Consider the following 57,671-nt stretch of genomic DNA (forward strand, 5'->3'; position numbering starts at 1 on the left):
ATTCTCGTCCTAGGGTGCCGATCGCATTGGTGCGGACCAAGCGAAGGAAGACGCCACCGGTCAATAGGCCCAGGGCAATCGCCGGCAGTGCAGCATGGCGCACCACATCGCTCAAGGCGCTCATATTGCCGCTGCGCAGCGCATCGAGCCAATAGATACCGCTGGGGTTCTGCAATCCGGTCAGCGCCAGTTCGGTCTGCCAGTCGGCGCGCCCGGAGATCGGGAACCAGCCAAGCCACACACCGAAGATCAGCTTCAGCAGGAGTCCTGCGAAGAATACCGGCGTGGCATAGGCCAGGATCGCGAAGACGCGCAACACGGCATCCGGGTAACGGTCACGGAACTTGGCGGCCACCAGACCCAACGGGATACCGATAAGCAGCGCGACAAAAACCGAGTTAATCGCCAGTTCCAAGGTGGCCGCACCGTAGGTGGCCAGCACCTCGGTGACCGCCAAGTTATCGGTCATGGTCCGGCCGAGGTCGCCGCGCACCACCTGGCCGAGGTACTCAAAGTACTGGATGAGGATCGGCCGATCGTAGCCGGCGGCGTGAATGCGTTCGGCGAGCTGATCGGGTGTCAGCCGCCCGCCAAGGGCCGCGGTGATCGGGTCGCCGGTGATCCGCATGAGGAAGAAGACCACCGTGATGAGGATGAAGACGGTGGGAAAAATGAGGAGGAACCTGGTGATCAGGTACCGGGAGAAGCCTCCGCCTTTGGTTTTGGCGGGTTTGGCCGCGGTCGACGGGGCGGGTACGCCGCCGATTTCCGTGGGGGTGCTCATGAATTGGTCCTTCGTTATGTGCTAACTGCGTTGTGTGCTGGAACGGCGCGCATGACAAGGGGACCTGAAACGGCATGATCCCTAGGATCGCCCTCCCGGTCCCCTTGTCGATATGCGTGCGTTTAGCTCATTACTTGCTCAGGACACCCAGGCGGAACTTGAACGATGCATCCAGCGTCGTGTCGACGTTCTGCACGTCCTTACCGGCGATCGCAACCTGCGAACCCTGCAACAGCGGCAGGGTCGAGAGGTCTTCGGCAACCATGCGTTGCAGTTCCTCAATGCTGGCGGTGCGCTCGGCGGCATCGCTCTGGCCACGCTGCTCGGAGATGAGCTTGTCTACCTCGGGGTTGTCATAGCCGTTGGAGAGGAAGTTCTCCTTGGCGAAGAACGGGGACAGGTAGTTATCGGCATCCGAGTAGTCCGGGAACCAGCCCAGCTGGTAGGCCGGGTAGTCGGTGACGCGCTGCTTCTGGTAGGTCACCCATTCGGTCGACTTCAGATCGATCTGGAAGAGCTTGTCAGCCTCGAGCTGCTTCTTCACGGCCGCGTATTCATCACCCGAGTTCGGGCCGTAGTGGTCCGGGTTGTACTGCAGCGCCAGTTTGACCGGGGTCTCGACGCCGGCATCCTCGAGCACCTTCTTCGCCTTGTCGGCGTCCGGCTTGCCGTCGGTGCCGTACATTTCCTTCAGCGGCTCGATCGCCCCGGTGAATCCCTGGGGAACGAAGGAGTAGGCCGGAGTGTAGGTGTCCTTGTAGACGTTGGTGGCGATCGCCTGACGGTCGATCAGGTGCGCGGCGGCCTGACGTACGGCCTTGGCCTTGGCGGCGTCGGCCTCGTCGGTCTTTGCACCGTACGGCATCGAATCGAAGTTGAAGACGATGTAGCGAAGTTCGCCACCTGGGCCCTTGTGGACGGTGAGCTTATCGTCCTTCTCCAGGTCCTCGATGTCGGTCGGCGTCAGGGAGCGCCAGGCAACGTCGATCTTGCCCTGCTGGATTTCCAGCTTCAGGTTGTTCGCATCGGCGTAGTACTTGATCGCGGCGGCGTTGTTGGCCGGAGCCCCCAACACGCCGTTGTAGGCCTCGTTGGCTTTGAACGAGACCAGCGAGTTCTTGCTGTAGGAGTCGATCACGTACTGTCCGCCAAAGGCCTTGGCATCGACGATGGCCTGATCGTCGACGAGCTTGTCGGCCGGGAAGACCTCGTCGTCCACGATCGGACCCACCGGCGAGGTCAGTACCTGCGGGAAGGTCTGGTCGTTAGCGACCTTGAGCTTGAACACGACGGTGGTGGCATCCGGCGCTTCAATGGATTCGACGTTGCCCAGCAAGGAGGAAGGGCCATTTGGATCGGCGATCTTCAGCTGGCGGTCGAAGCTGTGCTTCACATCCTTCGAGTCCAGATCATGGCCATTGGCCCACTTCAGGCCGGGCTTCAGCTTGACGGTGAAATCGGTCGGCGAGGTGAACTCCGCGGACTCGGCCAGATCGTTTGACGGGTCCGGGCTACCGGGCTCGGAGTTCAGCAAGAACGGGAAGACCTGGTTCATCACCATAAATGACCCGTTGTCATAGGAACCGGCGGGATCGAGTGAGGTGACCTTGTCGGTGGTGCCGACGGTGATCGGGGCCCCGGTGCCACCTGGCTCCCCCGATTCTCCTTCGGGGCTTGCAGCAGGGCCGGTGCAGGCGGAAAGCGCTAGGGCGCTGGCGGCCAGCACCACGGCGGCGCGGGAGAGGCGCGAGTAACGTGCAGACATGTGAATCCTTTGTCTAGTGATCTGGATGACCGCGGTGTGTGATGCGGATCATGCCGAACTAAACTATACGATACATCTTTCACATATTCGAAGTGGGTGTTGAACGAACCAACAGCTGCGCGAATTTGCTCTGGTCCGTGGATTCTCGCGCCTTGCCCCGGAGAACTAAGGGCGGACTCGTGGCACGAAAAAGACGGCTCACCACTCCAAAGCGGAGCGGTGAGCCGTCCTCAAAATGGCTACCAGCGCAGCTTAGCCAACCTTGGCCGGGTCCCAAGCAGTTGAACGAGCCGAATCGATAGTCGCCTGGCCGAGCACGCGCGTGCCCTGATAGATCACCATGGTCTGACCCGGGGCGACACCACGCATGCCTTCGGGAAGCCGAGCCACCAGGGTGCTGGGTTCGCCCGGCACCGCTTCGAGATGAGCGCGGGCGTTCACCGGGTCACCATGGGCACGCACCTGTACCATGCACTCGAACTCGGCGCCGGATTCAACTTCGTCGATGGGCAGGCCGGCCCAGGAGATGCGGATGCCACGTAGTTCGTCGACGGTCAGCAGGTCCTCGGGACCAACAATGACCTTGTTGTCCTTCGGACGAATTTCCAGCACGAAGCGAGGCTTGCCATCGGCCGCCGGACGTCCCAGCTTCAGCCCGCGGCGCTGGCCCACGGTGAACGCGTGGGCCCCGGAATGTTCACCGAGTTCGTTACCCTCATGATCAAGGATCTGCCCCGGAGTCATGTCGATACGCTCGGCCAACCAGCCGCGGGTGTCTCCGTCGGGGATAAAGCAGATGTCGTGGCTATCCGGCTTGTTAGCCACGGTCAAACCGCGGGCCTCGGCCTCGGCGCGCACCTCGGCCTTCGAGGGGGTTTCGGCCAGCGGGAACATGCAGTGTTCAAGCTGCTGGTGCGTCAGCACGCCCAGCACATAGGACTGGTCCTTGGCCCAATCGGCGGCACGGTGTAGCTCCGGATTCCCGTCCGCGTCTCGGATCACCTTGGCGTAGTGCCCGGTGCAAACCGCATCGAATCCGAGGGCAAGGGCCTTTTCGAGCAACGCGGCGAACTTGATCTTCTCATTGCAGCGCATGCAAGGGTTAGGGGTACGCCCCGCGGCATACTCGCTGATGAAGTCGTCGACGACGTCTTCCTTGAAACGGTCCGAGAAATCCCACACGTAGAACGGGATCCCCAGTTTGTCGCAGGCGCGCCAGGCGTCATTGGAGTCCTCAATCGTGCAACAACCACGGCTGCCGGTACGCAAGGTACCGGGCATCCGCGAGAGCGCGAGATGGACTCCGACCACGTCGTGGCCGGCTTCCACGGCGCGCGCCGCGGCTACCGCCGAGTCGACTCCGCCGGACATTGCCGCTAGTACCTTCATCGGTTAAATCCTGTTCCTGCTGTGTGTATGCTGCTTTGGTCTGCGGCCATGCCGGCCTTTTTCGCGCGCTGGTAAGCCTCTGGCAGGGCTTTGACCAACGCCTCAATATCTGCGGCGCTCGTCGAATGCCCGAGCGTGAAGCGCTGCACGCTTCGTGCTTGGCGGGCATCTCGCCCCATGGCCAACAGGACGTGCGAGGGCTGTGGCACGCCGGCGGTGCACGCAGAACCGGTCGACGAGGCAATTCCGAGCATGTCCAGCACGAAGAGCAAGGAGTCACCCTCGCACCCGGGGAAACTAAAATGCAAATTCCCCGGCAACCGCTGGGTGCACCCACCGGTGTCGGCCGGGCCATTGAGCGTCGCCTCGGGGATCTGCTCGGTGATGCGTTCGACCGCCATATCTCGCAACGTCACCAGTGTCCGGGAATATTCCTCGAGTCCTTGCCAGGCATCGTGTGCCGCCGCCGCAAAGCCGGCTGCAGCCACGGCGTTCATGGTGCCCGAACGCATTTTGCGTTCGTGTCCCCCACCATGCTGAACCGGCGTGAGCGTGACATCGCGCCGCACGAGCAAAGCGCCAATACCGACCGGTCCCCCGATCTTGTGGGCGCTGACCGCCAAGGTTGCGGCGCCACTGGCGGCGAAATCCACCGGGATGGCTCCGTAGGCCTGCACCGCATCGGTGTGCACGGGTACTCCGTGCGCCGCGGCCAATGCCGCGAATTCGGCGACCGGTTGAATCGTGCCGACTTCGTTATTAGCCCACATGAGGGTGGCCAAGGCCAGCTCGTCGGCATGCTGCTCGAGTAGCTGGGCTGCGGCAGATACATCCAGTCGACCTTCCCGGTCCACCGGCATCCACACTAATTCGGCGCCCTCGTGACTCTCGAGCCACTCGGCGGTATCGAGAATTGCATGGTGTTCGATGCCGGAAATCAGGATCTTTCGGCGGGCCGGGTCGGCATCTCGCCGAGACCAGTACAAGCCCTTGAGCGCCAAGTTATCGGATTCGGTGCCTCCGGAGGTGAAGATGACCTCGGAAGGGTGGGCCGAGAGCGTTTGCGCGATGGCCGTCCGGGCTTCATCCACGACGCGGTGGGCGCGACGACCTGCACCGTGCAACGACGACGGGTTGCCGGTGTGCGCATATTCCTCGAGCATGGCGGCCTGAGCCACGGGGTTCAGCGTGGTGGTCGCGGCATGGTCGAGATAGACCGCTGAATTATTCATCTATTCCATGGTACGAGCTGGCCGCGCTTAGGCTGAATGGCCAATGCGTGTGAGTTCGCCGACCTCTAGGGTCTCGAGCCGGTCATCTGCGCAGAGCGCCTCGATCAACGCGGCGCTGCCTCCCACGATGGTCGAGTCATCGTAGGGTTCGGTGCTCAGCAACCAGGAGCGATCGGTCGGAAACACGAGCGAGGGGTGTTGCTTCTGCGCCCCTGCCGCGGTGGTGGCCCACTGTGGAGCCGCTAGGAACTCATGATCGGCGTCAAAAAGCAGATAGTTTCGGTATCCGCCGGGAAGTTCCAGGCGTGGGGCTCGGAGCACCTCGTCGGAAAAGCCCGGACGACGGGCCTCGGCGAGCGCCGCCGCATGATCCTCTGCGTCCGCTCCGCTCTCGGCCGCGGATTCGATGTCGATCCGTTCCCCGCCTTCGATAAAGGCGTATCCGGCCCATAACCCAAGGATCAGTCGCTCCTGCGCGGTGGCCGCACCGAGGTGGGCGGAGAGCGCCTGCCACTGCTCCGTGGCAAGCTCTTCCCCCGGCAGGTCGCTGTCTACCCAGGAATTCTCATCGAGCGGAAGCCCTCGTTCGTCGAGTCGCGCTACGTCCTCAAATAGGCTCGTGGCTTGCAATGTTTCCCCCGTCGCCCGTGCGACCTCAGCCCAACGGTGGCTGCGGCCCTCCTCGTCGAGTGCCGGGTGCAAAATGCGCACGTATCGTTCATAGCCTGCCGGTACCTGAGCGGCCACAGTCGCCGGTTGCGCCCGCTGGCAGGCGGTGGCGATCCATTGGCCGTGTTGTGCCGCTACATGTGTGAATTCCATGCGGTTAAGCCTAACGAGTGTGACTGGCAGACACGCCCTGAGCGTCGGCCGGGTGATATGAATGAATCAGGCGGTCCGTAGTGGGCAGGCCGATCAACTAATCGAGGAGTACGCTGCGTGTACCTGCCCCAGCTGAAGGTCAACGAACACCATTTTGGGCATCGAAGCATCGATTTCTCGCGCCGAATCGCCGTGATGGCAGTGGTCAACCGCACACCAGACTCCTTTTACGACGCCGGCTCCACCTTTGGGCTAGAACCTGCGGTGCAAGCCGCCATGCGGGCTGTCGCGGCCGGCGCCGACTGGGTGGACATCGGGGGTGTGCCTTTCTCCCCAGGCCCAGAACTGCCATGGCAGGAGGAAGCCGAACGCATCGTCCCGGTGATCGCGGCCGTACGAGAACGTAGCGACGTGATTATCTCGGCGGATACCTTCCACCCGAAGGTCGCCGAAGCTGCGATCAAGGCCGGAGCCGACGTCATCAACGACACCACCGGTCTGGCCTACCCGGAGCTGGCCGAGGTGGTCGCCGAGCACAAGGTGCATCTGGTCCTGACCCATTCGCTGGCCAGCCCGCGCACCATTTATCCGCGGCCCCAGTACACGGACGTGATCGGCGAGGTGCGTGATTTCCTCGCCGCCCGGGCGGACACCGCGTTGCACGCCGGCATCGGTCCCGACAAGATCATCGTCGACCCGGGGCACGATCTGAACAAGAACACCAAACACACCTTGGAGATCACCGGCCGGTTCGAGGCCATCGCCGAGCTTGGCTATCCCGCGCTGGCGGCCGTGTCGAATAAGGACTTCATCGGCGAAACCCTGGACCTGCCCAAGGAGCAACGTCTGGTGGGCTCCATGGTGGCCGCCACCCTGTGCATCACCGGCGGGGCCCGGATTATTCGGATGCATAACGTCCCCGAATCGGTGCAGACCGTGCGCCTGATCGAAGCCTCCATGGGCTGGCGGGAACCGGTCTATCAGGTTCACAATATGTCCGACGTCAATCCCCCGGCTCATCCCGAACGACACGCCATTCAGTAAGGAGTACGACCGTGCGTCAGCTGCTACCAACGCCCATCGACGACCCGACCGACGACCAAATATTGCAGGCTTACGCCGCCGCGGCGCGACCCTTCGTACGCTTTAATTTCGTTTCCAGCCTCGATGGCAGCGCGCAGCTCGAGGGGCGCTCGGCAGCCTTGGGTAGCGCCGCCGATCGTCGGGCCTTCGCGTTACAGCGCCGCCTAGCCGACGTGATTCTGGTCGGTGCCGGCACCGTACATGCCGAAGGATACAGTGGCCCGCTGGTCTCGGAGGAGGATCAGCAGTGGCGCCGGGACCACGGGCGAAGTGCCCACCCGGTCTTGGCGATCGTCTCGCGTTCCCTGTCGATCGAGCCGGATGCCGAGGTGCTACGGGAAAGTCCGGCCGAGGTGCTGCTCTTTACCACCGCCGCACCCGACGCGGCCCAGCGGGCGGCCTACCCGGAACATGTGCAGATTTGCCGGGTGCCGGAATCCGGTGGCGGTTGCGATCCCGAGGCCATCGTCCAGCAGCTAGCGGATCGCGGCTTGGGGTTTATTCATGCCGAGGGCGGGCCGCGCATTTTCGGGCAATTTTCGGCGGCAAATCAAGTCGATTCGCTCTGCCTCAGTTTCTCTCCCCGGATAGTTGCCGGCGACGGGGCACGCATCGCCAATGATCCGCGCGAGGCAGTTCACGAGATGCAATTGAACGCACTCTTCGAAGAGGATTCAATGCTCGTGGCTGACTACCGCCGACGTGAGGTGCGCTGAGCGAGAACACCGCCACCGTCTCGGGAGCCAGTGCCCGTAAACTGGTGACACTGCCCCGGCTTGCGTGCCGCGCACATCTTCGTGCCTCCGGCGCCTAGGCTCAATCGCCCGAGAGGAACTCTGCACTCCATGAGCACGCCAAGTCCCTACGAGATCCTCGGCGTCTCGCGCACGGCAACGCTCGCCGAAATCAAGGTCGCCTACCGTAAGGCCGCGCGCTCGGCGCATCCCGACCTCGGTGGCAGTGCGGAACAGTTCAAGTTGGTGCAGCACGCCTATCAGGTGCTCTCGGATGAACATGCCCGCGAAAGCTTTGATCGGTCCTACGGGGCCTCGCAACGCTATCCGGGCCATCAGCCCACCGAGTCCTACGACGACCGGTTGCGCGGCAACCCAGCCCAACCCAAGGCCAGCCTGCCCATCGACTTTGTGCCCCCGCTCGGCGAGCCCTTTAGCGAACTGTCGGTGGAGGCATCTAAACAGCGGGTCCACGGGGTACCGCGTAAACGCGGGCTCTTCACCTCACGCGCACGGCTGGAGCGCGAGGCGGCCGTCGCCAAGATCATCAGCAATAACGTGCTCTCCGTCTTGCCGGCCGCCCGCCTGGTCAACGGGCTCCATGCCCCAGGGCGGGAGTTCTACGATCACGTGGTCGTGGCCGGGTACCGGATGGCGGTCATTAACTCGATGACGGTGCCCGAAGGCTATTATCACTTCGACGGCCAGATATTGCGTCACGGCACCAAGATGACCCAACCGCCGAAAATTGACGCAACGGGCTTACAGCACGCGTTCATGGAAATGAACGTGGCTTCCTTCACCGTGGTGCTCTCCTCGAACCGGAATGTCCACGAGCCGGTCATCGAGTATGCCCGCAACGCCGAACCCGCCGTGGCCGCGACGAGCGTCGTAAATGCCGCATCGCTGGTGCGGGAGCTGAAGCTATTCCTCGGCTCGGGTCCGATGCCAAATGTGGTGGATCGCTCGAGCCTGGCTCGCCTGCTCGGCGGCATGTACTGACCCGTAGGCGGCGTTCGAAGTAATAAACTGTCAACGTGTTTCGAATTCTGTTTAATGCTCCCGAGATCCCAGGCAATACCGGCAACGCCATCCGTCTGGCGGCCATAACCGGCGCCGAACTGCATTTGGCCAAACCCCTGGGCTTCGACTTCGAGGATTCGAAGCTTCGCCGTGCAGGCCTCGACTACCACGATCTGGCGAACGTGACGATCCATGAGAACCTCGATGCGGCTTTGGAAGCCCTCGGCGAGGGACGTGTGTTTGCCTACACTTCGGAGGGCTCCACGTTGTACACCGACATCAGCTACGAGCCCAGCGATATCCTGCTCTTCGGTAAGGAATCGGAGGGGCTCACCGCCGAGGAAAAGCTGCATCCGCGCATTACCGAGCTGGTGAAGCTACCGATGTTACCGGCACGCCGTTCACTGAACCTGGCCAACTGCGCCTCAATCGTGAATTTTGAAGCTTGGCGACAGCATGGCTTCGAAGGCGCGCCCATCTGATCGGCACCTGCGACACAGCTTTACCCAATCTTTATAAAGTAGGCTCTACAGTAATCCGACCCTGCGTTGGCGTCGGAGAGAGCCTGACTCACCTTAACCCTCGGGAGAAACCAAGAACATGAACGGTAGCTACAACCAGCACCGCGATGAGACTCCGGACGACGATCTGGGTCTGGACCTTGTTGACGAGGTCGCCCAAACCTCACGGGCCGCCAAGCCACGCAAGGCCAAGCGTCTTGTGATCGGCGTTGTCGTCGCAATCTTGGTCGTCGTGGTTGCACTAGTTGGATACTCCCTCTTAAACAAGGGGCCCAACCCCAACTCGGTGGCCGACGCTAAGGACGCCGTCACCGTGAGCGAAAACCTTGCCAATGGCGGTGCCGTGAGCGTATCGACCTCGGAGAAGAAGGACGCCCTGGCCGTCCAGCTGCAGGGCTTGCCCGAGCTCGATGAGTCCGAAACTTATGTGGTGTGGGCGATTACCGAGGACGGCGCGGTGAACGCGATCCTATCGAGCCAGCAGTCCGAGAGCAGCGGAAGCTACTCCCCGCTGAAGTCGCTTATCGCGGTCAACGTCACCCGCGAGACCGGCAACATCCCCTCGGCTCCTTCGGGCGATAGCCTCGAGGCCTCGGTGAACCTCCCGCTGGATCCGGCGCAGCAAGAGTCGCAAGAAGAGAGCCCGGCACCGGCTGAACAGGGCGCCAACGAATAGTCCGACGGCGTCACGTCGACAAAGAAGGAGGGAACGAACCAGCCGGTTCGTTCCCTCCTTCTTTTAGCTCTGCTGCCGGCTAGAAACCAGCAATGGTGTCGTCCGCGTTGACCGCTACCGCGTGGAATGCCTCGGCATAGTCTCCGTTCAGACTCCCACGCCGCGCGTTCTGGCGACACTGCTGCTCGACGAAACGTTCCATGGCTGCCACGTCGGGGTGCTGGGTGAAGTGCGCCCGCAGTGCCGTCATTTTCGACTCGAAATGCTCGGTCATGTCGACAAAGGCATTCTCACGTTCCGCCGGAGCACCATAGAGCCACAACCACGGCACCTTATAGGCTGCGAGGGACTCCTCGCTGAGCAGTTCGGGGTAGGAGAAAGGGTTCTCCACTGCCGGGTAAATCGCCCGGGTGACCGCCTCGCCACAGGCCAAGTGGTCCGGATGCGAACGCTGAATCCGATCCCAGTTCCGTTCCGGATGCATCGCCATGACAATATCCGGGCGAACCTGACGGATCAGACGCACAACCTTGCCGATCACCTCATAGGTGGGAGCCAGGAATCCATCGCGCTCCCCCATGAAATGCACGTGGCTCACGCCCACCGCCTGCGCCGCCTGACGCTGTTCAGCGTGGCGCAACGCCGTGATTTCCTCGGGCGTGCGCGCATCGAACCCACCGGCGTCGCCGTCGGTCATGATGCAGTACTGCACCTCGGCCCCGGCGCTTGTCAGTTTCGCGATGGTACCGGCCGCGCCAAAGTCCAGATCATCTGGATGCGCGCCAAAAGCCAAGACCCGTCGTATCGAACCGTCAACGAATGGTTGGGTGTCGATCATGCCTGACGGCGCCGGATTTCTTCGGCAGCCTGCGGCAAGACCTTGGCCAAGTCGCCCACGATTCCAAGATCAGCAATCTCGAAGACCGGCGCGTCGGCGTCCTTGTTGACCGCAACGATCACCTTGCTGGTCTGCATGCCAGCCTTCTGCTGGATGGCACCGGAAATACCGGCGGAGATGTACAGCTGCGGAGACACGGTCACACCGGTTTGGCCCACCTGGGCGTCGTGCGAAATCCATCCGGCATCCGTCGCAGCGCGCGAGGCGCCCACGGCAGCACCCAAGGCATCCGCGAGGTCCTCCACGGGCGAGAAGTCACCGTTAACGCCGCGGCCACCGGCCACAACGACGCGAGCTTCGTTCAACGCCGGGCGAGTCGAGACCGGCTTGGGTTCCGCTCCAAGCACGCGCACCTGCGGCGCGTCCACCTCGGCCAACGGCAGGCCGACAACCTCTGGCGTGGAGGCAGCCTCGGACGGCGCGTCGTCAACGCTATTGGGCTTCAGTGCCACCAGAGCCGGCTGGCTAGCGACCTTGACCTGAGCACCATAGCTGCCGGCCAGTTCGTCCTTACTGATCAGCAAGTCGGCGCTCACGTCCGTTGCGTCGGTGACGATGCCTGCCTCGCGGCGCACCGCTACACGAGCCGCGACTTCGCGCGAGAGCGGATCATTGCCGGTGAGCACCAGCTCGGGCTGCCCGGCGGCGATGGCCGCGTCAAGCAGCTCCACCAGGGGTTGCGCAAAAATTTCGGGATCCACGGCGGCGGTGTAGACCGTCGCAACCCCGTAGCGTCCCAATTCGGCACGGAGCGACTCGGAAGCGTCACCGGGCACGGCCACCAGGGTCTGCTCAAAGCGGGCGCTCAAGCTCAGTAGCTCTCGTTGGGCCTTGCCTAGGTTTTCTGCGGTTTCGGTGAGAAAGACCAATGCAGTAGTCATGTGCGAATGTTCCCCTAGATCAGTTTCTGAGCGGCCAAGAAATCAACGAGTGCGATCCCGGCCTCGCCGGAATCGGTGATCACGGTTCCGGCTTCACGCGCCGGGTGGGCTTCGGCCTGCACCACGGTGCTGCGCGAGCCTTCAGGACCCACGGCGGCAGCATCCAAGGCGAGGTCAGCAACGGACAACTCGGTGGTGGACTTCTTCTTAGCCGCCATAATGCCCTTGAAGTTCGGATAGCGCGGCTCGTTTGCCTGGTCGGTCACCGACAACACGGCCGGCAATGAGGCCGACAACCGCAATCGCTGCGTAGCCGAGTCGCGGCTGATCACCAGGGCATTGGTCGCCTGGTCGAATTCAACCGACGACGCCTGGGTCAGCTGGGCCCAGCCGAGGCGTTCGGCCAACTGTGCTGGCACCACGGAAGTCTCGGCGTCGGTGGACGACATTCCCGTCACGACCAGGTCGACGTCGCCAATCTTCTCGATGAGCGCCGCAAGTGCTTTCGAAGTAGCCAGCACATCGGAGCCCGCCAACGCCTCATCATTCAGGTGCACCCCGGAGGTCGCCCCCATTTGCAGTGCCTTCTTCACCGCGCCCGAAGCATTCGATCCGCCCATGGTTGCGGCGATAACTTCGTGTCCGGCAGCCGCTCCACCGTGGGCTTCAATGATCGCCAAGGCCGCCTCGATGGCGTACTCGTCGAGTTCCGACAGAGTGGATTCGCCGCGCTCAATACGCAGGGTCTGCGCTTCGATATGCCGATCGAACTGCACATCGGGAACGTGCTTGACCAGAACCACGATTTTTAGCGCGTTGCTATTGTCCTCGCTCATTCTCACCTTTCAAGAAAAAGATGGGCTGTGCCCATGGTGGATGTCACCTTCGTTATGTGTATCGTATCGAGCGCGGCACGATCCATGCCTGATTTGGCCCTCCAACGTGAGAAGTGACGCAGTGCGACAGAACTTCGCACCGCGCCACTTCATCCTGGGCGTAATATTCCTTAGTTCTCTAGCGTTCCCAAGGTGGCCGTGACGGTCTTTGACTCCCCGTTACGTCGGTAGGTGATTTCGGCGGTTCCGCCACCTTGCACCTCGCGGATCGCCGCGGTGAGCGACGACGAGTCTTGGATGGCTCGATCGTTGACGGCGGTGATCACATCTCCGCTGCGCAAGCCGGCTTTCTCGGCGCCGGAGCCCTTGCTCACCTCGCGAATGAGCGCGCCGACGCTGAACTGGGAGCTACGGCTGGCATCCCCAGCGGCTTGTGGCGAGACGGTCGCACCAAGCAGACCATGGGTGGCCTTGCCGTTGGCGATGAGCTCCTGGGAAATACGCTTGGCATAGTCCGAAGGAATCGCGAAGCCGACGCCGATGGACCCGGAGTCCTCTCCCCCGCCGGAACCGGCCGAAGCAATGGCAACGTTCACACCGATAACCTCGCCCTTGGCGTTGACCAGGGCACCACCGGAATTACCGTGGTTGATGGCGGCGTCGGTCTGGATGACGTTGATGTAGATCGATCCCGCCCGCGACGGCGACTGCTGCTCTTGACCCGGGAATTGGAAATTGAATTCGCTGCCACCGTCATTGCCGGATTCGGACTGTTTCGGCACGGCCGAGGATGCTACCGAAATCGTGCGATTCGTCGTGGAAATGATGCCGTCGGTCACCGTTCCGCTCAGTCCCAGAGGTGCACCGATGGCCACGGCTGTGTCGCCGACGTTCAAGGACGAAGAACTTCCCAGCGTGGCCGGAACAAGATTGGAAGCTTCAATCTTGATGACGGCGAGATCCGAGAGTGGGTCGGTACCGACAAGTTTCGCCTGGTGCACGCTTCCGTCGTTGAGTTGTACGGTCAACTCTGGATCGGCCGCAGCACCGCCGAGCGTTACAACGTGCGTATTAGTCAGAATGTGGCCCTGATTATCCAAGATCACGCCGGACCCGGAACCACTTGAGCCGCTCCCGGTGGATTGAATCGTCACGACGCTCGGGGCGGCTTTCGCTGCCGCTGCGGTAACCTGCGTAACCGACTCCGGATTATTGATAACTACCCCTGGTTGCGCACCATCGGCACCGGCCGCGGGCGACTGGTTCGAGTTCAGGAAATAGCTCGTTGCGGCAGCCGATCCGCCACCAACGAGAGCGGCCGCAATCATGCCCGCAAGCAACGTCGAACCGCTGAAGGTCTTTTTCTTGGTGCTCTTGCGCGGTGCTGGAGGAAAATTCAGCGGCGGCTGCTCTGATCCTGCGTAAGGATTATGTCCGTACTCATTGCCCTGCGGTGCCGAGGCCGCGTAGAGATGCTCGTTGTGCATCGACTGCGTGGCCGGAGCCTGCGGTGGTGTCGCCTGCGACGGCTCGGAGTCCTCGACTCGCGGGTAGCTCACGGTCGGCTGCGCATCTGAGGAAGAAACCGGCATTGCCGCCGTCGGCTCGGAATTAGGGACCGACTCGTCGTGGCGTCCCGGTTCTGGCTGCTCGTTGGAAGTGTCGCGTGGATCGTTAGGTGACTGACTCATAGTGCTACGCCCCTCGTCGAATGGTCGATGTCTTGGTACCTATTATTCAACCCGCAACTGTGGCATGCGACGGCGCCAACTTTGCGAAACCTGTGAGTCGGCTCCAATGCCGCAGATTTAAGCATGGACGGGCACTCACCGCCGAAATAGAATCGTGCTGTGCGCGGAATTCGCCTAACAAATCGGCTTTGACTGTAGGCTGACCATAAGGCCACATCAGTACATTGAATGAGGATCACCATGAGTTCCACAGCTCGGCGTTGGCTTGTCAGCGCAGCTGCAGCAGTATCCCTGTCGATTGGTAGCGCCCTTCCGGCGCTTGCCGAGCCTCCGGTCACCATTCCACCAGGCGAGTTCGTTATCGACCATGCTTCGGCTCTGGGTTCCAAGAAGCAAGAGCTCGAAGAAGATATTGCCAAGCTTCGCGAAGACGTAGGCGTCAGCCTTTTCGTCGTATTCGTCGATAACTTCAGCGACCCGCAAAATCCGGACGACTGGGCTTCCCAAGTCGCTACTCAAAAGGGACTCGGAGCCAGCGACGTAATTCTTACCGTCGCTACCGAGCAGCGACAGGCACGTTTCTTCGCCGCAAACGGTTCCAAACTACAAGCAACCACACAAACCCTCTACCAGAAGGAAATCGCCCCAAAACTATCGGCGCAAGACTGGGATGGGGCGGTCGAAGAAGCCATTAAAGGGTTGGACCGGGCCGAAGGCGGTGGGTCCTCGAGTGGTTCATGGATTTGGATCATCGTCCTTGCCGGCGGTGGCGCTGTTGCCTACTACTTCTTCTCTCGCCGTAAGAAACCGGCGTTGGCACCCGTAGGGGCCCCGGGTCGCCCCGGATCCCCGGAACCTCAAGAACCACCGGTGCCACTGGACGAGTTGCGTCTGAAGGCAGACCGGCTTCTCGTGGCCGCCGATGATGCTATCCGCACGTCTGTCCAGGACGTGGGCTTTGCCGAAGCGCAGTACGGGCAGGACGCCGTCAAGGTGTTCAACGACGCCATCGCCGAAGCACGTCAACATATGAGTGCATCTTTTAAACTCCAGCAACAGCTCGATGACCACATTCCGGATACGGAAGAGGACCAGCGGAAGTGGCTTGGCGAGATCATTGAGCGGTGTGGGTTGGTCAATGAGACGTTGCAGAAGCATGCCGATTCATTCAAGAACCTGCGGCACGTCGAAGAACAAGCCGAGCAACTTATACCGAAGGTTGCCGACGAGCAGAAGCCTCTACGTGAACGGCTTGCCACCGCCACAAGTAAGTTGGGGCAGTTGACCGACAGTTACGATGCCAGTGCGACCAGTCAGGTACGTGACAACCTCGAGCAGGCGACTGCCCGCTTGGATGTGGCAGATACGGCGTTGAGGGAAGCCAGCGAGGCCCTAAAGCAGGATCGCTCCAAGGCTGCCCTGCTAATCCAGAATGCTGAAGACGCTCAAGATCAGGCCGAGGTGCTATTCGGCGCTATCGATAAGTTGGCGAATAATCTTGAACAAGCGCGCACCGATCTTGAACAGAGCGTTGCCCTTGCTGCACGTGACCTAGCGCAAGCCAAGGCCCTGATCGCCAACAACACCCAACCTCAGCTGGCCGGCCCTGTTGCCCGTGTGGAGCAGGCGCTCTCGCAGGTCCAGCAGCAGTTACGTACCAAGAACAACCCGATGCAGTTGCAGGCCGATCTCAGCGAAGCCTGCGAACCGTTGTCCGTTGAGCTCGAACGCCTCCGGGATGCGGCAGAGCAATCGCGCGCCGCGCGTGAACAGCTTGAGGGACTATTGCATACGGCGCAGTCCCGAATTGAAGGTACCGACGACTACATTCGTGCCCGCCGCGGCGGCGTGCGCTCATCGGCACGCACGCGGCTAGCCGAAGCGCAACGCAACTACGACGAGGCCCGCTCCTTGGCCAGCTCTGACCCATCGCGGGCGGTATCCGCTGCTAAGCGAGCCATCCAACTGGCTGAACAGGCTGCACGCATGGCCGAAAGCGACGTCGATCACTTCGGTGGTGGCCATGGCCGACGCGGCGGAGGCGGCGTTTTCGATGGCGTCGGTGGCGCCGTCCTCGGCGGCATCCTGATTGATTCCATTCTCCGTGGTGGCCATGGTCATGGGCACGATTCCGGCGGCGGCTTCTTTGGCGGCGGCGGAGACGGTGGAGGTTTTGGTGGCTTCGGCGGCGGGGGCGGTGGCTTCGGCGGTGGAGGCGGAGGGTTTGATGGAGGTGGCGGAAGCTTCTAGTCATCTCCTGGCACCTAGGCACATCCAATTGCACGCAGGCTCAGATTCACAGTAAAAGGAAGAGGCACGATCCATGAAACAGTCCATTTTCGGTCGCATTGCACAGCTCGCGAAAGCAAACATCAATGCCCTCATCGACTCCGCCGAAGATCCACAGAAGATGATGGATCAGATGGTTCGGGACTACACCGACAACATCGCTGAAGCCGAGCAGGCCATCGCCCAAACCATTGGCAACCTGCGCATGTTGGAAGATGACTATCGAGAAGACCAGCAGGCGGCTCAGGAATGGGGCACGAAGGCTCTGGCCGCGTCCACCAAGGCCGATGAGTTCCGCGCGTCGAATGATGCCGCGAACGCCGCGAAGTTCGACAATCTGGCGAAGGTTGCGATCCAGCGGCAGATGCAGGCCGAGTCCGAGATGAAGGCTGCCGAGCCGACGATCACCTCGCAGCGTGAAATCGTCGCAAAGCTCAAGGACGGCCTTAACCAGATGAAGGAAAAGCGCACCGAGCTGGTTGGTAAGCGTGATCAGCTGGTGGCACGCGCAAAGTCTGCGGCGGCCCAAAATCAGGTCAACGAAGCCATCAAGTCCGTCAATATCATGGACCCGACCAGCGAACTGAGCCGCTTCGAAGAGAAGGTTCGTCGGGAGGAAGCTCGGGTCCGCGGTGCGGCCGAGCTCGCGTCGTCAAGCATCGATTCGCAGTTCGAGCAGTTGGAAGATCTGGGCGAGCAAACCGAGATCGAGGCTCGTCTTGCCGCGCTGAAGAGCAAGCAGTCGAGCCCCTCCCTCGAGGGTGGGCTCACCTTCGATAACTAGCTCATTCAAAAAGCAGTACAAGGGCGGCATGGACCGGTAACGGAAACATGCCGCCCTTGCTACACCTCGCCGTACAACGGTCCGGAAAAAACGAAATCCCTCAGCCTGTTGGCTGAGGGATTTCTCTTGGTGGCGGGGAGAGGATTTGAACCTCTGACCTCCGGGTTATGAGCCCGGCGAGCTACCGAACTGCTCCACCCCGCGTCGGTAAATACAACATTACCAAGCCGTAAACACGAAAGCGAATCGAACGGCAGTACGGTAGGTCACATCCGCTTAAGTGTTGCCGCTCCCCCTCGCTAGAAAAGCACGAAGTTCGCTACCTCAGCTTCAGCTCGTACGTGCCCGTGCGTCCCTCAAGACGCCGGAGCACGCTGCACTCGCCAGCGGGCACACTTCATCTAGAGAGTTCGTGGCACAAGTCAAGCGTGGGAGGATTCCCTGTCTCACGCAGCTACGGTGCAGAAGCCACAGGTGCCCCTGTCAAAGGATCTGGCTGCCCAACACGCAGGCTCCACCCGGCACTGCCTGAGCACGTTTCTGCCCAGCGTCAGTATAACCACCAAGCTACTGAGTGAATGCGAAGCGCTGGGGAGCCAAAGCGGGGCTATAGGCAATAAGTGGTGTCCTGGAACTTGATTCTGCCCCGGAATCCCGGGGCAGAATCAAGTTCCGCATGGGCATTGTTCCCATAGGCGTGACCCCTACAAGACAAAACACCCACCTATGCAGTATCTGCCATAGCCCTCTAAAGAAAAACGGGAAACGCAACGGCAAGCAACGCTGGCGATGCATCACCTGCAACGCCTCCACAACCCGAGCACGTCCAGACACCACCGCACGCAACGTCCTAGCCGGCTTCGTCAGCTGGCTGACCAGCAAACAGTCCCAAGCAGAATTCGCCGGAGGAACCGGACGCACCTTCCGCCAGCAAACCCAGTGGTGCTGGAACGTGCACCCATTTTTGCACCACACCGGCGAAGTCTTTGCCGAGATCCAGATCGACGGCATTTACCTCCGTCCAGGATGGTGTCTATTGATCGCCATCGCCCACGGCAAGGTCATTGGATGGCAGTGGTGCGATCAGGAAAAATCAGCGGCGTGGCTGGAACTGCTCAAGCACTTCCCCGAGCCCAGAGTCGTTGTCACCGACGGCGGCTCGGGACTGCTCAAAGCACTGAAGTCCCTCTGGCCGAAGGTGAGGATCCAACGCTGCCTAGTGCATCTGCAACGCAACGTACGCACGCACCTGAGCATGAGACCGCGAACTGAACCTGGCAAGTCACTACGGCGCTTGAGCCTGAGGCTCACAAAGATCAAGACCCGGGCTGCAGCCGCTGAATGGAGTGCCGCGTTCGCGTCCTGGCAGGCCTGCTACCAGCACCTGCTGGAGGAAAAAACATACGCGAAAGACTGGGCCGGCCCATTGCCCAAAAGCGTCAAGTCCACACGACCGTGGTGGTACACGCATGAGCGGCTACGTAGCGCCTACCGCAGCATGGCCACACCGCTCAAGCGCGGCCATGTGTTCACCTACCTGGACGAGGACTTGGACGGGTTGGGCGTCAACGCGACGACGAACATGATTGAAGGAGGGATCAATTCCGGGATCCGGGCGCTGATTTCGCATCACCGCGGGATGCCCATCGAGCATCGCCGGCGGGCTTGTGAATGGTTCTGCTGGAACCGAGCTGAGCCGGTGTCAAGAGCGAACTTGCCGGCCTTGATCCGGGCCTCGGGAAAGCTGGTCTTGGAACGAGAAGCCAAGATGAAGCCGGTTGACCAACAGGTTGGTCCAGCGCTTTATGACACGCACACGACAGCTGAGGATGGCTTGTATTCCCGGTCTGGCTGGGGCGGGCGCAGCCGTTAGGAACCGTGGTTTCACGAAGGTCTGGCCCGGGTAACACGCCCGGGCCAGACACCATTTATTGCCTATAACCCCCAAAGCGATTCTCACGCCAGCGTAAAAAACAAAATCCCCCAGCCTGTTGGCTGAGGGATTTCTCTTGGTGGCGGGGAGAGGATTTGAACCTCTGACCTCCGGGTTATGAGCCCGGCGAGCTACCGAACTGCTCCACCCCGCGTCGGTAAATACAACATTACCAACCTGCAAACTTGAAAGCGAATCGTGGAACGGTGCCCTTCCTCACACATGGCTGATTGCAGGGCTGGCATCTACGTATGTGCCGCCTCCGAGACCACGAGATGCACCGTTGCCAGGCCTATTGCCCAAGCGCTGGTGCCGTAGATCCTGCTCGCCTTCCAGCCGGAGCACACTCGCCCCATGTGCGTGGTACCGGTTCGTCGAATCTGCACGCGGACAGCAAGAAGTCACGCCGAGACAGCGTGCGCGTACGTGGATGGGCCGATCACAATTCCACGCAAATCGAGAAGCAGTGACGGAAAAATCCCCCAGCCTGATGGCTGAGGGATTTCTCTTGGTGGCGGGGAGAGTGTGTAGCGTCACGACATATTAGACAGATGAGTCGCGACATCCTTGACACTTGGACATGTCTAAGAATCGCGTGATTGTCCATCAAATCCGAGACGCCGGGCTGACCGTCACCGAAGCCGCACAACGCCACAAACTCTCCCGCCAACGCATCTACCAATTACTCAAGGCCTACGATACCGGCGGCGATGAGGCCCTCGAACCACGCAGCCGGCGTCCGCACTCAAATTCCCGGGCCACCCGTTATCTTTTTGATAGCCCCCAACAAGAGGATCATGGGGGCTGTCGGCCGACCAGCCTCGGCATGGTGTCTTGCCCCTGTCTAATCAATGATCCGGGGGGTGTTGCCACCGAGGCTGGGAGGGCAGTGAGGTGATTGCTAATTAGGGGCACGACGCCACGCACCACCGGTGCACGGACGTCAGTCATAACGTGGATGTAAGACTTTGCTCCCGCAGGTTGGCCGACCGAATGAGGGACCAAGCGCAAAGGAGCCAGCCTCATGAAAACCGACGACATCCAGATCTTCCTCGGCCTCGATGTCGGCAAGACCGACCACTGGGCCTGTGCTGTCTGCACTGACGGCACCAAGATCTGGAACAGAACGTTGCCCAACGACGAAGCCAAGCTCACCAAGGTTTACCAAGAACTCAGCGCCAAGGGCACCATCCTGGTCGTCGTAGATCAACCGGCAACCATTGGCGCCCTGGCCGTCGCTGTCGCCCAGAATCTCGGTATTCCGGTGGCCTATCTGCCCGGACTTTCGATGAGGCGTATCGCAGATATGTATCCTGGCGCGGCGAAAACAGACGAAAAAGATGCCTTTATCATCGCTGACGCTGCCCGCACCATGCCGCACACGCTACGTAGCATCCAAGTCTCCGACGAGGACGAAGCCACCCTGGGCATGCTCACCGGCTTTGACCTGGACCTAGCCCGTCAGATCACTCAAACCAGCAACAGGATCCGCGGGCTATTCACCCAGATCCACCCGCCACTAGAACGGATCCTCGGTCCCTGGCTGGAACACGACGCGATCTTGGAAGTCCTCGCAGCCTGGCCCACCCCAGCTCAACTGAAGCACGCAGGCAAAGCCAGGATCGATGCGAAGTTCAAGAAGCACGGAGCCCGCCGCCACACCGCCTGGGCTTCAACCATCATCGCGGCCCTAGATGAGCAGACCGTCGTCGTGGTCGGCACCGACGCCGCAGGTCTGGTCATCCCGCATCTGGCCCGGCAACTGATCTCGTTGCATGCCCAGCGCGTGGACGTGGCCACACATTTGGAGGCCATGGTGGAGGCCCACCCTCTTTACCCGGTCCTGACATCCATGCCCGGGGTTGCCGTCAGGACCGCTGCGATCATCATTGCCGAGACCTCCGGCAAGACCTTCACCAGTGCTGCATCCCTGTCTTCTTACGCCGGCCTGGCACCAACCACGCGCCAGTCGGGCACGTCGATCAAGTCCGAGCGCGTTAGTCATTCAGGTAACAAGAGATTGAAACGAGCGCTCTTCCTCTCGGCGTTCGCCTCGATCAGGTTCGATCCGACTTGCCGGGCCTATTATGACCGGAAACGGGCTCAGGGCAAACGCCATAACCAAGCTCTGATCGCGTTGGCTCACCGGCGTCTCACCGTCCTGTTCGCGATGATCCGTGACGGATCGCTCTATGACGTTCCGGAGCTGAAAATTGCTTGACACAGAACATAGGGGCACCCCCCCAGACGATCGCGCAGCTGATCGTTAGCCTCCGCCTTAAGCTCACCGACGCCGGACTGGATGCAGGCCCCTTGACTATTCAGTACCACCTAGCCAAGGCCGGGGTGCAGGTCCCCTCAACCTCCACCATCCGTCGGATCCTACACGCCCAGGCACTGATCGTGCCCGACCCGAAGAAACGCCCACGCAGCTCCTACCACCGCTCCCTCGACCGCAAAACACCGAACGAGTGGTACCACCGTACGCTCAAAGCGCGGCCCCAAGCATGGAAAGTTACCAGAGACCGAGACTTTCGGATCCGGCACGATCGCACCGACGCCGCTGGCAAAGTCACGTTGCGCCACGACGGAGTCCTACACCACCTCGGGGTTCGGAAAGTCAACGCACGCAAGAAAGTCGTGATGATTATCGATCTCGAGGAAGTTATTGTCGTGGAAGCCGAAACCCGGGCTATAGGCAATAAGTGGTGTCCTGGAACTTGATTCTGCCCCGGAATCCCGGGGCAGAATCAAGTTCCGCATGGGCATTGTTCCCATAGGCGTGACCCCTACAAGACAAAACACCCACCTATGCAGTATCTGCCATAGCCCTCTAAAGAAAAACGGGAAACGCAACGGCAAGCAACGCTGGCGATGCATCACCTGCAACGCCTCCACAACCCGAGCACGTCCAGACACCACCGCACGCAACGTCCTAGCCGGCTTCGTCAGCTGGCTGACCAGCAAACAGTCCCAAGCAGAATTCGCCGGAGGAACCGGACGCACCTTCCGCCAGCAAACCCAGTGGTGCTGGAACGTGCACCCATTTTTGCACCACACCGGCGAAGTCTTTGCCGAGATCCAGATCGACGGCATTTACCTCCGTCCAGGATGGTGTCTATTGATCGCCATCGCCCACGGCAAGGTCATTGGATGGCAGTGGTGCGATCAGGAAAAATCAGCGGCGTGGCTGGAACTGCTCAAGCACTTCCCCGAGCCCAGAGTCGTTGTCACCGACGGCGGCTCGGGACTGCTCAAAGCACTGAAGTCCCTCTGGCCGAAGGTGAGGATCCAACGCTGCCTAGTGCATCTGCAACGCAACGTACGCACGCACCTGAGCATGAGACCGCGAACTGAACCTGGCAAGTCACTACGGCGCTTGAGCCTGAGGCTCACAAAGATCAAGACCCGGGCTGCAGCCGCTGAATGGAGTGCCGCGTTCGCGTCCTGGCAGGCCTGCTACCAGCACCTGCTGGAGGAAAAAACATACGCGAAAGACTGGGCCGGCCCATTGCCCAAAAGCGTCAAGTCCACACGACCGTGGTGGTACACGCATGAGCGGCTACGTAGCGCCTACCGCAGCATGGCCACACCGCTCAAGCGCGGCCATGTGTTCACCTACCTGGACGAGGACTTGGACGGGTTGGGCGTCAACGCGACGACGAACATGATTGAAGGAGGGATCAATTCCGGGATCCGGGCGCTGATTTCGCATCACCGCGGGATGCCCATCGAGCATCGCCGGCGGGCTTGTGAATGGTTCTGCTGGAACCGAGCTGAGCCGGTGTCAAGAGCGAACTTGCCGGCCTTGATCCGGGCCTCGGGAAAGCTGGTCTTGGAACGAGAAGCCAAGATGAAGCCGGTTGACCAACAGGTTGGTCCAGCGCTTTATGACACGCACACGACAGCTGAGGATGGCTTGTATTCCCGGTCTGGCTGGGGCGGGCGCAGCCGTTAGGAACCGTGGTTTCACGAAGGTCTGGCCCGGGTAACACGCCCGGGCCAGACACCATTTATTGCCTATAACCCCGAAACCCGAAATATCCTCAGTCGCCACAGAATTGATCCGAGCCGGAACTATTGGCCCGACATACAGAAAATCCCCGGCCGTTGGCCGGGGATTCCCGATGATACTTTGTAAAGCATGTCGCGACTCATGTGTAAACCATGTCGCGACTCTTTACATGGTGGCGGGGAGAGGATTTGAACCTCTGACCTCCGGGTTATGAGCCCGGCGAGCTACCGAACTGCTCCACCCCGCGATGACTAGACTAGTCTTCCTCATCGCGGGGCGAAAAGCGAATCGAGCGGCTCTGGTTAGTTGCCTTCCCCAGCGTTCTCGCTTGGTGCCGCCGACGGATCGGCGTCCTCTGGGTTCGTGGTGACCTGATCGGGAACAGCTTGGCCAGTGATCGCCGAATCCGCCTCGAGCGCTCGCTTCAGTGCTGCATCGAGCGCCTTCTGAGCCTCACCATAGGCCGCGAAGTCGCCTGCCTCGAGCGCCTCCTGGCCTTTCTTGATGGCCTCGTTAGCGTCGTTGAGCGCCTTGGTTAACTTCTCTTGTTCGGTCTGGTTCTGGGCTTCGCCTTCGGTTTCACCCGAATCGCCATCCTTGTCACCGTTGTCGTTTTCACCGGTCACCGCACCAGAATCACCGGCAAAGACCGCATCTAGCGACTTGGCCAATGTATCCTCGAAACCAACCTTGTCACCGAAGGCAACGAGCACCTTTCGTAGCGTCGGGTAGCTTGTAGCACCCGATGACTGCACGTAAACCGGCTGGACGTAGAGGATACCGCCACCGACCGGCAGCGATAGCAGGTTACCGTTCTTCACCTCCGAGGCACCCTGACGCAGAAGGTTCAGTTCACGCGAAACCTTATCGTTCGCGTCGAACCACTGCTGTGCCTGTCCTGGTCCTGGTACGGCGGTGTCGCGTGGAAGCTCAAGCAACTTCAGCTTGCCGTAGTCCTCACTCTTCTTACCGGCTTCTGAACCGGCGTCTCCATTTGCGGCGAGGAAGCCGAAGAGCACATTGCGTTGCTGCCCCGAACTCGAAGGTGCCGGAATGAAGGTAGAAGTGAGGGAGAAAGCAGCTTTCTCCTCGCCCGGCATCTGCAACGACATGTAGTACGGCGGCTGCTTAACCTTGGCATCGGTGGTCGGGTCTGAAGGTACCGACCATGCGTCATCCGCCTGATAGAAGGAAACGGGATTAGTCACGTGGTACGTGGTGAGGATCTCACGCTGCACCTTGAACATGTTCTCCGGGTAACGCACATGCTCCATCAGCTCCGAAGACATGTTCTCCATGGGTTCAAGAGTGTTCGGGAAGACCTTCTGCCAAGCCTTCAGAATCGGGTCCTGGTCATCCCAGGCGTAGAGGCGCACCTTGCCATCGTAGGCATCTACGGTCGCCTTCACGGAGTTGCGTATGTAGTTCACGCTGCCGCCGAAGCGATTGACATCATTCGCGTTGGTCAACGAATCAGAAACGGCGGATTCGAGCTGCTGGTCCTGCGCGTACGGGAAATTGCTCGAGGTCGTGTATCCGTCGATGATCCACTGAACGCGTCCGTCGACAATTGCAGGATAGGCGTTTGAATCGAGCGTCAGGTACGGAGCAACCTCGCCGACACGATCACGCGGATCGCGATCGTAGAGGATCTGCGATTCCGAGTTGACAGCGTCGGAAAGCAGCAGGTCGGTAGAGCCGAACTTCAACGAGTACACCAGGCGGTTCAAGAAGTTACCGACATTCGGACCACCATCACCCTGGAAGGTGTACCGCGCGTCTTCGCCATCTCCACCGGTTCCGGGGTGATCCAATTCTTGGTCTTCCCAGCCCTCGTCGGGCCCACCAACGACTGAGTAGTCCGGCGATTCCTTACCGAAGTAAATGCGCGGCTCATAGGATTCATCCGAGGCGAGCGTACCCGTGGTGGGAATACCGCCGAGCATGAAGTCTGGTCGACCGCCAGCCGTTACGCGATTACCGTAGGCTGCCACCAGCCCGTAGCCGTGCGTGTAGGTAATGTGCTGGTTCACCCACGAATCGTTGGGGTCCACGGAGACTTCACGGGCAGCAATAACGGTATCTTCCACCTTGCCGTCAATCGTGTACCGGTCGACGTCCATGGTCTGCGGGAAGTTGTAGTATCCACGGAATTGCTGCAACTGGGCGAAGGCCGGAGACACCAGGTTCGGGTCCAGCAGACGAATGTTCGTCGTGTTCGCCGCTTCCTTGGCCAATGCGTTCTTTTCCGGCGTGACAGTGGCACGATAGTCGGTTACTTCGGCGTCCTGAACACCGTAAGCCATCCGGGTGAAATCGATGTTGCGTTTGATGTATTCGCTTTCAACTTCGCGCTGGGTCGGTTCGACCTTGAACTTCTGCACCATGAACGGGTACACGCCACCGGCCACGATCATCGTGACCACCAACATTGCGGTACCGATCATCGGCAGGCGCCAACGGCCGGTGAACGCCGCGATCACGAAGGTTACGGCAATCATCACGGCAACGATGGCCAGGATCATCCGCGCAGGAATAACTGCGTGCACATCCTTATAGAGCGCGCCGGCCACGATGCCGTTTTGTTCGGTCAGCGTCTCGTACTGCGCCATCCAGAAATTTACGGCCTGAAGCACCAAGAAGACCGCGGCCACCACGGCAGTATGTACTCGTGCCGCCTTGCCTACGGTCAGTCCCCCGCGCTCTTCAACCCGGATGCCGCCATAGAGGTAATGAGTGAGCAGACCTGCCACACCACTGAGCAACACAATGGAGATCAAGAATCCGTTCACGAGTCCGATGAATGGCACCGTGAAGATGAAGAAACTCAGGTCTAGGTGGAACTGGGGGTCGGTGGTTCCGAACGGTTCCTGGTTGAAGAACAGCATGATGCTCTGCCACTGGCCAGCGACGGCGATGGCCGAGAAGATACCGATGACCAGCGGTACACCGATCATCATGAAGCGACGCACTGGTTCAAGCTGCGCTTGGTAGCGCGACATCGAATCGGGGCGATTACTTGTCGGCGCGTAGACCGGCCGGTGCTTGTAGGCAGAGCGCATGGAGATCCATATGGGCACCGCCATCAACACAAGAGCGATCAGGAAGATCACAAGCTTTGCGATGCGCTCGGTCCAGTACACGTTTTCGAAACCCAGCTGATTGAACCAGAGGATGTCCGCGTAGAAGTTTGAAAGGAACACGAAGAGCGCTACCGCGACAATCACCGCGAAAATCGTGATCGTCAGCGGCGACGCTTTCTTGTTCTCCGGCCGTTGCGGCCGTTGTGGTCGCTCGGGCCGAGGCGGCCCGCCAAAGGGACTGTCCGTTGACACTGTTACATCCTTACCTTGGGGTCCCAGTACATCTCGGTACCGGGTTCACGCTAGTGCTAATTCTCAAAATCATTAGTTACAACTCGTCAAGGTCGCCGGGTCGGTTCCCTGCGCGATGGCCTGCAACGCGCTGCGCGCCTCGTGCAGGGTGGCGACCTTAACGACGTCGAGGCCCTTGGGGACACGGCCTGCAACGTCGGGGCAGTTATCTTCGGGAGCTAAGAACACGGTGGCCCCGGCCTCGCGCGCACCAATCATTTTTTGTGCGATCCCGCCGATGGGACCCACCTGGCCGTCTTCGCTGATTTCTCCGGTACCGGCGACTACGGTGTCGCCTGCGAGCGAGCCCTCTGTGAGCTGATCAATGATCGCAAGAGCGAACATCATTCCGGCGCTGGGCCCGCCGATGTCTTCGACGCCAAATTTCACATCGATCGGGAACTGGTAACCGGTGCGCAGGTAAACACCCAATTGACGTTGGCCATCTTCACCCAGCACGGTGTGCACCGGAACCTGTACGTCGCGCATCTTGCCTGCTTCGTTCACACGCCGCACGGTCATCGTCGCCTCGTCGGATTCTGACTTGTTTAGGAGTTCTTTCAACTCCTTCAGATCCGCAAACGAGGAGCCGTTGAAGTCCACTAGGACGTCGTTCTCTTGAAGGCTGGTCTTGTTGTAGTCGGCCGCAAAGCCAACGACCTGCAGTGAGGTGTCGTAGTCATGCCCTAACTCGTGCAAGGCCGCAGCAGTAGACAGTTCCTGACTCGAACTCATCATCAAACTGTTCTCTTGAGCCTGCTGGTCGCTGCTTACTCCACGCGGCAGCATGATTTCCTCGGGGACAACATCCTTGCCTGGATTTAAGAGGGCTTCGAGAACCCAAACGCCGCTGAGCTTATGCTGACCACCACCGCTGACATACACCGTGGTCATGTCCAGGGTGCTCTGCGACGGGTACGTCGTGGCCCTGTCCACGGTTAATACCCGTTGCCCATCGACCTCACCCATTGTGTTCACGACGGGCCCCGGTGAGCGCACCACAAAATTCGTAGGCAGCAATAAAATCAGCGCAACGAGGATCACGGCCACTGTGCCGGCGTTGAGCTTGCGAACCGATCGGATTGCTGGGACGGGCTCGATAGCTCGCGCCTGATGGCCACCAGTTGGGTTGTGGCCCGTGTCATTCACGTCAACTGCTCCTGCGATTTGTTGTGGGTCCTCGGGGGGTCGGATGCATTCCCCACCTCTACCCTACTTAACGGCAGACGGCTGTCCCATCAGCTCTAAGGAGTATTCCCTGTGCCTAAAGCGAACTGGGCGGTGTGTTCATGGGAACTTGGAGCCGCAAGCGGTATTTTTTAACCATGGCACAGAACCCGGGAAACAACCCACCACATGACGACGACGAAAACCATCCGCAGGATCCATTCTCGGCAATGTTCGGGCAACTTTTCGGTGGCGGGTTCGATCCGAAGGACCTTCCCCCGCAGTTGCGTGAGGCATTAGGTGCCCAGGCAAATGATCCGGCGGCCATGCAGCGCATGATGCAGCAGGCTCAGGCCATGATGTCGGCGATGATGCAGTCCACCCCGGGTGATTCTCCGTTGAATTGGAAATTGGTCTCCGACACTGCCTTGCAGTCCTACGCATCCGATGATCCGGCCCCGAGCGAGGCCCGGATTTCGGCTATCGCCGATGCCACTTACCTGGCCGAGCTCTGGCTCGATAGCGCGACCGTCTATGAAGGCGGCGGACAGGGCACCGAGGTGTGGACCCGCAAGCGCTGGTTCGACAAGACCCTTGGTGTCTGGAAAACGCTGACCGAGCCGGTAGCAGAATCGGTTGCCTCCGCCATTTCCGTGGCCATGAAGGAGCAGCTGCCCGAACAGATGACCGGAATGCTGGGCAATACGGATGCGATGTTCCGCAACCTCGGCTGCAGCATGTTTGGGGTTCAAGTCGGCACGGCTCTCGGTGGGCTGGCCAAGGACGTCCTTGGCGGCACCGACATTGGTTTGCCCTTGGCAGGAACCACGCCCGGCGTCGTCTCGGCAAATGTGGCCGCCTTCGGTGAGGGGCTAGAGATCCCCGAGCAGGAAGTCTTGCTCTACGTTTTGCTACGCGAGCACGCACACACTCGGCTGTTCGCTCGAGTTCCTTGGCTGTCGGCCAAGCTGATCGGGGCCGTTGAATCCTACGCCCGAGGTATCCACATTGATATGTCCCATATCGAAGAAGCCGTCCGCGGAGTGGATCCGAGCAATCCCGAATCGATGCAACAGCTTCTAGGTGAAGGTCTGTTCATCCCGCAGCGCACCGAAGCTCAGGAACGAGCACTAGAGAATCTGGAGCTCACGTTGGCCCTCATCGAGGGGTGGGTCGATCATGTGGTTTCTCTGGCTGCGGCAAACCTTCCCTTTGAGGCTCATCTGCGCGAGACGATGCGGCGACGGAGGGCCACGGGTGGACCGGCCGAATCAGCCTTCGCCGCCCTTGTCGGTCTCGAGCTACGCCCGCGCAGGCTTCGTGAGGCTGCGGCGCTTTGGGAGCATCTGCATGCAGAACGCGGTGTCAGCGGTCGCGATGCCATTTGGGACCATCCGGACCTGATGCCTACCCTTCAGGACTTGGATGACCCAACGGGCTTTACCGCACGCCGCGAACAGGCGGCCAGCGAGTACGACGAATTCGATGAGGCACTAGGAAAACTCCTTAGCGGCGGCTTCGATGAACCGACCGATAAACCGGATTCCACGGATTCGGACGAGGACCGCTAAACGGTTATGGCCGTCAACCCCAGAGGTGGGTTGACGGCCATATCAGTTCTAAAAGTCGATATCGTCCGGGTCGTCGCTAATCTCCGGAGTGGTAGGGGTTTGCCCCAGTTCGAGAGAATGCGCCCGGTATCCGGTGCTGAATCCGCGTAAGAATATATCTGCCTCGTGGGACTTTGGATAACGGGCCAGCAAGGCCTTGAATTTCGGCCCGTGGCCGTCGTCGGGTACCACCAAGTGCACCAACTCATGAACCAAGACGAAGTCTTGCACCCACTGCGGGGACCATTTTAGGGCTGAGGACAGCCGGATGCGTCGTTCCTTCAGCGACGCCGACCCCCAACGCTTGGCTTGATTATCGACCCATCGAACAGAAACCGGCCGAGCACGACCGTCTAAATACTGCGCGTCGAGCAACGCAGCGCGTTCCTCCAGCGAAGGCCCGGAAACTTGCGCTTGATTACGGGCCTGACGCTGCCGAAACTTGCCAATCATTTCCTCGACCATGCGCTTCTCAGCGAACTCGCTTAAACCCGCCGGTACCTGCACGACCAAGCGGTCGTCACGCCATTGGCTAGAAATGGTCTTGGTACGCCGTGTCGAGCGCACGATCCGTACCGGAAGGTCGTCGTCCGTAAGGAAATCCACGGTTGTTGGATAGGCAGGCATGAAATTTACTCCTTATCGAAAGACGAAGATATTCACCCAAGGTACGGCGCAACCGGGAAGCGGCCCCACGCCCCGTACGGCTTGTGGGTAACCGGCACTAGCTTTGTTGGGCTATGAGGTCTAGGACTGCCTGCCCGTAGCGTTCCATCTTGCTACGGCCCACTCCGGGAACTTTGCCTAACTCCTGCATCGAGCTCGGTTTATCTTCGGCGAGCGCCATCAGCGTCGCGTCGGTAAAGACCACGAAAGCTGGCACCGCGTTGGCCTGGGCAACTTCTAGACGCCAACCTTTCAGCGTTTCGAATAGGTGTTCATCATATTGCGCCGGGCAACTGGCGCACCGACGAAGCTTACGTTCCTTCGCGCTAGTGAGGAAGGAACCACAACTTCGGCACACCGCCGGGGTCAGCTTCTGTTCTTTGCGGGCCGCCGGCGCCTGAGCACGACTACTAATTTGCCGAGCCGCAGGAATTCCATCGAGGAAGCGGGACCGATAACGATGGGCCCTGCCACCTGGCGTACGAGCCAGCGACCATGAAAGGTACAACCGGAGCCGGGCACGGGTGATCCCCACATAGAACAGGCGCCGCTCTTCGTCGTATCCGGCTTGGTCCTTCGCATAGGAAATTGGCACGAGTCCTTCGCTGAGGCCCACCAGGAACACCACGTCCCATTCCAGGCCCTTGGCGGCGTGGAACGAGGCAAGTGTCACCCCATCCAGCGTTGGGGCATGTTGCATCGCGGCGCGCTCTTCGAGTTCCACCACAACATCACGTAGCGTCACCTGTGCGCCAAGCTCTGACTTGGTGCGCACCAGGTCATCGGCGAGACGGACCAAGGCCGAGAGCGACTCCCAGCGCTGTCGTGCCGCACTGCTGCCCCCGGCCGGAGGTTGCTCGGTGTAGCCCTGCCCGGTGAGCACATCGCGTACCAGTTGCCCCAGAGGCTCCTCGGTCGCCACCGTTTGCGCCGCACGCAGGGCCAGCATTCCTTCTTTTACTTCGCGTCGCGAGAAGAAACGCTCCGCACCGCGCATGACGTAGGGAACTCCGGCGGCCGTCAGCGCCTGTTCGAAACTCTCGGACTGGCCGTTGGTTCGGTAGAGAACGGCGATACTCGAAACGTCTTGCCCGGCGGCGATTAGGTCCTTGATCCGGCTGGCGACCTCGGCGGCCTCGTTCTCGTCGTCACTAGCCTCGAAGAACTCTGGTTCGGCTCCATGCTCTCGCTGCGCAATCAGTTCTAGCGGTTCGGGCCAGGTCACCATCCGGTCCGGTACCCCGGATTCAATGCGCCGCTGGGCCAGAATCTTATTGGCTAGGCCAACGATCTGCGGTGTAGACCGATAATCACGTACCAGCTTGACCACCCGGGCGTTCTCAAATCGTTGCCCAAAACCTAGTAGGTAGTCGGGGCGGGCCCCGGTGAAGGAGTAAATCGTCTGCGAGGCGTCGCCCACGACGCACAGCTCCTGCCGCTCCCCCAGCCAGAGGTTGAGCAATCGCTGTTGCAGCGGAGAGACATCCTGGTACTCGTCGACGACGAAGTGTCGGTACTGTTGGCGCACGCTGGCGGCGACCTTCTCGTCTTCTTCCAAGATCGCGCTGGTCAGCAACAGCACGTCCTCGAAGTCGATGACATTACGGTCGTCTTTGAGTTCCTCGTAGGTCTGGAAGACTCGCGACATGGTGACCGCTTCCAAACCTTGAGGAAGTTCGCGCGTCTGCACCACCCGGGCGTAGCTTTCGGGCGAATGCATGGACACCTTGGCCCATTCGACCTCTGAGGCGAGATCCCGCACCATGGTGCGGTCACTGGAGATACGAAGTCGACGGGCCGCCTCGGCAATCAAGGGCGCCTTGTGTTCGACGATGCTCGGCAAAGTTCCGCCAATAGCCTGAGGCCAGAAGTATTGAAGTTGGCGCAATGCTGCCGCGTGGAAGGTCCGTGCTTGGACTCCGTTGGCTCCCAACTGACGTAAACGGGTACGCATTTCGGAGGCCGCGCGAGTGGTAAAGGTCAACGCCAGCACACTGGTGGGTTGGTAGATGCCTTGCTGCACGCCATAGGCAATGCGATGGGTGATGGCCCTAGTTTTACCAGTTCCGGCACCGGCCAGAATGCAGACCGGTCCGGTAAGCGCCTCTGCCGCTTGACGTTGTTCAGCGTCAAGCCCGGCTAACAGGTCGGTGGTGGGAGCTTGTCCTTCAGGTATCACGCAACGGCTTTCGGTAGTTCATGTCCGTACCAGTCTTCGATCAGAGCGCCGGCAATCGATGGTCCGCGCGGCACGTCCAGGAGGCCCTGGGTAATCGCGTCGTGCAGTTCTTCACGAGTGAACCACCGCAGATCCAATATCTCCTGACCATCGGGGATCAACTCGGTACTCAGCGCCTCACCGCTAAAACCCAGCATCAATGACCGCGGCAACGGCCATGGCTGCGACCCCCGGTAGGCGCATTCACCGACACGGACCCCAGACTCTTCAAAGATCTCACGGCGTACCGCGGCCTCAAGTGATTCCCCGGCCTCAACGAATCCAGCCAAAACCGAGTAGATCTTTTTCTTGAATCGAACGTTGGCCCCGAGGAGCAGCCGATCCTCGGCATCGATGATTGAGGCTATCACCGCTGGATCGGTGCGTGGAAATAACTCGTGCTGCCCGTCCGCGCACCGTTGGGACCACCCCAAGTTGGTTGGTTCCAACGATGAACCACACTGTGGGCAGAAGGTTGTACCCAACCGCCAATTACCAATCGCCTGGGCCACGACGAATAGGCCTAAGTCTCTGGCCTCCAGCCGACCGAAGGCCTCACGCAGGCTAATCCATTCGGTGTCCTGGAGCACAGCACCCGCATCGGCAAGCAGCAACACATAGTTCACGCCGTCCATTGCACCCAAGTGAACAAGTGATTTCGGCGCAGCCTCTCGCGCTTGCTCGACCGGCATGTAGAGCAGTGAGTGATTTTGTGCAGCGATACCCTGTGGCCCAAGAAGCATGACTTTGGTGTCCGGCCGCGCCAATGCCTCGCGGATTGGTTCGGCGCTATCTACTTCCGTTAGCGGGCGAACCAGTTCACCACCTGCAAAGGGAATGTTACGTAGCACACCATGATATTTTTCTGCCAAGGCCATATATCTAATCTAGTTCACCGCGTGATGTTCCACCGACTAGCCCGCCGGCACTGTGGACTGTGAGACGCACCGCCCACAGGGTGAGAAATCGCCCATTTCTCACCGATGCCCGTGCGTCATTCAAGGTTGCTTGGAGGGTTGTCGCATACGGTTGATGATGTGAAACGCTCTGCCATGGAACTCGCCGCAATTGCCACCGCCGCTGTCCCCGGACTGGCTCCCGTGGGATATGCGGCGCTCTCCGATGATGCGGAGGATTTTGACTCTGCCTTGATCATTGACGATCAGCAGAACCGCTGGCGGGTGCGTTCCCCACGTCATGACGAGGCCAGCATGCGTCTGGAGTCCGAGCTATCGGCACTGCGGGCCTTTTCGGCCCGAGTTCGGGCCGCCCTACCCTTCGCACTACCCCAAGTGGCCGGCTCGGTGCGACAGGGACCACTACGCACTTTCGTGTACAAGGACATGCCCGGCAAGACAACTTCGCTCGAAGAGTTGGTCGATGCTGGCAAGCCGTTGGCTGCGGCGCTAGGCCGGGCGATGGCAGCGATCCATCAAATTCCGGACGATGCCGTAGAGGTTGCCGGCCTGCCCTGCTACACCTCCGACGAAGTACGTCAGCGCAAGCTCAACGAGTTGGACACCGCGGCGGCCACCGGCTTAATCCCAAGTCGCCTGTTGCGCCGCTGGGAGCACGCCATGGAAGATGTGTCGCTCTGGCGTTTCAATGCTGCCGTCGTACATGGAGACTTTGACGAGGAACAGATCCAGGTACTCGGCGGGGCGATCACGGCCGTGAAGGGCTGGACCGATCTTCACGTCGGGGACCCGGCCGATGACTTCGCGTGGCTTTCGGCAGTGGGCAATCAGGGCTTTAGTGAGCTGGTGTTCTCCGCCTATATCGAGGCACGGGGCGACAAGGCGGATCCGCATATTATGCGACGTGCCGCGCTGGCCGCCGAATTCGCGCTGGCACAGTGGCTGGTCAAGTCCCTGGCTACCAAGGACCAGCAGCGTATCGACGAGGCCCAAGAGATGCTGCGCGAACTGGATACGAATATCGCCGACTACGGTGGGCAGCCGCTATCGGTGGTTGAGCCGCCGCGCCCCCTGCAGTCACAGACCGAGGACACGAAGGAACCAGCGGCCGCCGAAGACCCGGACCGTACCTCGACCAAGGTTTCTCGTCTGCCCGATGAGTCCGGCTCCGAGGCCGCGCCGACAGACTCTGCACCATCGGCTCGCCCCGGAGCCGAGACGCAGCAACCGGCTCCCCAGCCGGCTACGAGCACTGTCGCGGCACCAGCTGAAGAATCCAAGCCCGAGCCAGCCCCAGCCAAGGACTCGACGCAGGACTCCTAGCCCTGAGCCGCTTGAATGCTTGTGAAAGCTTCGGCGACCATGGTCTCCAACTCGTGCTCACTGGCGAGCTGCTCGGCATGAATCGTGATGCCAGCGGCCACATAATAGAAAGCCGCGTGAATCTTCTCGACGGGAATATTGTGTAGCCGGGCCCAACCCAGCCGATACACGGCCAACTGCACGAGCTTATGTTTCAGGTCTTCGCCGCGCGGGACCCGCCCGGTCTTCCAGTCGACGAGGATCCAGCTATCGTCGTCGTTGCGGAAGACGGCGTCGATACGGCCGCGCACTGCCACCTGACCAATGCGCGTCTCAAGCGGCACCTCGACGTAGGCCGGGGTACGTTGGGCCCAGTCGCTGGCCAAGAAATCGTTCTTCATGGCCTCAAGGTCGAGGGCTTCATCCAAATAGCGGTCCGCCGGAGCCGTCAACTCTCCAAGATCCAGCATCCCGGTTTGTTCGTAGTAGCTTTCAATCCAGGCGTGGAATGCGGTCCCTCGGCGCGCGGCGAGTCCAGGTCGATGTGGTACCGGGCGGCGAATATTATCGATAACCTCCTGCGGGTTCTCGGCCAGGTCGACGAACAGCGAGGCCCGCACATGTTCGGGTGGGGTCACCGTCCGTTCGCGGTCGCTCAGGAACTGTCGATGGCGCAAGAGCGTTTCGGCTTCCTGCCGCCACGCCCGTCCTACGGCACTCGTCGGGCCGCTCGGCTCCCGCCCGATCTGCTCGGTAATGCGTTCGGCCAATGATTCCAGAATGGTCCGTCGGGAGTAAGGCAAAGCACTGCGTTGCCGTTGCCCGCTGACCTCCGGGCCGGTCAATGGATCATAGGGCCAGCGTGCTTCAAGGGGCTCCACGGTGTTCGGGTTCTGTTCCGGCGCTTGCTCGGTCTCAACCCATTGGCCAATTTCTGCTTGTGGCAGTGGGCCGTTCGCCATGGGACGGAGAACCTCAATAAATTCCGAAGGCTCCATGGGCTTACTCCGGCTCCCGTTCCACACGCTGCTACTGCATACCAGCAGGTGTTTGGCTCGGGTCAGCGCGACATAGGCCAATCGGCGTTCTTCCTCAATATGGTGCTCGTCGACGGCTTGTCTAAAGCGCTTCTCCGCGTCGAGGAGGTCTTTGAGACAGCTCTGGTCTGTGTCCCATGCGGGCAAGTCTGCCCGGTCCCCGCGTAGCGGCCACGGCAATGCCGCATCACCGCTGGTCCAGCGGTCGGATCGGGCCCCGGGGAAGGTACCGTCATTCATGGTCATTACTGCGACCATGTCCCATTCCAGTCCTTTGGAGGCATGTACCGTCAGCAACTGCACGGCCCGAGGGTTGGTGTCGTCGGCTGGTAGTGGTAGCCCGCTCTCCTTCTCGGCAGCGTCTTCGAGCCACATCAAGAACCCCGAGAGCTCGGCCCGCGGCGCGTTACGACAGTACTCGCGCACCACATCGGCGAAAGCGTCGAGGTGCACTCGGTGCTTCGATGGCTCAACCCACGGTCGAGCAGCGACCTCAATGTCGAGGTTCATCGTCCGTTCCACTTCACGAATCAGAGATTCGAGGTCGTGATTGGCCAGCAACCGAAGTTCCCGTAACTCCTCGCGTAATCGTTGCAAGCGGGCCAAACCGGTGGCACTGATCTTGCGTCCGTCGTGACTTGTCCATTCAGGAGCGGGCAGAAAATCGAGCGCCTCGATAAGGCTTGCCGCGTCATTGAGTTCGGCACGCGCCACATCTGTGGTCTCGTCGTCGGTCGAGGGTCCGTTGTTTAGTTCTCGAAGACGACGTTGTGCCAGGTACTTCGACCAGTCCGCAAAAGCCATGAGATCGGCTGGGCCGAGCCGCCAGCGGGCACCCGCGAGCAAGCGCATGAGCTTATCCGAGCGCAAGGGATCGACCAGCACATGCAAGGTACTGACAAGGTCCACAAGTTCCGGAGTACTAAGCAGCCCCGATAGACCGACAACCTGGTAGGGGATCTCGCGCTCGCCAAGAACCTGCGCCATCACCGAAAGTTGACTGCGATTTCGGCTAAGAACCGCACAGGTCAGTGGTTCCGTGCCGCTGGACTTTTCCAGTTCCGCCACGAAGAGATCGGCGATGCGCTCGGCCTCGTCATGAACCGTGGCGCAACGGTTGAGCACGACCCGACCGTGCCCGGCGAACGCCGAGGGTTCCAACGGTTTTACCGCCACAGGACCATTGCGTTGTTCCTGGGCCGACCCGGTGATGCGGTTGGCCGTCTCGAGGATATTGACCGAGTTACGCCACGCCACGGTCAGGTGCCGAACATGAGCATTGCGTCGTTGTTCGTTTTCCACCACGGGGAATGTGGAGGGAAAATGGAACAGCTGTCCGGCGCTAGCACCACGAAAACCATAGATGGACTGGTTGGGGTCGCCCACCGCGGTGACCGGGTGGCCGTTTCCGAAGAGCGAGGAGAATAGTTTCAGCTGCGCATGCGACGTGTCCTGAAATTCGTCGAGGAGCACGACTTTGTACTTCGCCCGTTCGGTAGTGGCAGCAACGGGCACGTGCATCGCGATCTGGGCGGCGTGAGCTACCAGATCGCCGTAGTCCATAACGCCCCGTTCCCGTTTGAGTTGCGCATAGCGGCCCGACAACTCGGCAATGGTGGCCCGTGATGCCAGCCGGTCAATTAGTTTCCGCGCGTCGAGGGTCGGTGCCTTGTCCTTATCGATTTGCATCGGTAGCGCCGATATCCGCGCAAGAAGATCACGAATCCATGTCTCGGCCTCGTCGGCCGTGACCAAATGTTCGCTGGCTTCCGAACTAAAGGAGACGATGGCGTCAATTAGCGTGCTGCTGGCCGACGTTAGATGCTGGTAATCACCCGTGTAGGTTTCAAGCACTTCATGGGCCAGCTGCCACGACTGGGCGGCGCCGAGGAGCACGGTGTCGTCCTCTAAACCCAAGCGCAGTCCGTAGTCCTTCACCAAGGAGTTGGCATACGAGTGATAGGTGGAGACCGCCGGATCCAAAAATTCCGCGGTTAGTTCCCCATCGAGTAAACCCGTTTCCACGAGCTTGGCGATTTTCTGTCGGATGCGGGCCGAAAGCTCCCCGGCAGCCTTGCGGGTAAACGTCACCCCGAGCACTTCTTCGGGACGGACAAGACCGTTGGCCACCAGCCAGACCACCTTGTCGGCCATCGTCTTGGTCTTGCCGGAGCCAGCCCCGGCAATGACGAGCATCGGTTCGAGCGGGGCGCTAATAATCTCGGCCTGCTGTTCAGTGGGCGCGAAGGGCTCCCCTAGGGCCTCGGAAAGCTCGTGCGGAGAAAAACGCGGAGTGCTCATGGTTCAGTTACCTGTCGTCCATTCGTGCAAAGGGGGCAGATTTCGGGAAGTGCGCAAGATCCGAAGAGGCCTTCACTACCCGCGAAGTGGCGCGTGATGAAGTCACTGTCTCCCATGAGCGCGGCGGCTTGCAGGATCAATTCTGTAGCCCAGGCTTCCTCTCCGAGGGCCTGTTGCGCACGTAGCGTTGGCCCCTTAGTGGTGGTGCCCAAATACACCAAGCTGGCCCCGGAAGGTTCACGAGCAGTTTCCGGAAGCTCCGCGAGCGTATCAAGGGCCCCAAGCCTGATGGCCTGTTGATAGACGCCGAGCTGTGCATGGCGTTCGGTTTCCTTTAACGTGGGGGCTTTGCTACCAGTTTTCAGATCGACCACGTGGGCTCGGCCCTCTGCGTCTAGCTCCACACGATCCATCACACCACGCAGGTAGAGTGCTGGTTCATGCTCGGGTACCTGCACCTCGAACGAAAGTTCCCGGGCGACGAGAGTGCGTCCCTCGTTACGCATGGCGAGGCAATATTGAGCGTATTTCTTGAGCATGTTTACCGCACGGTCGAACTCACGCTGGCTCTCCCAGTTCTGTGGTTTTTCCAGTTCGGGCCAACGGGATTCCAGAATGGCCTCGTACTGCGAACCGGTGGCATCCGGGTGCTCCTCCGCAATTGAGTGAATCAAGGTACCCAGTGATGCGGCAAAATCGCGGGCCGCTTGACCGCCAGCCCCCTGCACAAACCAGTTCAGCGGCGAGTTGACAGCAGTTTCAACCTTGGACGGTGAAATTCGGATCGGTTTCCCTTCGGGCGTAAGCCGTTCCGAGGTGCTCAGCGGGAGCATTCCCCACCATGTGTCTGGGTGGGCGCCACGCACCGAAGCCTCAGGACTACTGAGCAGGGCGAGGGTCGAGAGCGCATCCCCGACCACTTCTTGGGCTTCACTGCTGTCTTGGCCATGCCCGGTTGCGACGAGTGTCTGAGCGCGTTCAGCGCTAGCACGAAGCTCCGCGACCAAGGTAGGCAAGGACCGGATGCGCGGTACGACGCTTGGTTCACGAACGGCCGTGGACGGCGGGTCAACCAAGTCCATAAAGCTCGAGGCTTGCATCTCCGAGTTCTCTACGGCGGTGCACACCAGAAGCTGCTCGGCGCGTGAAACCGCGTTGGCGAAGGAACGCAGTTCATCCGCACGCGTATTTTTGATCAGCTCCGCGGGTGTTCTGCCGGAGAGAAAACCGACGCCGTGTTCAGCCGCGTCGGCCAGCGCATTCGAACCGAGAAGTTCGCCGCGCAGCTGCAAGTTCGGCCAACTACCTTCCTGCAGCCCGGGCAGGAACACGACCGGCCATTGGCCACCAGCTGCCGCTGCTGTGGTCAGTACGGTGACGGTTTGCTCCCCTTGCGCGCGACTAGCCAAGGAGTCCATTGGCAGGTCTTGACCCAAAATATAGTCGAGAAACTGGGCCACGCTGGCACCGGGAAGTTGGTCCACGAATCGTTCGGCGGCCTGGAAGAGCGAGAGTACCGCGTCGAGGTCATGATCGGCTCGCCGGGCTCCGGGACCAGTTCCCAAAGCTTCTTCACGCCATGCGTCTGAACGACCGGAAGCTTCCCATAGGGCCCACAATGCGGTCTCGGGGGTGGCCTGCCCGTCGGCCAATACTTCTTGCAGCTTGGTATACATCCGCACCACACGTTGGAGCCCGAATCCCACGGGGCCGAGGTTTTCGGTGAGTTCCGGTTCGGTCAGGCACGCGTCCAGAAGTTCGGCGCTGCTTCGTCGGCCCCCTCGAGAACTTTCGACCCGGCGCAAAAGCTGTCTGATGCGACGGATTTCTAGTGCTGTGCTCATGCCGTAGCGAGAGATCAGTAGCGAATGCATCAGCAAAGGGTCTTCGTGTTCGGCGGGGGCGACCGCGCGTTGTAGAAGATCCAGTAGCGGACGTACGGCACTTTCGTCCTTCAGCGGCAGCTCAGCTGGCGGGTTGGACACTGCAATCTTCTGGCCCTCGAGGAAACGACTCAGGCTGCGCACCTGGGAGCCGTTGCGCACGATCACCGCAATGTCCTTGAGTGAGTACTCCCCGAACACCGAAAATTCAATGATGCGCTGGGCTAGGAATCGCTGTTCCTGTGTTGCGGACTCAAAAATATGGCCCTGCACATTGCCTGGTTCGTCTGTTGAGGGCCAGGACAGGCGACGGCCCAGCTGACCGGTGGGGGCAGGGATCCGTCGTACAACACGACGCCAGGCTTCCGCGATGGCTGGCGTCATACGGTAGCTATAGGTCAGCTCGTAGCTTTGCGCAGAAAGTTTTTGACCATATTGGCTGGCGAAGCGATGTACCAGCTCGGGTCGAGCGCCACGAAAGCCTTGCACCACGTTATCCGGGGTACCCACGGCGATGAGCGTGTGGTCGCGTCCCAGAACCTGCAATAGCCGGTGTTGTGAGAGCGTGGCTTCTTGCAAGTCATCGACCAGAATGCAGTCCAGACGCTCACGCTCCCGGGCACAGAAGTCCGGATGTTTCTCCAGCAGTTCCGCCGCGCGCGTGATTAGACCGGCAGGGTCAAAGGCTTCGGCGTTGCCGAGGTCAAGCAGGTCTCGGTACTCCTGATAAAACCGCGCGGCCGCTACCCATTCGGGCCGGTGGGCCGCGTGTCCAAGGTCGGCAACATCAGCTGGTTCGAGGCCAAGCTCCGAGACTCGATCAAAGAATTCACGGACCTCTTTTCGGAACCCCCGCGTACCAATGGCCAGCTCGAGTTCCTGCGGCCAGCCTGGTGACTCGGTAACACCGAGCGTATGTCCCTCCAATAATGCTGCAATCATTGAATCCTGCTCGGGGCCGGACAGGAGGCGGGGCTCACGCTCAACAAATGGCAGCAGTCCCTCCACCCGGGCCCTGCGGATCAAGTCGAAAGCGTAGGCCGACCAGGTACGGACCACTGGTTCGGTGAACGTACGCTGCGCTCGACGGCTAAACTCGTCGCGCAAGTGTGCGGCGGCATTTCGTGTCGGCGCGATCATGAGCAGGCGCAATGGGTCGAGGCCGCGATCCAGACGTTGCACGGCCACCGATATGAGTAGTTGGGACTTGCCTGTCCCCGGTGCCCCGGTGACCAATTTCGGCGAAGTGCAGCCGGTGAGGATCTCCAGCAGCGTCCCGGCAGTCGGATCGAGAGTTTGTTGCGCCATGCTTAAAGTTCACCATCCGGTTCCGACGATTTGCCCTCGGCGACACGAGCGGCCAAGGCATCGATGGATCGCCACTGGGCCTCGGTCGGCTTCCAGCGTGCTTGATCGATGCGTACCTTCGTCCCCCGAAGTGGAAGTCCTTCTTGCTCCCAGTGTTGACGCGCCCGTTCGGCAAGTGGATCAGCCATTCCGCCGTCGCTGCGAAGCACTCGCCACCATGGAAGTCCCGCAGGGGCCTGACTCATTGCCTTGCCCACCTGTCTAGGCCCACCGGCCCCGAGTAGTTCGGCTACATCCTTATAAGCCAACACGGATCCGGCTGGGACCAGCCTAGCCAGCGCATACACCGCTTGGCCCAGTTCTAGGCCCGAAGACCCTGCACGATCGCTCATTTACTCATTGTCTCAACTGAGAACGGATTCCACAGCCGGAGGGCGGTCATTTCCATGCTGTCGTAAGCGAAAGGTAGCGTAGTGGCATGAATAATTGGCATGAAGCACCACTGCTCGGGTTTGATCTGGAAACCACCGGCGTGGATCCGGACACCGCTCGCATTGTCACCGCGACGGTGGTGCTACTAGATGCCGACGGTCGCACCCTGAATCACCGCGAGTGGCTGGTCAATCCAGGAGTCGAGATCCCCGAGCAGGCCACGGCTGTGCACGGAGTCAGCACCGAAAAAGCTCAAACCGAAGGTGCCGACGCGCGCACGTCGGTCGAGCAAATCATCAACCTGCTGCAGTTCGCTTCACAGGACACGGCCATCGTGGCTTTCAATGCCGCCTACGATTTCTCGGTACTTCACGCCGAAGCACTGCGCTATGGTCTCGTGCCATTCATTCCAGGTAATGTCATCGATCCCTTCATTCTGGACAAGCAGCTGGACACATATCGGAAAGGCAAGCGCACACTTAGCGCAGCCTGCGAGCTATACGGTGTGCAGCTGGAAAACGCGCACACCTCGCTAGCCGATGCGGTCGCGTGCGTGGCCGTCGCCCGACGTATCGCTGAGAAGTACCCACAGGTGCAGATGGATCCACTTGCGCTACACGGCCAACAGATTGCTTGGGCACGAGAGCAGGCTGCCAGCTTCCAAAGCTACCTGCGTAAACGCGATCCTCAGGCATTCGTTGACGGCGCTTGGCCCATCAAGGACAGTTAGCGCCTGGCTATAGCCCGGTGGCTGGTGGCGCGCTTCACGTCACGCGGACTCCCAACGGCAGCAGATCACGTCATTCATTAATTGCAGCCAGATGGACGTTGCTCGAAGAATATTCTGGTCAAACAGGTTCTAGCGTGCCAATAAGTCCTCATTACTCGATCATGACGCTCGTTCGGTCGATAATCTTCGATCGTGATTGACTAAAGGGTACTCTAACTATCCCTTCAGAGCCTAAGGATTCCATCCATTGATCACAGTCAGTGACCTGCGCAAGGTCTACCGGCAAGGAAGTGATGAGGTCGTTGCTCTGGCCGGCGTCAGCCTTGAGGTCCCTACCGGGAAGATTCACGGCATTGTCGGCCATTCCGGCGCAGGTAAGTCGACGCTCGTTCGTTGCCTGACATTGCTTGACCGCCCTACCTCGGGCACCGTCGCCGTCAACGGCACCGAATTGACAAATGTCAGCGACAACCAACTCCGTGACGCGCGTCGACGTATCGGCATGGTCTTTCAGCATGCCAACCTGTTCGATTCACGCACCACCGCCCAGAACATTGCCTACCCACTAGAACTGGTCGGCACCCCCAAGGCGGAAATCACCGCAAAGGTCACCGAACTCCTTGAGCTGGTCGGCCTCTCAAAGTTCGGCAAAGCGTACCCCTCGCAGCTATCTGGCGGACAGCGTCAGCGTGTCGGTATCGCCCGCGCGCTAGCCACCGACCCAGATATTCTGTTGTGCGACGAACCCACCAGCGCGCTGGACCCCAAAACCACCGATGAGATTCTGGATCTCATCAAGAAGCTACGTGATCGTCTGAACATCACCGTGCTGATCATTACCCACGAAATGCACGTGGTGAAGCAGGCTTGCGATTCTGTCTCCCTGCTCGAAGCAGGCCGTATCGTCGAGCACGGCGCCATTGAAGCTGTCATTACCAACGCCGAGGGCCGTTTGGCGCAGACTCTGTTGCCGTTGCCAGGTAATGCCCCTCGCGCTGAAAATGACGGGCCTGTTCTTGATCTTCTGTACACAGGGGCACAGGCAACCGAACCTGTAATCTCGTCTGTGTCTCGCAAATTCAACACCGACGTTAACGTCTTGGCTGGCTCCGTTGAGCAGCTAAGCGATCAGCAGTACGCGCATCTGCGCATCCAGTTGCCGATCGACGCCGATGTCAATGCCATCATCGAGCACCTGCAGGCGAGCGGCATTGCCGTAACGACGAAGGGGACCAAATAAACAATGGATTTCCTCACGCCAACCGTTCAAAAAGCTATGTGGACCGCTACCCTTGAGACCCTGCAGATGGTCCTTATTTCCGGTGTCATCACCGTAGTCTTGGGGCTCATTCTTGGCATTCTTTTACATGTGACAGGCAAAGATGGCCTAGCCCCCGTTCGCTGGATGAACGCGATACTTTCCGGAATCATCGTGAACATCACGCGATCGATCCCGTTTGCCATCTTGATGGTCGCCCTCATCCCCTTCGCGGCAATGCTCGTTGGCACTTCGCTTGGGCCCATCGCAGCATCCGTGTCACTGACCATCGGCACTGTGCCATTCTTCGCCCGCCTCGTTGAGACAGCCCTGCGTGACGTCTCCTCAGGCAAAGTTGATGCGGCTCTAGTCATGGGTTCCACGAGAATGCAGACCATCCGCAAAGTAATGGTTCCTGAAGCGATGCCGGGTATCATCGCCGCAATCACGACAACCGTGGTAACTCTGATCGGCTACTCCGCAATGGCAGGGTTGGTCGGCGGTGGCGGATTGGGCCGAATGGCCTATACCTACGGCTACACGCGCTATAACCCCGAAATCATGATCTTTACAATCATCGTGATTGTGGTCCTTGTACAGGTTGTGCAAGTAATTGGTGATGTCATTGCTCGCAAGGTCGATCACCGCTAGATTCGCTCCAAAGCTTCCACCGGCCCTGCCGGTGGCGTTGTGATTGTCATTGGCATTCGCGACACCCGCCCACTCGCAACCGTGTCTCACGACTCGACCTCTAAGGAAACAAGCAATGCGCAAAAAAATCGCTCTTGCACTCTCCGGCGCCGCTGCACTCTTTGCTCTGACTGCGTGCGGTGGCGGCTCCGCACCCGAAGCTTCATCTGCGTCCTTGGACCCAGCCAACCCCGTCGTGATCAAGGTAGGTTCGAGCCCTGTTCCGCAGGCACAGATCCTGAATTACATCGATGAGAATCTGGCCAAGGACGCCGGCATCGACCTCGACGTCGTCGAGATTGACGACTATGTCACCCCGAACACTTCGCTTGCCGACAAGTCCCTCGACGCCAACTACTTCCAGACCGAGAATTACCTGAAGACAGAGGTCGAGGAAAAAGGCTACGAGTTTGAGCACGGTGCAGGCGTCCACGTTGAACCGATGACTGTCTTCTCCAAGAAGTTCGATGAGCCGGGCGACGTCACCGAAGGTGCCAACGTTGTTCTAAATAATGATCCGGTGAATCAGCTTCGTGGCATGCGCGTGCTGGAGTCCGCCGGCTTGCTCTCCGGTCTATCGGACGATGATTCAGTTCTGACCGTCCAGGACGACAAGACCAAGAACCCGAAGGGGCTGAAGTTCACCGAGGTGAACGCGGAGCAGGTGCCTCAGTTCTACACTAAGGACAACTCGGTCGATCTAGCCGTGGTCAACGGCAACTTCATCGTGCAGGCCAAACTGAACAAGGATGAAATCCTGGCTCAGGAATCCGGTGAAAACAACCCCAACGCCAACTTCCTCACCTGGCGTGCAGGTGAAGAGACTCCTGCCATCGCAAAGCTCGAAGAATTGCTGCACTCAGATGAGGTTCGTAAGTACATCGAGGAAACCTGGACCGATGGAAGCGTTATCCCTGCCTTCTAGGCAACTGCGCCACGGCTCAGATCAGTGATCTAGCTACACGGCGCAGGAACGCGAAAACCCGCGTGCAACCCCATTTTGTGGGGATTGCACGCGGGTTTTCGCGTTGTCGACTAGTTCGTGGCCGACGCCGCGGCGCGAGCCGCTGCCGGTAGCGCCGCAATCACGCGATCCAAGGCTACGTCGTCATGCGCTGCCGAGAGGAAGAAGGCTTCAAAGACGCTCGGCGGCAAGTACACCCCGGCTTCAAGCATGGAGTGGAAGAACGGAGCGTAGCGGAAGACTTCTTGCTGCTGTGCCTGCGCGTAGTTGTGTACGCCTTCGCCGGCGGTGCCGAAGGCCACCGAGAAGAGCGTACCGACACGCTGAATGGAGTGGTTCACCCCGGCCTCGGTGAAGGCCTGCACCATGGCAGCCTCCAACTTTTCGGACTGTCGCTGAATGTGCGCGTAGACCTCATCAGTGGCGTTGCTCAGCTGTGCGATACCCGCGGCCATCGCCACCGGGTTTCCGGAGAGCGTACCCGCCTGGTACACCGGTCCCAGCGGGGCCAGGTAGTCCATTACCTCGGCGCGCCCGCCGAGGGCGGCGGTGGGCAGTCCCCCGCCAATGACCTTGCCGAAGGTGTAGAGATCCGGCGTCCAGTCTTCGGTGCGACCGGACAGTCCCCAATAACCGGCATCCGAGGCACGGAACCCGGTGAGAACCTCGTCGAGAATCAGCAGGGCACCGTGCGCGGCGGTGGTTTCCTTCAGGAAACGGTTAAAGCCAGGCTCCGGCTGGACCACGCCCATATTGCACGGGGCGGACTCGGTAATCACGGCGGCAATGTTCGCGCCGTGCTCGGCGAAGGCGGCGGTAATCGCCGCACGGTCGTTATACGGCAGCACCAGAGTCTCGGCGGCGGTGGCGGCGGTGACGCCAGCCGAACCGGGCAAGGCCAGCGTCGCAACGCCCGAACCGGCCGAGGCCAGCAGCCCGTCGAGGTGGCCATGGTAGCAACCGGCGAACTTGATGATCAGTTCGCGGCCGGTGAAGCCGCGCGCCAAACGGACCGCGGTCATCGTTGCCTCGGTGCCGGTGGAGACCATCCGTACGCGGTCGACCCCGCCCATTCGGGCCTTGATCAGTTCGCCGAGGCGCACCTCGTCCGGGGTGGACGCACCGAAGGACAGGCCACGGTCTACCGCCTCGTGCACCGCTTGCTGAATGGCCGGATGCGCGTGGCCGAGCAGTGCCGGGCCCCAGGAGCACACCAGATCCACGTACTCTTTGCCGTCGGCATCATAGAGGTACGGGCCGGAGGCCTTGACCATAAAGGGCGGAACACCGCCGACGGAGCCAAAGGCACGCACCGGGGAGTTCACGCCCCCGGGCATTACCTCGCGGGCCTGGGCAAATAACTGCTCGGACTGGGTCATTTACTTCTTTCCTTCGTTCAGCCAGCCAGCGGCTTCGCTGGCCCAATAGGTCAAGATTTGCTGTGCGCCGGCACGGTGAATCGAGAGCAGGGACTCCTCGATCGCGGCCCGCCGGTCAATCCACCCGTTCGCGGCGGCCGCTTCGATCATCGCGTACTCTCCGGAGATCTGGTAGGCGGAGACCGGCACCGGGCTGTAATCGGCCACCTCACGCACGATGTCCAGGTACCCCATGGCAGGCTTAACCATGATCATATCGGCGCCCTCGTCGAGATCCGACTGAACCTCGACGAGCGCTTCACGGCGGTTGGAGGCGTCCATCTGATAGGTGCGCCGGTCCCCCTGAAGCTGGGAATCCACCGCCTCGCGGAACGGGCCATAGAACGCCGAGGCGTACTTCGCCGCGTATGCCAAAATCGCCACGTCCTGACGGCCGGCGGCGTCCAAGGCCTCACGAATCACCGCAACCTGACCGTCCATCATGCCCGACGGGCCCAGCACGTGAGCCCCGGCCTCGGCCTGCGCCACCGCCATTTGCCCGTAAATTTCGTTGGTGGCGTCGTTATCCACGCTGCCATCGGAGCGCAGCACACCGCAGTGGCCGTGGTCGGTGAACTCGTCGAGGCAGACGTCGGACATGATCACCAGCTCATCGCCAACTTCCTGACGTACTGCAGCGATGGCCCGGTTCAAAATGCCCTGCGGGTCCACCCCGGCGCTACCGACGGCGTCGCGCACCTCCGGGATACCGAAGAGCATCAGACCGCCGACGCCTAGCTCGCGAGCCTCCACGGCGGCGGCGCGCAAGGAATCCATGGTGTGCTGCACGACGCCGGGCATTGAGGTGATCGGGTTCGGCTCGCTCAGCCCCTCACGGACGAAGGCAGGCAAAATCAGCTGGGCTGGTGAAAGCCGATGCTCGGCCACCAGTGAGCGCATGGCCCGGTTCTGCCGTAGTCGGCGAGGTCGGCGATTCGGAAAGCTCATGATTCTTCTTTCTCCTCGGGCATTGCGCCCACTAATTCTTCGATGGCTGTGATCAGCGAGTCCGGATCGGGGTTGCCGGCCACGAGGTCGCTCGGAAGTCCCGCCGCGGCCGCGGCTCGCGCGGTGGGTTGGCCAATCATCAGGGTGCGGGTTCGCGGCGGCAGCGTGCTCCCGTACAGTTCCCGGAAACGCTTCACGATGCTCGGGGCGCTGAACACGATCACCTGGCTCTCCGCTACGCACCGCGCCAAGGCGTCGACCGGTAGGTCCTCGATGGTTGGCGGCTCGATCGCGGCGGCCTGATCGTGCGGCAGCGGCCGGGTGAAGTAGGCAATCACCTCATCCACCTTTGCGTTCCAGGCGCGCAGACCGTCGGCGAGCACCGGAGAAGCGAGATCACCATGCGCGTACAGCACCGGGCAACCGGCAGGTAGCTCATATTCGGCGACCAGTCCGGCGGCCGAATGGCGTTGCGGGACAAAGGCCACCGGCTGACCCAACAGCCGCGTGATGGCCGCGGCAGTGGATTCGCCCACCGCCACCCAACGCGTCTGCGGCGGCAAGGAACCGGCCAATCCCAGCTGGGCCAGGCGCTCGGCGAAAACCTGCACGGTGCTCACCGAGGTGAGCATGACCTGTTGATATTCCCCGGCGGCCAGTCGCCGCAACGCACGGTCCAGCGCACCGGTATCCGGCGGCCAGAACGTCCCTATCAGCGGCAGGCAGCGGGCGGTAATCCCGCGCGCCGAAAGCCGCTGTAGTGTCGGCGCGGCCCGCCGGGTCGGGCGCAGAAAGAGCACCGTGCGTCCCAAGGCTCAGGCCAATCCGGCCAGTTCGGCCGCGCCGTCGGCCAGCAGGGTGGCGGCTAGCGCCGCCCCCAGCTCGGCGGCCTGAGCCACCGTGCGCACCTGGGCGCTGGCGCTGCGACGTAGCACCTCGGTGCCGGCCGGATCACAGGCCACCGCCTCAAGCACCAAGGTGTCCTCGGTGAAGTGGGCCAGCGCGCCAATGGGCGCGGCACAGCCGGCCTCGAGGGTGCCCAGCAGCGCCCGCTCGGCGGTCACCTCGCACCGGGTGGCGTGATCGTCGAGCTCGGTCAGCGCCGCGTCCAATTCGCTCAGGCCGGTGCCGCCGGCGCGGACCTCCACGGCCAACGCGCCCTGCCCCGGGGCCGGAAGCATAATGCTCGGGTCGAGGTAGTCGGTGATATGCCCGCCCAGGCCAAGCCGGTGCAGCCCGGCGGCCGCGAGGATCACCGCGTCCAAGTCCCCTTGCACGCTACGGCCCACACTGCCGTCGTCGTGGGTATCCCCCACCCCGGCCACCCGGCCTAGGCGGGTGGGCACATTGCCGCGAATGTCCACAACATTCAGGTCGGGTCGGTGCGCCAGCAACTGCGCGGCGCGGCGCGGCGAACCGGTGCCCACCTTGGCGCCCTGCGGGAGCTGCGCCAGCGTCAGACCGTCGCGGGCGCAGAGTGCGTCGCGCACATCCTCACGCGGCGGGATCGCGGCGATCAACAGCGGTTCGGGCTGGGTGGTGGGCAGGTCCTTCAGCGAGTGCACCGCCAGGTGGCAGCCGCCGGCCAGCAGGTAATGGCGTAGCGCGGCCGCGAACACCCCGGTGCCGCCGAGCTGCGAAAGCGGACCGGTGACCACATCGCCTTCGGTGCGCACCAGTTCGGTGTGCACGCTGAGCCCGGACAGTTCGGCGAGCTGGTCGGCGGCCCAAGCGGTCTGTGTTGTGGCCAGCTGGCTGGCGCGGGTGCCGACAGTGAAGCTGGCGCTCACGATGAACAACCCACAACGGTCGCGTCGACCGCGGCGATGGTATCGCGCAGGCTTCCATCGGCGGCTGGCTTGATGCAGCAGCCGGGCTGGCAGGCGTCGAACCACGGGCCGAGGCTCACCTCGGATACGCGCCCATTGCGCCGCGGCTGCCCGTCGGGGCCAAGCAGGCGTTCTTCGATCAGATCCACGAGCCCGGACACGAAGGCACGGTGGGTGCCCGGAGTGTCAGCGCGGCGGAAGGCCAGGCCCAGCTCGGCGCAGGTGTCCTTGGCCTCGGTGTCGAGGTCCCAGAGCACCTCCATGTGATCGGAGATGAACCCAATGGGCACGACGACCACGCCGGCGACCTGGTCGGCGGCGTCCTGTTCGAGGGCGTCGTTGATATCCGGTTCCAACCACGGAATGTGCGGCGCGCCGGAACGCGACTGGTAGACCAGCTCGTGCTCCAGCCCGGCGGCCTGCGGGACCTGGGCCAGAATACGCTCGGCCACGGCCCGGTGCTGGGCGGTGTAGAGGTTTTCGGCCAGCCCCTGGCGCAACTGCTCGTTACCGGCGGCTTGCGCGTCGGAGAGCGGAATGGAGTGGGTGACGAAGACGATCTTGATGCGCCCCTCGGTCTTGCCGGCCTCGTCGAGTTCCTGGCGCACCTCGTCGAGGCAACGGCCCAGCGAGTCGACGAAGGGTTGCACGAAGGCCGGGGTGTCGAAGAACTGGCGGATCTTATCCACCTCGAGTTCGCCGGCCAGGCCGGTGGCCTTCAGCCCCATCCCGAGATCCTCACGGTACTGGCGGCAGGCCGAGTACCCGGAGTACGCGCCGGTGCCCAGCAGCAGCACCTTGCGGTGCCCGTCGGCATGGATCTGCTCGAGCGTGTCGTTCACAAAGGGCTTCCAGTTGCGGTTGCCCCAGTAGATCGGCAGCTTGATATCGCGGGCCGCCAGTTCGGCCTCGAGGGCGGCGATCAGTTCGCGGTTCTGCGCGTTAATCGGCGAGATGCCGCCGTTGGTGCGGTAGTGCACCGCCACCTCTTCGAGGCGCTCGTCGGGGATGCCGCGCCCGGCGGTGACGTTGCGCAGGAACGGAATCACGTCCTCCTGCCCCTCGGGCCCGCCGAAACTGGCAAGCAACAGGGCGTCGTAATCCTTGGCCGGTAGCTGGGTGCCCGCGGCGAGGCTGGGGGCCGGAATACTCACTTGAGCACCTCAAGTACCTCGTCGGCGCTGATGCGTCGGCCGGTGTAGAACGGGGTCTCCTCCCGCACATGGTGGCGGGCTTCGGTGTAGCGCAGGTGGCGCATCATGTCGACGAGGTCGATCATGTCGTCGGCCTCCAGGCAGACCTGCCATTCGTAGTCGCTGAAGGAGAATGCCGCCACGGTGTTGGCCAGCACGGTCGGGAATTCACGTCCTAGGATGCCGTGGTCGCGCAGCATCTTGCCGCGGGCCGCCGGGTCCATGGTGTACCAGTCGTGCGAGCGCACGAAGGGGTAGACGGTCATCCATTCCTTGGCCGCCACACCGCGGGCGAAGGCCGGCGAGTGGTCCTTGGCGAATTCCGCTTCGCGGTGCACCGCCATCGTCGAGTAGGCGATCTCGGTGCCGTCGAACAGGGAGCTACGACGAATCTGGCGCATGGCCGCCTGCAGCAGTTCGGCAGCAGGACCGTGGATCCAGACCATCACATCGGCGTCGGCCCGCATGCCGGAGACGTCGTAGAGACCGCGCACGGTCACCGACTCGGCGGCCAGGGACTCGCACAGGCTCTGGAAGTCCGCCGCCGCCGAGGATTCGGGCTCAATGGCGGCGGACCGCTTAAACACCGTCCACAGCGTGTAGTACATCGTCGGGTTCTCGCCCGCGGCTTCGCGGTCGCGGATTACCGGCGAGTTGTGCTCGATTGGCTGGCTCAATTCCTGCTCCTTCTCAACTTTCTTTGGCTCCGGTGTGGTGCTTAGCTGACGCTGAGCGCCACGGCCGAACGCGCGTGGGCGATGACGCGGGCCAGTCCGGTCCCCGCCACCCAGGCGCCGGTCACGGCAAGTCCGGGGTAATCCTTCTCAATCTGAGCCACCACGGCGCGGCGCTCGGCAGCGGCCGGGCCCTGCAGGGGCACCACGTCGCTGAAGCGTTGCACATGGCTACCCAGCACATCATCTTCGGTTAATTCAACACCCAGAATCTTTGAGGCGTCTTTGACGGCCTGTTCGATCAGTTGGCCGTCGCTACCGGTGGCGACCAGTTCGTCGGGCTGCCCGATGCGGCCGTAGGACAGCCGCACCACATGGGTGCCCGGGCCGGTCTGTTCGGCCAACCACGGCCATTTCGCGGTGGCATGGGTCAACGCCTTGGCGCGCACCGGCGCCGACTCGTTCACCAGCGCCCCCGAACCACGTGGGGCGTCGTCCAACTCGGGCTTATCGACCAGCAAAATCGCCAAGGCGATGGCATTGCTGCGCTGTTCGTCGGCTCCGGGCAGCTCCCGGCCAAGTCCTTCAAGCAGTTCCAGGGCTGGCTGTGTTTCGACGGCCAGCACCACTCGGTCCGCGGCCACCGGTTCACCATGCACGCTCACCGCGAAGGGCAGCGGCTGATCCTCCCGGTATTCGATGCGATCCACCGTGGCGTTGGGGACCAGCAGCGCACCGGCCTGTTGCAAATGGTCCACCAGCGACTCGATGAGACTGTAAATCCCGCCCTCGATCCCGGCCACGCGTGAGCCGGCCGGAGCATCCTGCTGCAGCTGGGCCACGGCCTTGGCCAGCGACCCGGTCTCGAGCATGGCCCGACGCAGGTCGGGTGCCGCTAGATCCAGATCCAGTTCGCTCGGGTCGGTGGAATACACCCCGGCGACCACCGGGGTAACCAGCTGTTCGAGCACCGCGCTGCCCATGCGCTGGCGCACCACTTCGGCCACGGTCAACGGCTTGGTCGCCCAGTTCCGCGGGATCGGGGTGACCAGGTCGGTGGCCGCACGCACCGCGGCGGCCCGCCCGATGAGCTCGCGAAGCCCCTCGCCCCGCAGGTGGGCGGGGATGCCCAGCAGTGCGGTGGCCGGCAGCGGGTGGGCGCGTACCGCCTCGTCCTTGCCCTGCACAAGCCAGGCGGTGGCCCCGCTGGTGGGAGCAATGCGATCCTGCAGGTCCATTTCGCGCAGGTAATTCGCCACCGTGCCGCCGCGCACCGCGAAGGACTCGGCCCCCGAGTCCAGCGGCAGACCGTCGATCTCGGCGCGCGAAATGCACCCGCCAAAACGATCGCTGGCTTCGAGCACGGTGACCCGGTGCCCGCTTTGGCGCAGGTCACGGGCGGCGACCAAACCGGCCAGCCCGCCCCCGATCACCACCGCATGCGGCGCACCCTGCCCGGCCTCACGGGAGCCTTGCGGGTGGCGGCGGGTTTCGGCGGCGGCGCGCACCTTCTCCAACAGACGCAGCGCGTGGGCGGCGGCCTGCCGCGGCTGCTTATGCTCGGAGGTTCGCTTGTCCTGGCTCGTCATGCGCGCACCCTTCCTCGAAGTTTCTCCCCGGCCCCGTAGGCTGCTGCAAGGTGGCCGGTGAGAAGCGAAATTGCCTGTTGCACTTAGCTTAGTACCGCCGAACTACAGCGAGTGAATGAGCTCAACCACACGGGTCAGCACGGTTGGGTCGGTGCTCGGCGGCACGCCATGGCCCAGATTGGCGACGTAACCGTGGGCCTGCTGCCCGGCGGCGACCACTTCACGCACATGCGCCTCGAGTACCTCCCACGGTGCGGTGAGCAAGGCCGGGTCGATATTGCCCTGCACGGCGTGCTTCGGCCCGATCCGCTCAATGGCGGTGGGTAGCGGGATCCGGTAGTCCACGCCCACGGCGTCGACCCCCACATCCCGCATGGCACCAAGGAGCTCACCGGTGCCGGTGCCGAAGTGAACCAGCGGCACCCCGGTATCGCGCACCATGTCCAGGGCCATCTTGGAGTAGGGAGCCACGTACTTTTCGTAGTCGGGCAAGGAGAGGGATCCGGCCCAGGAGTCGAAGAGCTGTGCGGCCGATGCGCCGGCCTCGACCTGTGCGCGCAGGAACACGCCGGAGGCCTTCGCGGCCCAGCGCATCAGCCCGTCCCAGACCTCCGGGTGGGCGTGCATCAGGGTGCGCGGCCCGAGGTGGTCGCGGCTGGGGCGTCCCTCCACCATGTAGGCGGCCACCGTGAAGGGTGCCCCGGCAAAGCCGATCAGCGGAGTGGAGCCCAACTGTTCGACGGTCAACGCGACGGCTTCACGGATTGGTGCCAGCGACTGCTCGGTGACTTCCGGCAGCGCGGCCACCTGCTCGGCGGTGCGAATCGGGGTGTCGAGCACCGGTCCCACCCCGGGGACAATGTCGACGCCGATTCCGGCTAGACGCAGCGGGATCACGATGTCGGAGAAGAAGATGCCGGCGTCGACCTTATGACGACGCACCGGCTGCAGGGTGATTTCGCTGGCCATCGCCGGATCAAGGCAGGAGTCCAGCATGCTCACGCCCTCGCGCAGCTTCAGGTACTCGGGCAGGGAGCGGCCAGCCTGGCGCATGAACCACACCGGCTGGTGGGACGGGGTCCCGCCTCGAAGGGACTGGATCAGTGCGGAGTCTGCGGTACGCCCGTCAAGCAGGGGATGGTTCTTCGGCAAGGTCATGGCTCAATTCTGCCAATCTTCGCCCATAAAAGCCCATCGTGACGTCGTGGCGCGACCCACAGGTGAGCAAGATTACCCGCTAAATCACCGCGATCTTAGGTAGTCCTGCGTTGTTCGCGCTGAACGAAACGTCGTATTCTGGGCTCACTGTGGTTTTTTTATCTCTTGTCGCATCGCATTCGCAGCTCGATCTTGAGACCGTGGCCCAACTGAGCGCCTCGGCCGACGGGCTGGCCGTCGCGTCCCGCACATCGCCCGGGACCATCGACGGCCTCGTGGTGCTGGCCACCTGCAACCGTTTCGAGGTGTACGCCGACGCGCAGGACCCCGACGCAGCCCGCCAGACGCTGATCGCCCACATCGCGCAGGCCACCGGCTTGGCCGCAGACTTCCTGACCCGCAAGCTCAGTTACCTCCGTGGCGATCAGGTCATCGACCACCTTTTCTCGGTGGGCGCCGGCTTGGATTCCGCGGTGGTTGGCGAACGCGAAATCGCCGGACAGGTACGCCGGGCGCTGACCGCGGCACAGCAGCAGAAAACCACCACCGGAAACCTGACCCGCCTCTTTCAGCACGCCACGCGCGCCGCGAAAGACGTCGGCGCCAACACCACCCTAGGCACCCAGGGTAAATCCGTGGTTTCGGTTGCCTTGGATCTGGCCGAGGATCTCATGGGCCCGGCCCGCGCCTTCGGCGAACAGGAAATCGTCCTGTTCGGCACCGGTTCCTACGCGGGAGCCACCATGGCGTTGCTCAAGGAACGCGGCGCCAAGCACATCAGCGTGTACTCCAATTCGGGACGCGCCGCCGGCTTCACCGAGCAGCGCGGCGGGACCGCGTTGAGCTTCGACCAGCTCCCGCAGGCACTGCGCCAGGCCGATATCATCATCGGTTGTTCCGGCGGCGGCACCCAGCTCACCGTGGATCATCTCGCGGCGCTGCGCCGCGGGGACCAGCCATTGATCGCCATCGATATGGCGCTGACTCACGACTTTGACCCGCAACTGGCCGACCTGCCCGAGGTGGATCTGATCACCCTGGAATCGGTGCGCATGGCCGCACCGGATGAGCAGGCCTTGGCCGTGCATCAGGCTCAGCGCATTGTCGATCGTGCGGCAGCAGAATTTTCCGCACTGCAGCGCGAGCGCGAGGCGGATCACGCCATCGTTGCGCTGCGCCGCCACACCCAGCAGGTACTGGAGACCGAGGTCGCCAAGGTGCGTTCCCAGCACGGTTGCTCGGCCGCCGCGGAGGAAGTCGAACTCGCCATGCGTCGGATGGTGCGCCAGCTCTTGCACGTTCCCACGGTACGAGCCCGCGAACTGGCCGCCGAGGGACGGACCGAGGACTATGTCGCCGCACTGGAAACGCTCTACGGTTTGGATTTGAGCGCACCGCAGTCGCCGGCGGCACCCGCCGAACAGCGGGTCGACGAACAGACCGCGGCCGGATGCCCGGTATTACGGCAGGACCGTAGCGCGTAGATCTGCGCTTGTGCGCGGTAATCGCGCAATTTTTCGGGCGGCAATGCCCCTGAACCATCGATAGGCGTGAAATACTACTGGGAAGTGGTCTGCTAAAGACGGCTCCCACGTCTTGGTGGACTCACGATGACTCGCTGGTGGAAGGCCAAGGTGATGGTACTGAATTCGGATGCGCGGCCCGTACGGACTCCCCGGATGCCGCGCGAGGCCCGGCGTAAGCAACTGCTTGAAGCCGCCCATCAGGTTTTTGTGGCCCACGGTTACCACGGGGCGTCAATGGACGAAATCGCCGACGTCGCCACCGTCTCTAAACCGGTGCTTTACCAGCACTTCCCCGGCAAGCGCGAGCTTTACTTGGCATTGCTCGACGCCCACCTCGCCGACTTCAGCGATCTGCTCAACGACGCGATCCTCTCCACGCAGGATAACCAGCAGCGCGTGCTGAACACGATCGCCACCTACTACCGGTATATCAACCGGGAGTCGCAGGCCTATCGACTCATCTTCGAATCCGACGTGCTCGCCGATGAGCTGATCGCCGAACGCATCGAAAAGTTCAACTCGATGCTCGCCGAATCCATCTCGCGGGTCGTTGCCAGCGACACCGACCTCGACGAGGCCCAGGCGCTGCTCGTGGGCCGCGGTCTGGCCGGGCTGGCACAGGTTTCCGCCCGCTACTGGGCCGGAAGCGGACAGCAGGTCTCCATGGACACCGCCATCGATCTGATCTCTCGTTTAGCTTGGCGCGGAATTTCACAGTTCCCGAAGGAAATCTAGTTACATTTAGGTTAGGCACCGCACCAGCTGTGCGGTTCGAGAAAACTTTTCGAGAGGATTAAAGCCATTATGGAAATCCGCATTGGCGTGCAGAATGTAGCCCGCGAGGTCGTGCTCGAGTCCGAACAGAGCGCCGCCGATATTAACGCCCTGGTCGACTCCGCGCTCTCCAGCGGTCAGCCGCTGCGCCTGAGTGACGCCAAGGGCCGCGAAGTGGTCGTCCCCTCCGCCGGACTGGCCTACGTGGAGATCGGCCCCGAAGAGGTCCGCAAGGTCGGTTTCGCCCAGTAGCGAGACGGCATTCACCCAGCATCACAGGCCACCGGCCGGAAATCCTTTCCGCCGGTGGCTCTTGTGTATCCAGTGTCGGCAGATAAGGCTAGTGTCGTGAAAGAAAAACAGGTCAAGTACCGTCGCAGCCAGGGCATCGATGAGCTACGCGAACATTTCGCCCGGCTCGAGGACGAATTCGAAACTCCAGAGGAGTTCAGCGAAGAACTGCTGCGCGCCGCCCGCCAAGCCATCGCGCAACTGGAATCACCGGCGCACGACGACACCGATCTGCCCTTCTTCACCATCGACCCGGCAGAGTCCACGGACCTGGATCAGGCGATGTATTTGGAACGCACCAATGACGGCTACCGGGTGCACTATGCCATAGCCGACGTCCCGAACTTTGTGCGGCTGGGCACCGTTCTCGACTCAAGCACCCGCCGACGCGGGCAAACCTACTATCTGCCGCACCGCAAAATCAGCCTGCATCCGGAAGTCATCTCCGAGGACCGCGGTTCGCTGCTACCGGATCAGACTCGCCCGGCCTTGCTCTTCAGCATTGAGCTCGACGAACAGGGCGCAATGGGCCCCTGCACCCTGCGGCACACCCTGATCCGCTCACGCGAAAAACTGGATTACGAAGGTGCCCAGGCCGAACTCGATAGCGGGCAGGGGCGCGAACAACTACGCCTACTGGCCGAAATTGGCCAGAAACGTCGTGTGCAGGAACGTGAACGTGGCGGAGCCTCGCTGAACTTGCCCGACCAAGAGGTCGTCAAGCACAACGGCTCCTACCGGCTCACTGCCCGCCGAACGCTGCCCTTGGAGGAGGCCAACGCCCAGATTTCGCTTTTGACCGGCATGGCGGCCGCGCGGATGATGCTCGAGGCCGGCGTCGGTATCCTACGCACCATGCCAGCCCCGGAAGACTCCGCGATCGAGGAGTTCCGCACGCAAACCGAGCTGTTGGGGCACCGTTGGGACGGATCCCAAAGCTACGGTCAGTACCTGCACACCCTCGATATCGCCGACCCGCGACAATTGGTGATTATGCACCGCGCCGCGGCCCTTTTCCGTGGGGCCGATTACCAGGTGGTCAATGGCCAGGACCCGGA

At 61.5% G+C, this 57,671-nt stretch carries 47 protein-coding genes and 3 tRNA genes (2 of these 50 running past the window's edge); 22 read left to right on the top strand and 28 right to left on the bottom strand.

From position 1 onward, the window contains the following. The 5 genes from ACYU0X_RS11130 to ACYU0X_RS11150 form a co-directional block, all read right to left on the bottom strand. A protein-coding gene (locus tag ACYU0X_RS11130) for an ABC transporter permease (RefSeq protein ID WP_461900710.1) crosses the window boundary here: on the bottom strand, window positions 1–784 show its 5' portion. It extends 308 nt beyond the left edge of the window; only the first 784 of its 1,092 coding nucleotides appear in the window; it begins with the start codon at window positions 782–784; its stop codon lies off the left edge, out of view. Between the two features lie 130 nt (window positions 785–914). Further along, window positions 915–2,549 carry an ABC transporter substrate-binding protein gene (locus ACYU0X_RS11135; RefSeq protein WP_461900711.1) on the bottom strand — a complete coding sequence of 545 codons (1,635 nt, stop codon included), beginning with the start codon at window positions 2,547–2,549 and terminating at the stop codon, window positions 915–917. A gap of 252 nt (window positions 2,550–2,801) precedes the next feature. Next, window positions 2,802–3,938, bottom strand: a complete 1,137-nt coding sequence (gene mnmA, locus ACYU0X_RS11140; protein ID WP_461900713.1) for a tRNA 2-thiouridine(34) synthase MnmA — start codon at window positions 3,936–3,938, stop codon at window positions 2,802–2,804. After that, window positions 3,935–5,170 carry a cysteine desulfurase family protein gene (locus tag ACYU0X_RS11145; RefSeq protein WP_461900715.1) on the bottom strand — a complete coding sequence of 412 codons (1,236 nt, stop codon included), beginning with the start codon at window positions 5,168–5,170 and terminating at the stop codon, window positions 3,935–3,937. Before ACYU0X_RS11145 ends, mnmA begins: the two co-directional genes overlap by 4 nt. A 27-nt stretch (window positions 5,171–5,197) precedes the next feature. Beyond that, window positions 5,198–5,992, bottom strand: a complete 795-nt coding sequence (locus tag ACYU0X_RS11150; protein WP_461900717.1) for a hypothetical protein — start codon at window positions 5,990–5,992, stop codon at window positions 5,198–5,200. A 117-nt stretch (window positions 5,993–6,109) separates the two neighbouring features. Here ACYU0X_RS11150 and folP point away from each other — a divergent pair, with 117 nt between their 5' ends. The 5 genes from folP (at window position 6,110) to ACYU0X_RS11175 (ending at window position 10,029) form a co-directional block, all read left to right on the top strand. Further along, window positions 6,110–7,036 carry a dihydropteroate synthase gene (gene folP / locus ACYU0X_RS11155; protein WP_461900718.1) on the top strand — a complete coding sequence of 309 codons (927 nt, stop codon included), beginning with the start codon at window positions 6,110–6,112 and terminating at the stop codon, window positions 7,034–7,036. Between the two features lie 11 nt (window positions 7,037–7,047). After that, window positions 7,048–7,791: a dihydrofolate reductase family protein gene (locus ACYU0X_RS11160; RefSeq protein WP_461900719.1), complete on the top strand. Its 744-nt coding sequence runs from the start codon at window positions 7,048–7,050 to the stop codon at window positions 7,789–7,791. Window positions 7,792–7,920: 129 nt separating this feature from the next. Next, the gene (locus tag ACYU0X_RS11165) at window positions 7,921–8,811 is read left to right on the top strand and encodes a J domain-containing protein (RefSeq protein ID WP_461900721.1); all 891 of its coding nucleotides are present in this window, start codon (window positions 7,921–7,923) and stop codon (window positions 8,809–8,811) included. A gap of 35 nt (window positions 8,812–8,846) precedes the next feature. Beyond that, window positions 8,847–9,314: a tRNA (cytidine(34)-2'-O)-methyltransferase gene (locus ACYU0X_RS11170; RefSeq protein ID WP_309406482.1), complete on the top strand. Its 468-nt coding sequence runs from the start codon at window positions 8,847–8,849 to the stop codon at window positions 9,312–9,314. 118 nt (window positions 9,315–9,432) lie between these two features. Further along, the gene (locus tag ACYU0X_RS11175) at window positions 9,433–10,029 is read left to right on the top strand and encodes an anti-sigma factor domain-containing protein (protein ID WP_461900723.1); all 597 of its coding nucleotides are present in this window, start codon (window positions 9,433–9,435) and stop codon (window positions 10,027–10,029) included. A gap of 79 nt (window positions 10,030–10,108) precedes the next feature. Here the strand turns inward: ACYU0X_RS11175 and ACYU0X_RS11180 are convergent, their stop codons facing one another. The 4 genes from ACYU0X_RS11180 to ACYU0X_RS11195 form a co-directional block, all read right to left on the bottom strand. Beyond that, window positions 10,109–10,867, bottom strand: a complete 759-nt coding sequence (locus ACYU0X_RS11180) for a PIG-L deacetylase family protein (protein ID WP_461900725.1) — start codon at window positions 10,865–10,867, stop codon at window positions 10,109–10,111. Then, window positions 10,864–11,808: an electron transfer flavoprotein subunit alpha/FixB family protein gene (locus ACYU0X_RS11185; RefSeq protein ID WP_461900727.1), complete on the bottom strand. Its 945-nt coding sequence runs from the start codon at window positions 11,806–11,808 to the stop codon at window positions 10,864–10,866. The genes ACYU0X_RS11180 and ACYU0X_RS11185 overlap by 4 nt, the downstream gene beginning before the upstream one ends. 14 nt (window positions 11,809–11,822) lie before the next feature. Next, on the bottom strand, window positions 11,823–12,644 hold the full coding sequence (locus tag ACYU0X_RS11190) for an electron transfer flavoprotein subunit beta/FixA family protein (RefSeq protein ID WP_461900728.1): 822 nt from the start codon (window positions 12,642–12,644) through the stop codon (window positions 11,823–11,825). Window positions 12,645–12,814: 170 nt separating this feature from the next. After that, on the bottom strand, window positions 12,815–14,335 hold the full coding sequence (locus ACYU0X_RS11195) for a S1C family serine protease (RefSeq protein ID WP_461900730.1): 1,521 nt from the start codon (window positions 14,333–14,335) through the stop codon (window positions 12,815–12,817). 240 nt (window positions 14,336–14,575) lie between these two features. On the opposite strand from ACYU0X_RS11195, the gene ACYU0X_RS11200 reads away from it, so the two are divergent. Both ACYU0X_RS11200 and ACYU0X_RS11205 read left to right on the top strand, forming a co-directional pair. After that, window positions 14,576–16,585: a TPM domain-containing protein gene (locus ACYU0X_RS11200; protein WP_461900731.1), complete on the top strand. Its 2,010-nt coding sequence runs from the start codon at window positions 14,576–14,578 to the stop codon at window positions 16,583–16,585. A gap of 73 nt (window positions 16,586–16,658) precedes the next feature. Beyond that, window positions 16,659–17,408, top strand: coding sequence for a PspA/IM30 family protein (locus ACYU0X_RS11205; RefSeq protein WP_309406469.1), 750 nt, complete (start codon window positions 16,659–16,661; stop codon window positions 17,406–17,408). Between the two features lie 127 nt (window positions 17,409–17,535). On the opposite strand, the gene ACYU0X_RS11210 is transcribed toward ACYU0X_RS11205, so the two are convergent. Further along, window positions 17,536–17,612 (bottom strand) — tRNA-Met (locus tag ACYU0X_RS11210). 472 nt (window positions 17,613–18,084) lie between these two features. Between ACYU0X_RS11210 and ACYU0X_RS11215 the strand changes: the two genes are divergently transcribed. Beyond that, on the top strand, window positions 18,085–19,281 hold the full coding sequence (locus tag ACYU0X_RS11215; RefSeq protein ID WP_461900733.1) for an IS1249 family transposase: 1,197 nt from the start codon (window positions 18,085–18,087) through the stop codon (window positions 19,279–19,281). A 137-nt stretch (window positions 19,282–19,418) separates the two neighbouring features. On the opposite strand, the gene ACYU0X_RS11220 is transcribed toward ACYU0X_RS11215, so the two are convergent. Further along, window positions 19,419–19,495, bottom strand: a tRNA-Met gene (locus ACYU0X_RS11220). A 426-nt stretch (window positions 19,496–19,921) separates the two neighbouring features. Between ACYU0X_RS11220 and ACYU0X_RS11225 the strand changes: the two genes are divergently transcribed. The 4 genes from ACYU0X_RS11225 (at window position 19,922) to ACYU0X_RS11240 (ending at window position 23,299) form a co-directional block, all read left to right on the top strand. Next, complete coding sequence (locus ACYU0X_RS11225) at window positions 19,922–20,239, top strand: helix-turn-helix domain-containing protein (protein WP_461900735.1); 318 nt, start codon at window positions 19,922–19,924, stop codon at window positions 20,237–20,239. Window positions 20,240–20,365: 126 nt separating this feature from the next. After that, complete coding sequence (locus ACYU0X_RS11230) at window positions 20,366–21,562, top strand: IS110 family RNA-guided transposase (protein ID WP_418908024.1); 1,197 nt, start codon at window positions 20,366–20,368, stop codon at window positions 21,560–21,562. Window positions 21,563–21,654: 92 nt separating this feature from the next. Further along, window positions 21,655–22,065: a hypothetical protein gene (locus ACYU0X_RS11235; protein ID WP_461900737.1), complete on the top strand. Its 411-nt coding sequence runs from the start codon at window positions 21,655–21,657 to the stop codon at window positions 22,063–22,065. Between the two features lie 37 nt (window positions 22,066–22,102). Beyond that, window positions 22,103–23,299: an IS1249 family transposase gene (locus tag ACYU0X_RS11240; protein ID WP_461900733.1), complete on the top strand. Its 1,197-nt coding sequence runs from the start codon at window positions 22,103–22,105 to the stop codon at window positions 23,297–23,299. Window positions 23,300–23,526: 227 nt separating this feature from the next. Here ACYU0X_RS11240 and ACYU0X_RS11245 read toward each other — a convergent pair. The 3 genes from ACYU0X_RS11245 to ACYU0X_RS11255 all read right to left on the bottom strand — a co-directional run bounded on the left by ACYU0X_RS11245 (window position 23,527) and on the right by ACYU0X_RS11255 (window position 27,879). Next, window positions 23,527–23,603, bottom strand: a tRNA-Met gene (locus tag ACYU0X_RS11245). 55 nt (window positions 23,604–23,658) lie between these two features. Continuing rightward, window positions 23,659–26,691: a UPF0182 family membrane protein gene (locus tag ACYU0X_RS11250; protein WP_461900739.1), complete on the bottom strand. Its 3,033-nt coding sequence runs from the start codon at window positions 26,689–26,691 to the stop codon at window positions 23,659–23,661. A 72-nt stretch (window positions 26,692–26,763) separates the two neighbouring features. Next, the gene (locus tag ACYU0X_RS11255) at window positions 26,764–27,879 is read right to left on the bottom strand and encodes a YlbL family protein (protein ID WP_461900741.1); all 1,116 of its coding nucleotides are present in this window, start codon (window positions 27,877–27,879) and stop codon (window positions 26,764–26,766) included. Window positions 27,880–28,055: 176 nt separating this feature from the next. Between ACYU0X_RS11255 and ACYU0X_RS11260 the strand changes: the two genes are divergently transcribed. Then, entirely contained in the window at window positions 28,056–29,468 is a 1,413-nt protein-coding gene (locus ACYU0X_RS11260) for a zinc-dependent metalloprotease (RefSeq protein ID WP_461900742.1), read from the top strand. A gap of 48 nt (window positions 29,469–29,516) precedes the next feature. Here the strand turns inward: ACYU0X_RS11260 and ACYU0X_RS11265 are convergent, their stop codons facing one another. From ACYU0X_RS11265 to nudC, 3 genes are all read right to left on the bottom strand, one after another. Then, window positions 29,517–30,134: a SprT-like domain-containing protein gene (locus ACYU0X_RS11265; RefSeq protein ID WP_461900744.1), complete on the bottom strand. Its 618-nt coding sequence runs from the start codon at window positions 30,132–30,134 to the stop codon at window positions 29,517–29,519. Between the two features lie 97 nt (window positions 30,135–30,231). Further along, window positions 30,232–32,352, bottom strand: coding sequence for an ATP-dependent DNA helicase UvrD2 (locus ACYU0X_RS11270; RefSeq protein ID WP_461900745.1), 2,121 nt, complete (start codon window positions 32,350–32,352; stop codon window positions 30,232–30,234). After that, entirely contained in the window at window positions 32,349–33,269 is a 921-nt protein-coding gene (nudC, locus tag ACYU0X_RS11275) for an NAD(+) diphosphatase (RefSeq protein WP_461900747.1), read from the bottom strand. The genes ACYU0X_RS11270 and nudC overlap by 4 nt, the downstream gene beginning before the upstream one ends. Before the next feature lie 159 nt (window positions 33,270–33,428). On the opposite strand from nudC, the gene ACYU0X_RS11280 reads away from it, so the two are divergent. Beyond that, window positions 33,429–34,631: a phosphotransferase gene (locus ACYU0X_RS11280; protein ID WP_461900748.1), complete on the top strand. Its 1,203-nt coding sequence runs from the start codon at window positions 33,429–33,431 to the stop codon at window positions 34,629–34,631. Here ACYU0X_RS11280 and ACYU0X_RS11285 read toward each other — a convergent pair. The 3 genes from ACYU0X_RS11285 to ACYU0X_RS11295 are packed head-to-tail and all read right to left on the bottom strand — an operon-like array spanning window position 34,628 to window position 41,531. After that, complete coding sequence (locus tag ACYU0X_RS11285; protein WP_461900750.1) at window positions 34,628–37,948, bottom strand: ATP-dependent helicase; 3,321 nt, start codon at window positions 37,946–37,948, stop codon at window positions 34,628–34,630. The two genes, ACYU0X_RS11280 and ACYU0X_RS11285, sit on opposite strands and share 4 nt — an antisense overlap. Beyond that, entirely contained in the window at window positions 37,945–41,139 is a 3,195-nt protein-coding gene (locus ACYU0X_RS11290) for an ATP-dependent helicase (protein ID WP_461900752.1), read from the bottom strand. The genes ACYU0X_RS11285 and ACYU0X_RS11290 overlap by 4 nt, the downstream gene beginning before the upstream one ends. A gap of 2 nt (window positions 41,140–41,141) precedes the next feature. Beyond that, window positions 41,142–41,531, bottom strand: a complete 390-nt coding sequence (locus ACYU0X_RS11295; RefSeq protein WP_461900754.1) for an MGMT family protein — start codon at window positions 41,529–41,531, stop codon at window positions 41,142–41,144. Between the two features lie 86 nt (window positions 41,532–41,617). Here ACYU0X_RS11295 and ACYU0X_RS11300 point away from each other — a divergent pair, with 86 nt between their 5' ends. The 4 genes from ACYU0X_RS11300 to ACYU0X_RS11315 all read left to right on the top strand — a co-directional run bounded on the left by ACYU0X_RS11300 (window position 41,618) and on the right by ACYU0X_RS11315 (window position 45,174). Further along, window positions 41,618–42,301, top strand: a complete 684-nt coding sequence (locus ACYU0X_RS11300; RefSeq protein ID WP_461900755.1) for an exonuclease domain-containing protein — start codon at window positions 41,618–41,620, stop codon at window positions 42,299–42,301. A gap of 247 nt (window positions 42,302–42,548) precedes the next feature. Then, window positions 42,549–43,541, top strand: coding sequence for a methionine ABC transporter ATP-binding protein (locus ACYU0X_RS11305; protein ID WP_461900757.1), 993 nt, complete (start codon window positions 42,549–42,551; stop codon window positions 43,539–43,541). Window positions 43,542–43,544: 3 nt separating this feature from the next. After that, window positions 43,545–44,210: a methionine ABC transporter permease gene (locus ACYU0X_RS11310; RefSeq protein WP_461900759.1), complete on the top strand. Its 666-nt coding sequence runs from the start codon at window positions 43,545–43,547 to the stop codon at window positions 44,208–44,210. A 115-nt stretch (window positions 44,211–44,325) separates the two neighbouring features. Next, window positions 44,326–45,174, top strand: a complete 849-nt coding sequence (locus ACYU0X_RS11315) for a MetQ/NlpA family ABC transporter substrate-binding protein (RefSeq protein WP_461900761.1) — start codon at window positions 44,326–44,328, stop codon at window positions 45,172–45,174. 110 nt (window positions 45,175–45,284) lie between these two features. Here the strand turns inward: ACYU0X_RS11315 and hemL are convergent, their stop codons facing one another. From hemL to hemE, 8 genes are all read right to left on the bottom strand, one after another. Beyond that, a complete protein-coding gene (hemL, locus tag ACYU0X_RS11320; RefSeq protein WP_461900763.1) occupies window positions 45,285–46,592 on the bottom strand; it encodes a glutamate-1-semialdehyde 2,1-aminomutase in 1,308 nt (435 codons plus the stop codon). After that, window positions 46,593–47,579: a porphobilinogen synthase gene (gene hemB / locus ACYU0X_RS11325; protein ID WP_461900764.1), complete on the bottom strand. Its 987-nt coding sequence runs from the start codon at window positions 47,577–47,579 to the stop codon at window positions 46,593–46,595. Beyond that, on the bottom strand, window positions 47,576–48,391 hold the full coding sequence (locus ACYU0X_RS11330; protein WP_461900766.1) for a uroporphyrinogen-III synthase: 816 nt from the start codon (window positions 48,389–48,391) through the stop codon (window positions 47,576–47,578). The genes hemB and ACYU0X_RS11330 overlap by 4 nt, the downstream gene beginning before the upstream one ends. Window positions 48,392–48,394: 3 nt before the next feature. Further along, the gene (gene hemC / locus ACYU0X_RS11335; RefSeq protein ID WP_461900767.1) at window positions 48,395–49,369 is read right to left on the bottom strand and encodes a hydroxymethylbilane synthase; all 975 of its coding nucleotides are present in this window, start codon (window positions 49,367–49,369) and stop codon (window positions 48,395–48,397) included. After that, window positions 49,366–50,562 (bottom strand): ferrochelatase, encoded by a 1,197-nt coding sequence (locus tag ACYU0X_RS11340; protein WP_461900768.1) that lies wholly within the window; start codon window positions 50,560–50,562, stop codon window positions 49,366–49,368. Before ACYU0X_RS11340 ends, hemC begins: the two co-directional genes overlap by 4 nt. Continuing rightward, a complete protein-coding gene (gene hemQ / locus ACYU0X_RS11345) occupies window positions 50,559–51,209 on the bottom strand; it encodes a hydrogen peroxide-dependent heme synthase (protein ID WP_461902801.1) in 651 nt (216 codons plus the stop codon). The genes ACYU0X_RS11340 and hemQ overlap by 4 nt, the downstream gene beginning before the upstream one ends. Before the next feature lie 110 nt (window positions 51,210–51,319). Beyond that, complete coding sequence (hemG, locus tag ACYU0X_RS11350; protein ID WP_461900769.1) at window positions 51,320–52,864, bottom strand: protoporphyrinogen oxidase; 1,545 nt, start codon at window positions 52,862–52,864, stop codon at window positions 51,320–51,322. 102 nt (window positions 52,865–52,966) lie between these two features. Beyond that, on the bottom strand, window positions 52,967–54,022 hold the full coding sequence (hemE, locus tag ACYU0X_RS11355) for a uroporphyrinogen decarboxylase (protein ID WP_461900771.1): 1,056 nt from the start codon (window positions 54,020–54,022) through the stop codon (window positions 52,967–52,969). A gap of 149 nt (window positions 54,023–54,171) precedes the next feature. On the opposite strand from hemE, the gene ACYU0X_RS11360 reads away from it, so the two are divergent. The 4 genes from ACYU0X_RS11360 to ACYU0X_RS11375 form a co-directional block, all read left to right on the top strand. Then, window positions 54,172–55,506, top strand: a complete 1,335-nt coding sequence (locus ACYU0X_RS11360; protein WP_461900773.1) for a glutamyl-tRNA reductase — start codon at window positions 54,172–54,174, stop codon at window positions 55,504–55,506. Between the two features lie 126 nt (window positions 55,507–55,632). Beyond that, window positions 55,633–56,283, top strand: a complete 651-nt coding sequence (locus ACYU0X_RS11365) for a TetR/AcrR family transcriptional regulator (RefSeq protein WP_418907009.1) — start codon at window positions 55,633–55,635, stop codon at window positions 56,281–56,283. A gap of 69 nt (window positions 56,284–56,352) precedes the next feature. Next, window positions 56,353–56,574 carry a DUF3107 domain-containing protein gene (locus tag ACYU0X_RS11370; RefSeq protein WP_461900775.1) on the top strand — a complete coding sequence of 74 codons (222 nt, stop codon included), beginning with the start codon at window positions 56,353–56,355 and terminating at the stop codon, window positions 56,572–56,574. 96 nt (window positions 56,575–56,670) lie between these two features. Further along, window positions 56,671–57,671, top strand: the 5' portion of a protein-coding gene (locus tag ACYU0X_RS11375) for an RNB domain-containing ribonuclease (RefSeq protein ID WP_461900777.1). It continues 457 nt past the right edge of the window; the window shows 1,001 of its 1,458 coding nt (coding positions 1–1,001); it begins with the start codon at window positions 56,671–56,673; the stop codon falls past the right edge of the window.

The sequence above is a fragment of the Glutamicibacter sp. X7 genome (assembly GCF_054889245.1).

Coding starts and splice junctions, on each gene's coding strand:
- ACYU0X_RS11150 (WP_461900717.1), bottom strand. CDS start 5,992: ATGGAATTCACACATGTAGCGGCACAACACGGCCAATGGATCGCCACC.
- ACYU0X_RS11365 (WP_418907009.1), top strand. CDS start 55,633: ATGACTCGCTGGTGGAAGGCCAAGGTGATGGTACTGAATTCGGATGCG.
- hemB (WP_461900764.1), bottom strand. CDS start 47,579: ATGAGCTTTCCGAATCGCCGACCTCGCCGACTACGGCAGAACCGGGCC.
- ACYU0X_RS11300 (WP_461900755.1), top strand. CDS start 41,618: ATGAATAATTGGCATGAAGCACCACTGCTCGGGTTTGATCTGGAAACC.
- ACYU0X_RS11290 (WP_461900752.1), bottom strand. CDS start 41,139: ATGGCGCAACAAACTCTCGATCCGACTGCCGGGACGCTGCTGGAGATC.
- mnmA (WP_461900713.1), bottom strand. CDS start 3,938: ATGAAGGTACTAGCGGCAATGTCCGGCGGAGTCGACTCGGCGGTAGCC.
- ACYU0X_RS11315 (WP_461900761.1), top strand. CDS start 44,326: ATGCGCAAAAAAATCGCTCTTGCACTCTCCGGCGCCGCTGCACTCTTT.
- ACYU0X_RS11285 (WP_461900750.1), bottom strand. CDS start 37,948: ATGAGCACTCCGCGTTTTTCTCCGCACGAGCTTTCCGAGGCCCTAGGG.
- ACYU0X_RS11180 (WP_461900725.1), bottom strand. CDS start 10,867: ATGATCGACACCCAACCATTCGTTGACGGTTCGATACGACGGGTCTTG.
- ACYU0X_RS11265 (WP_461900744.1), bottom strand. CDS start 30,134: ATGCCTGCCTATCCAACAACCGTGGATTTCCTTACGGACGACGACCTT.
- hemQ (WP_461902801.1), bottom strand. CDS start 51,209: ATGTACTACACGCTGTGGACGGTGTTTAAGCGGTCCGCCGCCATTGAG.
- ACYU0X_RS11230 (WP_418908024.1), top strand. CDS start 20,366: ATGAAAACCGACGACATCCAGATCTTCCTCGGCCTCGATGTCGGCAAG.
- hemE (WP_461900771.1), bottom strand. CDS start 54,022: ATGACCTTGCCGAAGAACCATCCCCTGCTTGACGGGCGTACCGCAGAC.
- ACYU0X_RS11185 (WP_461900727.1), bottom strand. CDS start 11,808: ATGACTACTGCATTGGTCTTTCTCACCGAAACCGCAGAAAACCTAGGC.
- ACYU0X_RS11225 (WP_461900735.1), top strand. CDS start 19,922: ATGTCTAAGAATCGCGTGATTGTCCATCAAATCCGAGACGCCGGGCTG.
- ACYU0X_RS11135 (WP_461900711.1), bottom strand. CDS start 2,549: ATGTCTGCACGTTACTCGCGCCTCTCCCGCGCCGCCGTGGTGCTGGCC.
- ACYU0X_RS11260 (WP_461900742.1), top strand. CDS start 28,056: ATGGCACAGAACCCGGGAAACAACCCACCACATGACGACGACGAAAAC.
- ACYU0X_RS11165 (WP_461900721.1), top strand. CDS start 7,921: ATGAGCACGCCAAGTCCCTACGAGATCCTCGGCGTCTCGCGCACGGCA.
- hemL (WP_461900763.1), bottom strand. CDS start 46,592: ATGACCCAGTCCGAGCAGTTATTTGCCCAGGCCCGCGAGGTAATGCCC.
- nudC (WP_461900747.1), bottom strand. CDS start 33,269: ATGGCCTTGGCAGAAAAATATCATGGTGTGCTACGTAACATTCCCTTT.
- ACYU0X_RS11310 (WP_461900759.1), top strand. CDS start 43,545: ATGGATTTCCTCACGCCAACCGTTCAAAAAGCTATGTGGACCGCTACC.
- ACYU0X_RS11190 (WP_461900728.1), bottom strand. CDS start 12,644: ATGAGCGAGGACAATAGCAACGCGCTAAAAATCGTGGTTCTGGTCAAG.
- ACYU0X_RS11175 (WP_461900723.1), top strand. CDS start 9,433: ATGAACGGTAGCTACAACCAGCACCGCGATGAGACTCCGGACGACGAT.
- ACYU0X_RS11200 (WP_461900731.1), top strand. CDS start 14,576: ATGAGTTCCACAGCTCGGCGTTGGCTTGTCAGCGCAGCTGCAGCAGTA.
- ACYU0X_RS11295 (WP_461900754.1), bottom strand. CDS start 41,531: ATGAGCGATCGTGCAGGGTCTTCGGGCCTAGAACTGGGCCAAGCGGTG.
- ACYU0X_RS11240 (WP_461900733.1), top strand. CDS start 22,103: ATGGGCATTGTTCCCATAGGCGTGACCCCTACAAGACAAAACACCCAC.
- ACYU0X_RS11205 (WP_309406469.1), top strand. CDS start 16,659: ATGAAACAGTCCATTTTCGGTCGCATTGCACAGCTCGCGAAAGCAAAC.
- ACYU0X_RS11195 (WP_461900730.1), bottom strand. CDS start 14,335: ATGAGTCAGTCACCTAACGATCCACGCGACACTTCCAACGAGCAGCCA.
- ACYU0X_RS11145 (WP_461900715.1), bottom strand. CDS start 5,170: ATGAATAATTCAGCGGTCTATCTCGACCATGCCGCGACCACCACGCTG.
- ACYU0X_RS11215 (WP_461900733.1), top strand. CDS start 18,085: ATGGGCATTGTTCCCATAGGCGTGACCCCTACAAGACAAAACACCCAC.
- ACYU0X_RS11370 (WP_461900775.1), top strand. CDS start 56,353: ATGGAAATCCGCATTGGCGTGCAGAATGTAGCCCGCGAGGTCGTGCTC.
- hemG (WP_461900769.1), bottom strand. CDS start 52,864: ATGACGAGCCAGGACAAGCGAACCTCCGAGCATAAGCAGCCGCGGCAG.